Below are 57,671 nucleotides of genomic sequence, written 5' to 3' on the forward strand. Positions count from 1 at the left end.
TCCAGCACCTCGCGACGCAGTTCGTCCTGCAACGCCTTTTCCTCGTCTTCGCTCCACCAGCCCTGGGCCTCGAGCCACAGCTGCATGCGCCGGATCGGGTCCTTGGCCCGCCAGGCGTCCTCTTCCTTGCGCGAACGATAGCCCGATGGGTCATCGGAAGAGCTGTGGGCCGCCAGACGGTAGGTCATGGCCTCGATCAGTACGGGCTTGTTCTCCTCCACCGCCAGACGTCGTGCCTTTTCGGTGGCCCGGTAGACCGCCAGCACGTCGTTGCCGTCGACGCGGATCACGTGCATGCGATATCCCAGCGCCCTGGGCGCCACGCCATCCGCGGCGAACTGCTCCACCGACGGCGTGGAAATGGCGTAGCCATTGTTGCGACAGAAGAAGATCACCGGCGCTTCGTGTACCGCCGCCATATTGAGCGCCGCGTGGAAATCGCCCTCGGAGGCAGCGCCCTCACCAAAATAGACGATGGTGCAGAGGCCCTCTCCCGCCAGCTTCTGGCCATAGGCATAGCCCGTGGCCTGGGGAATCTGAGTCGCCAGCGGTGATGAAATGGTCATGTAGTGCAGCTTGCGCGACCCATAGTGGATCGGCATCTGCCGGCCCTTGCCGTAGTCCAGTTCATTGCCGAACAACTGGTTCATGAACTCGTCGAAGCTGAAGCCGCGATAGGCCAAGGCGCCCTGCTCTCGGTACTGAGCCATGATCATGTCGGCGTCGTCCAGGGCGGCGGCGCTGCCGATGACCGCCGCTTCCTCGCCGGTGCACTGCATGTAGAAGCTCAGGCGTCCCTGACGCTGCGCCGCCATCATGCGCTCGTCCAGCACCCGGGTGGCCACCATGGCGTGGTAGATTCTCAGCGCCTTGTCGCGCTCGAGATCCGGCCCTTCGGCGCCGTCATGGAGGGTGCCATCCTGGGATAGCACCGCATATGTGGGAATGCTGTATTCGTCGCCGGACAGAAAGTCCGGGCGGTGGGTCTGTGCGGTCGTCGTCATCGTGCTGTTCCTTTGCCCCTTTTGAGGGCAGTGTTGTCTTTATTCCCGCCCCTTGCCAGGGGATTGCCCGTGGCGGGACCAACGCACTGACTTGACGTTAACGTAAACTGAGACGCCTGCCTAGCCGCGACTTTGGTCGAAAATTCGTCTCGAATTGCCTCGATGGACCGCTTTGCGGCGAGCACCATGGGACGCCCGAACCGGGCCACCGTGACGGGGAGACCGGCTGGTGAGAGACGCAGGCCACCACGAAGCCCCCCTCTCTGCACGGGGGCTTCGCGGATACGGAGATCAGGAAAGGGAAAGCGGACCAGGTCTCGGTGTTCGGACCCGGACGACGCCATCAGGCCCGGCGAGCAGGAGCCAGGCGCGCGAACACGCTGTCCACCGTCAGCGCCAGCAGTGCAATCAGCACTGCGCCCTGGACGATGTAGGCGGTGTTGCCATTGACGATACCGGAGATGATCGGGTCCCCAAGGTTGCTTGAACCAACGGTAGCACCCAGGGCGGCGGTGGCGATGTTGATCGTCACCGAGGTGCGAATACCGGCCAGGATCACCGGTGCCGCCAGCGGCAATTCCACCTGGCGCAGGATCTGGCCACTGGTCATGCCCATGCCACGGGCGGCCTCCCGCACCGAGGGATCGATACCCTCGATCCCGGCGAGAGTGTTACGCACGATGGGCAGCAGACCATAGAGCAGCAATGCCACCACGATGGGCAGGGTGCCGAAACCCAGCACCGGCACCGCCAGCGCCAGTACCGCCACCGGAGGAAACGTCTGTCCCAGCGATGCCACCTGGGCGACCAGCGGCAGAAAATCGCGTCCTCCCGGACGGGTGACGGCGATGGCGCCGCCCACCCCGATCAAGGTAGCCAGCACGGCGGCAACGCTGACCACCAGCAGATGGCGTCCCAACAACACCAGAAAGTCCACCCGCGAGAAGATCACGTCACGGCTATCGGGCTCGACCCAGCGAAACAGCGCTTCCAGCTGCCCCATCAACAGACAACCCGCCAGCAGCAACAGCCCCCAGATGACAGGAACCCGCCAGCGGCTGGCCCAGTGCTCAGTCATGGCCCCGGGCTCCCACCAGCCGACGAAAGCTCAGTTCGCCGATCGGAATATCATCGTCATCGACCACCGCCAGGCGCTCGACCCGGCGCCATAGCATCACCGACAGCGCCTCCCGGAGGGAGGCGCCCTGGTCGATCCGCTCGCGCGCCACGCCACCGGTGCCCAGGGGCATCATGCGCTCGCTAACCGGCAGCAGCGCTGCCTCCTTGAGGCCGCGATCCTCGCCCCCCAGCAGCGAGGCGACGAAATCGTTGGCGGGGTCTCTCAGCACGCTCAATGGATGCCCCTGCTGCATGATCTGCCCTTCGTGCATCACCACCAGCCGGTCAGCCAGGGTCAGGGCCTCGTCCATGTCGTGGGTCACGAATACGATGGTCTTGCCCAGCCGCGCCTGAAGATCACGCAGCTCCAGTTGCAGGCTCTCGCGGGTGATCGGGTCGAGGGCGCCAAACGGCTCGTCCATCAGGAGGATATCCGGGTCCGCCGCCAGGGCGCGGGCGACCCCGACCCGCTGCGCCTGCCCCCCGGACAACTGGTCGGGGTACTTGCCGGCAAATTCGTCCATCGACAGCCCCAGCAAGGCCATCAGCTCCTCGACCCGTGCGTCGATCCTGGCCTTTGGCCACTTGAGCAGTCGCGGCACTAGGCCGATGTTGCGCGCCACGGTCCAGTGGGGGAACAGACCGGTGCTCTGGATGGCGTAGCCGATCCGACGCCTCAGCGTCTCTTCCCTGAAGCTGCGAATGGGCTGCTGGTCGATATGGATCTCGCCATCGCTGTGTTCGATCAGCCGGTTGATCATCCTCAGGGTGGTGGACTTGCCGCAGCCGGAGGTCCCCACCAGGCAGCAGAACTCCCCGCTCTCCACCTTCAGCGAAATGCTGTCCACCGCAGTGGTCGACCCGAAACGCTTGCTGATATTGATCAATTCGATCATGCGGCCTCTCCTCTCCCCAGTCGCCTCGACAGGTTGCCGAGTACCGCATCGGCGAGTATTGCCATCACCAGAATGGGCAAGGCCCCCAACAGCACCAGATCCATGGCGGCCTGACCCAGCCCTTGAAAGATGAAACGCCCGAGCCCACCGGCGCCGATCAGGGCCGCCACCGCGGTCAGGCCAATGGCCTGCACCGTGGTGATGCGCACCCCTTCCAGCAGTACCGGCACCGCCAGTGGCAGGCGCACCTGAAAGAAGATCTGCAACCGACTCATGCCCATGCCGCGCGCCGCCTCGATCACACCGGGGGAAACGCCCTCCAGGGCAACAAAGGTGTTTCTGACCATCGGCAACAGGCTGTAGGCCACCAGGGCCAGTAGCGCCGGCGCCCAACCGATGCCGCTGATGCCGAGCGAATCGACCCAGGGGTAGCGATTGGCAAGCCAGGCCAGCGGTCCGAGCAACAAGCCGAACAAGGCCAGACTGGGGATCGTCTGCAGGAAATTGAGTACCGCGAAGGCGCCCCGTTGCACTTCGGGATAGCGCCGCATCAGCAGCGCGATGCCGGAGCCGAGGACCAGACTGACGCCGACGGTGGTAGTGACCAGCAGCAGGTGCTCGCCGATGGCCAGCCAGAAGTCATCGGCACGGCCCTGGTACTCCTGCCACAACGCCAGACGATTCAGCCCCAGCGGCAGGCAGACGGCGAGCAGCGCCAGCGGAGTCAGCATCAAGAGCCAGGACACCCCGGTCGACAGCCGCTGTCGAGTCCGCAGGTCCAAAAGCGCCAACATCAGCACAAACAGCGCACACCAGATGCCTGAACCGATCCCGAGCCGCGCCTGGGGCAGCTCAGGATCGATGAGCTGGTGCACCGCCAACACCAGCCACAGCGGCAGGCCTGCCAGCGCCAGCAGCACCAGCCCAAGCGAGCGCCAGCCGGGGTCAGCGCTACGCGCCGACAATGCCGCAAGGCCCATGGGCAGGCTGGCCAGCAGCGCCATGGCGGGCCCGGCCACCTCCCAGGCGTAGAGAGCCTCGCCGGGCACAATACGATTCGGTGCGACGCTGACCACAGGCAAGGCCCACCAGGCACCGAGCCCCACCAGCATCAGAGTCAGCAATACCGTATTGCCGCGCTCACCGTTCACTGCACTCAAGAGACCGATGGCTCAGTCCTCGAGAGTCGACAGGTAGTCGGCGGCCACCTTCGCCGGGTCCAGACCGTTCACCGCCACGTCACCGTTGAGACGCTGCAGGGTCTCCAGATCCAGCGACTGGAACACCGGCGCCAGAGCCTCTTCGATCTCGGGGTGAGCCTCGAGCACCTCCTTGCGCACGACGGGAGCCGGCTGATAGACCGGCTGAACACCCTTGGTGTCGGTCATCACGGTGAGGTCCAGCGCCTGCAGGCCACCATCGGTGCCGTAGGTCATCGCAGAATTCACGCCGCTGGTCTGCTGGGCCGCGGCGCGCATGGTCGCGGCGGTGTTGCCCCCGGAGAGTACCAGCAGGTCGTCATCGTCCAGAGAGAAGCCGTAAGCCTCCTCGAACGCCGGCAAGGCAAAGGCGGACTCGACGAAATCGGTACTGGCCGCGAGCTTGTATTCGCCCCCCTGGTTGATGAAGTCAGCCATGTCTTCCAGGGTCTCGAGCCCGTTGTCACGGGCGACATCTCCGCGCACGCTGATGGCGTAGGTATTGTTGGCCGAGGCCGGCTCGAGCCATACCAGCCCCTGCTCGGCGTCCTTGCTCTTCACCGTTTCATAGGCCTTGTCCGCGTCATGCCACACCGGGCTGTCGGTCATGTCGTGGAAGAAGGCACCGTTGCCGGTGTATTCCGGATAGATATCGATCTCGCCGTTGATCAAGGCCTCGCGCACGATGCTGGTGCCGCCAAGCTGAAGCCGATCCTCGACCTCGAGCCCTGCCGCTTCCAGGCGCTGCAGGATCATCTGACCCAGCACGGAGCCCTCGGTATCGATCTTGGAGGACACCACCAGCGGGTCCTGTGCTTGAACCTGCCCCGCCAGGGCAGAGGCGACCATCACGGCTAACACCAGGGGACGTTTCATATATCTCACCCAATTCCTTGTGTGTGTATGCTGAGTATAAGGAGGCAAGGCCAAGCCTGCTGAACGTTTCACCAACGTGAGTCCATCATGACCTCATGCCAAGGCGCAACCACCGCCGTCCAGCTCGGCGCAGTACCCAACCATCCCATGGTGCGTGATCTGGCATGGCTGATGACGGCTCCCGACCTGATCGACACCGACTGGCCCGGGCGTCCGAGTCTGACCCAGCTCGGGCTGGGCGAGCCGGAGCACCGACACGCCTATCTGGCGGCCATCGACGCCGACCCGAGCTCACTTGAGGCGATGGTGGGGCGCACCGCCACCACCCGGCTTGGACAATATCACGAGTTTCTTTGGCAATTTTTGCTCTCTACGGCACCGGCTACCGAGTTGCTGGCTCACAATGTGCCTATTCGAGAAGAAAAGCGGACCCTGGGCGAACTGGACCTGCTCTACCGCAACGCCGATGGGCGCCTTCAACACCTGGAAGTGGCGATCAAGTTCTTTCTCGGCCTCCCCTGCGGTCCGGGGGACTCGGGCGATACCTGTCGCTGGATAGGCCCCGGGGGGCTGGACAGCCTGGCGCTGAAGGTCAGCCATCTGTTGCATCATCAACTGCCCCTGCTGCAGAGCCAGCGCGCCCGAGAGCTTTTGCTTCTGGGCCTGAATGACAGCCCCGCCAACACGATCAAAGAGGCTCCCCTGGCGTCACTGCAACACGGAATCGAGGCCCACCTGGCGATGCCCGGGGTGTTGTTTCAACCCTGGCACTGTCCCATGGCGCTACCCCGCGGCGTGCCGGATTCGGCGCTACAGGGGCTCTGGTGTCACTGGCGCGACTGGTCGGCCCTGTGCCGACAGTTCGAGAACATGCGCTTCGGTACCTGCCTGGCGAAACCCCATTGGCTGGCCCCGCCACAACCGCGACACTGGAGCAGCCGTGACGACCTGACACGGGCGCTGGCGGCACATTTCGCCACCTATGCGACACCGGTACAGGTGATGCTGACCGAGGACCCCCTGCGCTTCGAGCGAGAGGCACTGGACCCGCCGCTGGATGGCTCATGGGTCCTTGGCCAGGATGCCGATGAGCCTGCCACCCAGGACATGAAAAATGCGCCGCCCGCGGCATGCGGACGGCGCATCTTCGTGGTCGGCGACGACTGGCCCCGACAGGTCCCCCTGCCGCCCCGTGCGGTGCACAAGCGACAGGCGACTACGGGCTGAACTCAGCCCTTGTCGACCACCCAGGTGGTACCTTCGCGGGAGTCCTTGAGCACGATCCCCAGGGCGGCGAGCTCGTCGCGGATGCGGTCCGCTTCGGCGAACTGCCTGGCCTTCTTGGCCTCCGCCCGCGCCGCGATACGCGCATTGATCTCGTCTTCGGACAGCGCTACCGAACCACCCTTGAGGAAGGCGGCCGGCTCCTGGGTCAACAAGCCCAGGATACCGCCCAGACGCTTGAGCTCGAGCGCCAGGGCAGGAACGTCATCGCTGCCTTCCTTGCGCGCACGATTGAGCTCGCGTACCAGTTCGAACAGCACCGACAGGGCCTCCGGCGTGTTGAAGTCATCGTCCATGGCGGCGCTGAAGCGGGCGGCGTAGTCGCCCGGCCCCACTTCGATTTCCGCCGGCAGCGCGACGCCATCAAGCGCGGTGTAGAAGCGCTCGAGTGACTTGCGTGCCTCGCCAAGCGCCTCCGGGGCGTAGTTGATGGCACTGCGATAGTGGCTTGCCACCAGCAGATACCGCACCACCTCTGGATCGTGGTGCTCCAGCACCTCGCGAATGGTGAAGAAGTTGCCCAGGGACTTCGACATCTTTTCGCTGTCGACCCGCACCGCTCCGGCGTGCATCCAGGTATTGACGTAGCGCTCGCCTGTGGCCGCCTCGCTCTGGGCGATCTCGTTCTCGTGGTGCGGGAAGGTCAGGTCCGGACCTCCACCGTGGATGTCGAAGGTGTTGCCCAGGCAGCAGGTGGACATTGCCGAACATTCGATATGCCAACCCGGACGCCCCTCGCCCCAGGGAGAGGCCCAGCTGGCCTCACCCGGCTTGGCGCCCTTCCACAGCACGAAGTCCAGCGGATCTTCCTTGTGCTCGTCGACCTCGACGCGGGCGCCGGAGCGCATATCGTCGAGGTTACGATTATTGAGCTTGCCGTAGCCTTCGAACTTGCGCACGCGATAGTAGACATCGCCGTTACCCGGCGCGTAGGCAAAGCCCTTGGCGATCAGCACCTCGATCATGGCGATGATCTCGGCCACGTGGCCGGTGGCCCTGGGCTCCTGGTCCGGACGCTGGACAAACAGCCGACCTTCATCCTCGTGCATGGCGTCGATCATGCGCTCGGTCAGTTCACCGATGCTCTCGCCGTTCTCTTCGGCGCGACGCAGGATCTTGTCGTCGATATCGGTGATGTTGCGCACGTAGGTGACGTCATAGCCACGATGGCGCAGATAGCGGCTGATGACGTCGAAGGCGACCATGACCCGGGCATGTCCCAGGTGGCAGAAGTCATACACCGTCATGCCACAGACGTACATGCGTACCTTGCCCGGCTCGATGGGCGTGAACTCTTCCTTGGTGCGGCTCAGCGTGTTGTAGATCTGCATGTCAGCCCTTCTTCTGCATCTTGGCCCAGGTGTCCTTGAGACCGACCGTGCGATTGAACACCAGGTGATCGGGGCGGCTGGCGTAGCGGTCGGCACAGAAGTAGCCGACACGCTCGAACTGGTAGCGATCCTCGTTGCCGGCATCGGCCAGGCTCGGCTCGCCGACACCCTGGACGGTCACCAGCGACTCGGGGTTCAGGTGCTCGAGGAAATCGGCGTCCTTGTCCTTGTCCGGCTGCTCGACCAGGAACAGATTGTCGTAGAGCCGCACCTCGATCGGCACCCCGTGGCTGGCACTGACCCAGTGGATGACCCCTTTCACCTTGCGCCCTTCCGGGTTCTTGCCCAGGGTGTCGAAGTCCACACTGCAACGCAGCTCCTGGATCTCGCCCGCCTCGTCCTTGACCACCTCGTCACAACGGATCACGTAGCTGTTGCGCAGGCGAACCTCCTTGCCCGGGGCCAGACGGAAGAACTTCTTCGGCGGCTCTTCCATGAAATCGTCGCGGTCGATCCACAGCTCTCGGGTAAAGGGGATACGGCGCACCGGCATGTCGTCACGGGCCGGGTGTCCCGCCACCTCGTAGACCTCTTCGTGGTCGGCGTCGACATTGGTCAATACCACCTTGAGCGGCTTCAGCACGCACATGGCACGAGGTGCATTGTCCTCGAGGTCGGAGCGGATGGCATGGGTCAGCATGGCGATGTCCACCAGACCGCCGTCGGCCCGGGTCACACCGATCATCTCGCAGAACTTGCGAATCGACGCCGGTGTATAACCGCGCCGACGCATCCCGGAGATGGTAGGCATGCGCGGATCATCCCAGCCATCGACGATGCCGTTGTCGACCAGCAGCTTGAGCTTGCGCTTGGAGGTCAGGGTATAGTTCAGATTCAGGCGCGCAAACTCGATCTGCCGGGGCTTGGCCGGCACCGGCAGCTGCTCCAGAAACCATTCGTAGAGCGGCCTGTGGTCCTCGAACTCCAGGGTGCAGACCGAGTGGGTAATCCCTTCGATGGCGTCAGACTGGCCGTGGGTGAAGTCGTAGGACGGATAGATCTTCCACTTGTCGCCGGTCTGGTGGTGGCTGGCATGCCGAATGCGATACAGGATCGGGTCGCGCAGGTTGATGTTGGGCGAATCCATGTCGATCTTCGCGCGCAGCACCTTTTCGCCTTCGGCAAATTCCCCCTGGCGCATGCGCTCGAGCAGATCGAGGTTCTCCTCTGCGCTGCGGTCGCGGTAGGGACTGGGGCGACCGGCTTCGGTCAGGGTACCGCGGTATTCGCGAATCTCGTCCGGAGACAGATCATCGACATAGGCCTTGCCTTCCTTCACCAGATGCTGCGCCCAGGCGTAGAGCTGGTCGAAGTAGTCGGAGGCGAAACGAATGTCGCCCGCCCACTGGAAGCCCAGCCAGTGCACGTCTTCCTTGATGGCGTCGATGTAGGCCTGCTCTTCCTTGGCGGGGTTGGTGTCATCGAAGCGAAGATGGCAGTCACCACCGAACTGCTCCGCGAGTCCGAAGTTGAGACAGATCGACTTGGCGTGCCCGATGTGCAAGAAGCCATTCGGCTCGGGGGGGAATCGCGTCACGATCTTCTGTGACCGTCCGGCCTCGATTTCCTCGCGAATCTGATTGCGAATGAAATTCGGCGCGTTGCTGGTCTCGGTGGTCATGTTGATGAATCAACCTCTGGTGAAGTAAGGGCTTTGAAGGGCACAGATCCGCCCCCGGCTTCGCGCTGCGAAGCAAAACGGCTATTATAGCGTCACGCCAGGGCCCGGCGCCAAGCCGGGCCGAGAACGAGAAAGGCGCCAAGAGGCGCTGTAAACGCTACAGGACCACTCCATGATCATTCTGCAGACCAATTTTGGCGACATCTCGATCGAACTCAACCATGAAGAGGCGCCAAAGACCGCGGCCAACTTCGAGCAGTACGTCCGCGATGGCTTCTACGATGGCACCCTTTTCCATCGCGTGATCGACGGCTTCATGGTCCAGGGCGGCGGCTTCGACAGCAACTTCGAGCAGAAGCCCACGCGTGACCCCATCGAGAACGAAGCGGACAATGGCCTCAAGAACGCCACCGGCACCCTGGCCATGGCGCGGACCCAGGACCCTCACTCCGCCACCGCCCAGTTCTTCATCAATGTGGCCGACAACGACTTCCTCAATCATACCGGCAAGAACATGCAGGGCTGGGGCTACTGTGTCTTCGGTCGTGTGGTCGACGGCATGGACGTGGTCAACCGGATCAAGGACGTGGCCACCACCCGACGCGGCATGCACGCCGACGTCCCTGCCGAGGACGTGATCATCCAGCGCGCCTACGTCAAGGACGACGCCTGATCCTCCTGTCTTTCCACCGAGCACGCCCGCACTGCGGGCGTGCTGCGTTCAGGAGACCATGAACACCATGACCACTCTGTTGATCGCTGACCTGCACCTGCATCCCGAGGCGCCGCAGATCACCCAGGGATTCTTCGACTACCTCGAGCGCAACACCGCCGAAGGCACCGATCTTTACCTGATCGGTGACATCTTCGACGCCTGGATCGGCGACGACCTGATGGATCTCGGCGCCGCGGATCCGTCTGGCCACGCGGCTCTGGCCTGCCAGGTGGCCGAACGCCTCAAGGCTGCCAGCGACGCCGGCATGCGACTTTTCCTGATGCACGGCAACCGCGACTTCCTGCTGGGCGAAAGCTTCGCCCAGCGGGCCGGCGCCACCCTGCTCGACGAACCACAACGACTTGACCTTGGCGGTGAGCCTACCCTGGTGATGCACGGTGACAGCCTGTGCACCAGCGACGAAGCCTACATGGCGTTTCGCGCCAAGGCCCGTGACCCGCAGTGGCAGGCAGGAGTCCTTGCCATGCCGATCCCGGAGCGTCTGGCCTTGGCAAGCCAGTTGCGTCAGCAGTCCGGCGAGGCCAACAGCACCAAGGCCGCTGACATCATGGACGTCACCCCCGAGGAAGTCGTCGACGTGATGCAGGCCCACGGGGTTCGCAGGCTGATTCACGGTCATACCCATCGTCCCGCCGTGCATGACTTGAGCCTTGCCGGTCCTCAGGGCGATCCCGTGTCGGCGCAACGTATCGTGGTCGGCGACTGGACCCGCGATCAGGGCTGGGAGGTGCGCATCGAAGACGGCGAGGCCCCATCACTCAACCGCTTTTCCTTCTGACGCAGCCTTTATCGACGCCCTGCCCGCCCTGGGCCTTCGGGCATCGATGACACGCCGGACGCTCAGGCGTCCGGCCCCGCCTCACCCGACGGCCGACGTCGACACTGCTCGAGCGCCCGCTCCAGGCCATCGATATCGAGTTCCATATCCTCTGGCCAGATCATCTCGAGCCGCGAATCCTTGCGCCAGGACGCCTGAGCCTCTTTGCCGGGAACGGACGTAAGCGGGAAGGTGCGCCAGCCCCGGCCGGTTCGCATGACCCCTTTCACCCGCACGCCAGATGGCAGTTGCTTCCACCACTGCTCCAGCGCTGCGAGATCGAAGCACTCCTCGCGGTGCCAATGCCAGCTTGCGGAGCGATACCCCAGACCGTGTCCGTTCTGTCTTGCTGCACCACCGGCGATGGGCGCCGGGACCTCTGGCGTACCTGGCGACGAGTCGATCGCCTCGGCATGCAGCGAAGGCCGACGCAGCAGCAGACTCTGAGCATCGCCACGGACGTTCTGACGGCCTCGCGCCGGGGAGTCGAGCAGATGGCTGATCGGCAACCCTTTCGCGCCGCTTGGCACCATCCAGGATGGTGCCAAGCCACTCTCCTGGCGCCATCGCTCGACCCCTTGGCGATGCTCGTCCTCGAGCAGGTCCTGCATGGACAGCACCCATCCATCGGCCACTGCCAGCTGATCGATAAAGGTGGAGTGGTTAGTGACTCTGGGATCATCGAGACGGCGTGCATCGAGCACAGTGATGACCTGGCGGAGATCCAGCACCTGGGCAAGATCGCCGCCCCCCAGCACCTCCAGCAGGCCGGCCGGGTGGCCGAGCCCGGAGGGCTCGATCAGCAGTCGATCTGGCCGTTCGCGGCGCAGCAACTGCACCAGCACCGAGCGGAAGACCGTCGCCACCTGACAGCAGAGACACCCTCCTGGCACCCCCTGCACGGTGACGTCGTCGCGCTCCCCGACTATCGCTTGGTCGATGCCCACCTGACCAAATTCATTGATCAGGATTGCCCACCGCTCACCAACGGGTTTGCGATCGATCCAATGGCGGATCAACTGGCTCTTGCCGCTGCCGAGAAATCCGGTGATGACATGGGTGGGGATGCTGGCCAGTGGTTGCATGACGGTTCTTGGCTCCGGCTAGAAGATTGGCAGCAGATGACGACCAATAAGATAACGGTATAAAAATAAACAGCCTATGCAGAGGCCTTGTGCGACGCTATACCCTGAACGCCGTATGCGCTTCACTAGAACGCACGATAACGGTATAAAAAGAACCATCGAGCAGGCACGCAATACCCGAAACATCGCTCCAACAATCGTTCCAACAGGACTTCACAGGCCGGCGCCAACGAAAAGGAGCGCCAGATGGCGCTCCTTTTCGACAGCAGGGGGACCGCGACACGCGTGCGGCCCCTCTCCGCGCTGGCTAGACGAGTTGGCTAGTAACGCTCGATCTCGCCGGTATCGCGTAGATGGGTCAACAGGCCATCCAGCACCGCCTGGGCACGCAGCCGCTCGGCCATGCTGGCGACAAACTGCTCCATCTGCTGGTTACCCTCACCCTGGCCAATGCTCTCCAGGGCAATAAGACTGACATCGGCGCCATCGACCGCCCGGCCGTAAACCACCTGGCCCTCTTCAGGATGCGGCAGCTTGAACGCGGTGGTCAGCACTGCATCGGGTACGCTGGGCGCGTCCTGACGGCTGATGTTGTCAGCACGCTGCCAATCGATGTCCAGCGACTGGCCCCCCTGCAGCTGCGACACTCGCTCTTCGGCAAGCTCGATCAAGGCGTCGCGGGTCTTGGCCTGACGCACCGCCGCTTCGACCTGGTCCTTCACCTGCTCCAGCGGGAGCGTCGCCGCGTCACGGTGATCGAGCACCCGCAGCACCAGACGCCGTGAGCCATCCAGCTCGATGACCTCGCTGTTGAAGCCCTCTCCAAGCACCTCATCGCTGAAGGCCTGGTCCATCACGCCAGGTTCGGCCAGTACGCCTTCAGCGCCTTCACGACCGACCCAATCACTGGTCTGACGCTCGAGTCCAAGGTCGTCTGCCACACTCTGAAGATCGTCGGCAGCGAAGCTCTCGTCGATCAACTGCTGGGCCTTGTCATTGAAGGCGTCGCGCACCTGTGCCTGAGCAAGCTGATCACGCAGACGGTCACGCTCGGAGGCAAAGTCCGCACGATCGATCTCGGTCACCTTGATCAGGTGCAGTCCGTTATCGGTCTCGACCGCCTCGGAGACCTGGCCCTCGTCGAGGGCAAAGGCGGCCTCTTCAAAGGCCTCGCCGAAGATACCCCGGGTGATCACCCCAAGATCGCCACCGTCGTCGCTGGTGGATGTGTCATCGGAGAACTCGGCCGCCAGATCGTCGAAAGCGTCGCCATCGGCCAGTCGCGCCTTGATGGCTTCGATACGGGCCTCGGCCTCGTCTCTGCTGCGCTCGTCGCCGAAGGTCACCATGATGTGTGATATCTGACGATCGGCGTTCTCTGCCTGGGCTTCCCAGGCTTCGCGCAGGTCCTCCTCGCTCACCTCGATATCGGCGGCCATGGCCTCCTGATCGAGCACGATGTAACCGAGCTTGACCTGCTCCGGCCGCAGGAATTCCTGCTGATGCTCGTTGTAGTAGGCTGTCATTTCCGCCTGAGACACCTCGACAGGCGCCTCGAGGTCCGCCTCGGTCAGTCGGTGGTAGCGGAAACTACGTGTCTGGCGCTGCAACTCGGCAAGCCGCTCGCGTTCACCTGGCAAGGTGAAGTCGCTGGCGATCAGGCCTTGCTGGATGTGGCCGCGCATGACGTCACGACTGAGCTGCTCGCGGAAGGACAATGGCGTATAGCCGACGCTGGAAAGACGGCTGCGGAAGAGCTCCTGGTCGAACTGGCCATCGGCATTCTGAAACTCCGGGCGACTGACGATCAACTGGTCGAGTTGATTGTCCGAAACCGCTAGTCCGCCGTTCTTGGCGTAATCGATCATCAAGCGGTCACTGATCAAGCCTTCGAGCACTTCGCCGCGAAGCGCGCGCTCCTGGTCGGCCGGCACCTGGTTGGAGCGCATGGCGCGCTGGACATTCAGTTCGACCTGCTGGCGATTGATGGGCTCACCATTGACCGTGGCGACCTCATCGCCGGATTGTCCGAATAGACCAATCAACGACTCCACGCCAAACAGTGCCATGGTGACGATCACGGCACCAATGATGATCTTTGCGATCCAGCTCTGGGATCGGTCGCGAATACTCTGCAGCATGCATGCCTCTGCGAAAGGATGGGGATTCGTCGCGCACCAGTATACGCACCCGAGGGCCTGGCGCGACCTCCCCCAAACTCATGAAAAAGGCGCACCGCGATAGCGATGCGCCCTTGGCGAGTCCGGCGTAGGCGGTGGCCGCCAGACTCGTGTCAACGTGACGATGCTCGACGTGCCGCCGAGACCACGCGTCTTAGTTGACGGAATCCTTCAGAGCCTTGCCGGCCTTGAAGCTCGGCACCTTGGCGGCACTGATTTCGATCGGCTGACCGGTCTGCGGGTTGCGGCCGGTACGTGCAGCGCGCTCCTTGACGGAGAAGGTACCAAAGCCAACCAGTGAAACGCTGTCGCCCTGCTTCAGGCTCTCGGTCACGGATTCCACCATAGCATCCAGCGCGCGAGAAGCGGCGGCCTTCGGAATATCGGCAGACGCGGCAATGGCATCAATCAGCTCGGACTTGTTCACACTTCACCCCTTGACTATTACAGAAAAAAATTCGAAACGGCGATACTTCTTGCCGACAGGCTCGATCGCAGCATGGCGATAATTTATAGCAATGCTGCAAAAGACCTGTCAAGCAACCTTCCTTGCCAATCCGCATGAACCCGGCATTCTACACCCAAGATCATGGAAAAAACGTCACTAGTGTGTGCTGACCATTGAGTGTGTCGCAGACGACTCTGTCGACAGTGAATCGTCGGTTTTTTGATCCACCTTTTGTGACAGAGCGAGCTCGAGCACTTCATCAATCCAGCGAACCGGATGGATCGTCAGAGCATCCTTGATATTTTCAGGGACCTCCTTGAGATCGCGACGGTTCTCCTCGGGTATTAGCACCGTCTTTATACCACCGCGCCTGGCCGCCAGCAATTTCTCCTTGAGCCCACCGATCGGCATGACTTCGCCTCTCAGGTTGACTTCACCGGTCATCGCAACGTCGCAACGCACAGGACGGTTGCAGAAAGCCGAGACCATGGCGGTCACCATGGCGATACCCGCGCTGGGGCCGTCCTTGGGGGTGGCTCCCTCCGGCACGTGGATATGCAGGTCTTCCTTCTCGAACCGCTCGGGATCGATCCCCAGCGCCTCGGCGCGGGCCCGCACCACCGTCTGGGCGGCACTCACCGACTCCTTCATGACGTCACCCAGTGAACCGGTCTTGTTGAGACGCCCCTTGCCAGGCGTCACCACCGACTCGATATTGAGCAACTCACCTCCCACCGAGGTCCAGGCGAGTCCGGTCACACGACCGACCTGGTCCTGCTGGTCGGCCAGACCGTAGCTGTAACGCCGCACGCCAGCGTAGGCTTCGATATCCTCGGCCGCCAGCGTCTGCGAGCCCAGGGCGCCTTCCTTGCCTTCCTTCTCGAGCCGCTCACGCAACACCTTGCGACTGACCTTGGCGATCTGCCGCTCGAGCTCGCGAACGCCGGCTTCGCGGGTGTAGTAGCGAATCAGCTCCAGCAGCGCATCCTCACCAAAGCTCAGCTCATCTTCCTTGAAGCCGTTGGCGGCCAGCTGCTTGGGCACCAGATAGCGCGTGGCAATGGCCAGCTTCTCATCCTCGGTGTAACCCGGGAGGCGTATCACCTCCATGCGGTCCAGCAGCGGCCCCGGAATATTCATCGAGTTGGCGGTACAGATGAACAGGGTTTCCGACAGATCGTAGTCCAGCTCCAGGTAGTGGTCACTGAAGGTATTGTTCTGTTCGGGGTCCAGCACCTCAAGCAGCGCAGACGCAGGATCTCCTCGATGATCCATGCCGACCTTGTCGACCTCGTCAAGCAGGAACAACGGGTTCTTCACCCCCGCCTTGGCCATGCGCTGGATCGGCTTTCCGGGCAGAGAGCCGATATAGGTCCGGCGATGCCCACGGATTTCCGATTCATCACGCACGCCGCCGAGGGCCAGACGCACATACTTGCGATTGGTCGCCCGGGCGATGGACTTGCCCAGCGAGGTCTTGCCGACGCCGGGAGGCCCCACCAGACACAGCACCGGCCCCTTGAGCTTCTTGACCCGCTTGTGCACGGCCAGATACTCGAGGATGCGTTCCTTGACCTCATCCAGTCCATAGTGGTCCTCGTCGAGCACCTTCTGGGCATTGATCAGATCGTGCTTGACCCGGGTACGTTTCTTCCACGGTACCGACACCAGCCAGTCGAGGTAAGAGCGCACCACCGTCGCCTCCGCCGAGGAAGGTGACATCATGCGCAACTTGCCGAGCTCCTGGTTGGCCTTGTCGGCGGCCTCCTTGGGCATCCCGGAGTCCTTGATGGCCTGCTCGTACTTGTCGGCCTCGTTTGGCGCGTTCTCGAGCTCTCCCATCTCCTTCTGGATGGCCTTCATCTGCTCGTTGAGGTAGTACTCGCGCTGGGACTTCTCCATCTGGTCCTTGACCCTGGAGCGAATGCGCTTCTCTACCTGCAGCAGGTCGATCTCGGCTTCGATCAGCGCCATCAGGTGCTCGATACGATCGCGGACCCGATCCATCTCGAGCAATTCCTGCTTGTCGCCGATCTTCAGCGACAGATGGGCGCAGATCGTATCCACCAGGCGGCTGGGATCCTCGATCCCGGACAGCGAATTCAGTACCTCGTTGGGCACCTTCTTCGACATCTTGACGTACTGCTCGAACTGGTTTAGCAGCACCCGCACCAACGACTCCTGCTCACGCTCGCTCAGGGGCTCGCTGGAACGCAGTATCACCTGGGCCGTGGAGTAACCCTCTTCGGCTACCGAGATCTCACCGATATCGGCGCGAGACTCCCCCTCGATCAGTACCTTGACGGTACCGTCCGGGAGCTTCAGCAGCTGCATGATCTCGGCTACCGTGCCGATGGCGAACAGATCTTCGTCATCGGGATCATCCTTGCTCGCCTCACGCTGGGCGACCAGCAAGACCCGCTTGTCATCCGCCATGGCGGCTTCCAGCGCTTGAATCGACTTCTCTCTGCCGACAAACAAGGGGATGACCATCTGCGGGTATACCACCACGTCACGCAGTGGCAAAAGGGGCAGACTCATAGTCTGTTCGGCGTTCTGCTGCATCGCAGACGTTCCTCAAACTTAGCGGGTGAAACCTAAGGGGATGGGGGCAGCCCCGAGGCATTGCAAGGGGAAACGCCTAGCCGAATCGCCATCGAAGGCTCCGGCAGACAAAGGGGCCGCGTCTGCGGCCCCTTTTGACGGCGTCGCGGGAAGCGCTGACGGACTAGCCGTCGGTGCCGTCCACGCGAGTGTCTTCCTCAGCGTCGCTGGCCTGGCTGTAGATCAGCAGGGGATCACTCTCCCCACCGATGACAGAGGCGTCGATAACCACCTTGCTGACGCCCTCGAGAGAGGGAATCTCGTACATGGTGTCGAGCAGCACCGACTCGAGAATCGAACGTAGGCCACGGGCGCCGGTCTTGCGCGCCATTGCCTTGTGGGCCACCGCGCGCAGGGCATCCTCGCGGAAGTCCAGCTCGACGCCTTCCATGTCGAACAACCGAGCGTACTGCTTGACCAGCGAGTTCTTCGGCTCGGTCAGAATCTGAATCAGTGCGTCTTCGGTCAGCTCGGTCAAGGTTGCGATGACCGGCAGACGTCCGACGAACTCGGGAATCAGGCCGAACTTGACCAGATCCTCGGGTTCCACGTCCAGCAGCAGATCGCCGACACCCTTGGTCTCATCCTTGCTCTTGACCTCGGCATTGAAGCCAATGCCACCGGTCTCGGCACGATCCCGGATAACCTTGTCGAGGCCGGCGAAGGCACCGCCGACGATAAACAGGATATTGCCGGTATCGACCTGCAGAAACTCCTGCTGCGGATGCTTGCGACCACCTTGCGGAGGCACCGAGGCCGTGGTGCCCTCGATCAGCTTCAACAGCGCCTGCTGCACGCCCTCGCCGGAAACGTCCCGGGTGATCGACGGATTGTCCGACTTGCGCGAGATCTTGTCGATCTCGTCGATGTAGACAATGCCACGCTCGGCCTTGTCCACGTCGTAGTCGCACTTCTGCAGCAGCTTCTGGATGATGTTCTCGACATCCTCGCCGACGTAGCCCGCTTCGGTCAGCGTGGTGGCATCGGCGATGGTGAAGGGAACATTGAGCAACCGCGCCAGGGTCTCCGCCAGCAGAGTCTTGCCGCTACCGGTGGGCCCGATCAGCAGGATGTTCGACTTGCCGAGCTCGACCTCATCCTTGCCACTGTGACGCAGGCGCTTGTAGTGGTTGTACACGGCCACCGACAGCACCGTCTTGGCGCGGTCCTGACCGATCACGTAGTCATCGAGAGTGTGTCGAATTTCGCGCGGAACGGGCAGACGCTCCTCGTCGCTCTCGGCATCGGCATCGAGAACTTCTTCGCGAATGATGTCGTTGCAGAGATCGACACACTCATCGCAGATATAAACGGACGGACCGGCGATCAGCTTGCGTACTTCGTTCTGGTTCTTGCCACAGAACGAACAATACAGAAGCTTGCCGTTGTCGTCCTTGCCTTTGCCGTCGGCCATTCGCGTACCTCTCTGGCAGCGGTGGCCCCAGGGGCCACCGGTAATCACGTAGTCATCGCGCGAGCTATCACGCTATCAGGATGCCGGGCGCTTATCCAGCACTGCGTCGATCAGGCCATACTCCGCGGCCTGGGCGCCGTTCATGAAGTTGTCGCGATCGGTATCCTTGGCGATGGTCTCGATATCCTGGCCGGTGTGGTGCGCCAGGATCTGGTTCAGTCGCTCGCGGATGCCCAGAATTTCACGGGTGTGAATCTCGATGTCCGAGGCCTGCCCCTGATAGCCACCCAGCGGCTGGTGGATCATCATCCGCGAGTTGGGCAGGCAATAGCGCTTGCCAGCGGCACCACCGGCCAGCAGCAGGGCTCCCATGCTCGCCGCCTGACCGATACAGACGGTCGAGACGTCAGGCTTGATGAACTGCATTGTGTCGTAGATGGACATCCCCGCCGTCACCGAACCGCCGGGCGAATTGATGTAAAGGTGGATGTCCTTGTCCGGGTTCTCGGACTCCAGGAACAACAGCTGGGCGACCAGCAGGTTGGCCATATAGTCTTCGACCGGCCCCACCAGGAAGATCACCCGCTCCTTCAACAGCCGGGAGTAGATGTCGTAGGCACGCTCGCCGCGGGCGCTCTGCTCGACCACCATGGGCACAAGGCCGCCGGCAGCGTTGATATCGAACTCGGTGTTCATGAGGAGATGTCCTTGTTTCCTTGCGTGACAAAACGACGAAGCCGGCCCGACGGGGCCGGCCAGGAGAGGCGCCTCAAGCGTCCTCGCCTTCCTCCGCCTCGTCGCCCGGCTGCTGCTGCGCGGCAGCCAGGGCCTGCTGGTAGGACATTTCCACGTCCTTCACATTGGCCTGATCGAGCAAAGCGTCGACGGCCTTTTCTTCCAGCAGTGCAGACTTGACCTGGGTCTTCATCTGCTCGTTGCCCATATAGTACTCGACGACCTGCTCGGGCTCCTGATACTGCTGTGCAAGCTCCTCGACCTTTGCCTTGATCTCGTCGTCGGAAGCATCCAGCTCGTTGACCTTGATCACCTCAGCCAGCAGCAGACCGACCTGCACGCGGCTCTTGGCCTGTTCGGTAAACAGCTCGTTGGGCAACTGGCTGACGTCGAAGTCCTCGCCCAGACCAAACTGCTGCGCCGCCTGACGCTTGAGGCCATCGACCTCCTGCTGGACCAGCGACTCGGGAACGGGGATCTCGTTGGCCTGCTTGAGGGCCTCGAGCACCTGCTGCTTGACGCGATTCTCGACCGCCTGGTCAGCCTCACGGCTCATGTTCTTCTTGACCTCGGCGCGGAACGCCTCGACGTCACCACCTTCGACACCGAATTTCTCGATGAATTCCGCATCGACTTCCGGCAGCGCCTGGCCCTTGACCGCGTTGACCTTGACCTTGAAGGTCGCTTCCTGGCCGGCCAGCTGCTCTGCCTGGTAGTCCTCGGGGAAGGTCACGCTGATGACCTTGTCCTCACCCGCCTTGGCACCTTCGAGCTGATCCTCGAAGCCCGGGATGAAGCTGCCGGAACCCAGCACCAGATCGTGGCTCTCGGCGCTGCCGCCTTCAAACGGCTCGTCACCCAGGAAGCCCTGGAAGTCGATATTGACCTGATCGCCCTGCTCTGCAGCACGCTCAACCTCTTCCCAGGCAGCGTTCTGCTTGCGCAGCGTCTCGATCATCTCGTCGACGTCGGCATCGGTCACTTCAACCACCGGACGCTCGATCTCGGCGCCTTCAATGGTCGCCAGCTCGAACTCAGGATAGACCTCGAGGGTGGCAGTGAACTCCAGGTCCTTGCCGGTCTCGTTGACGGTGGCTTCGATCTGCGGGTAGCCGGCCGGATTGAGCTTCTCATCGGTAATGGCGCGAACATAGCGCTCACGCATGACCTCGCCCACCACCTCGTTGCGCACATCAGCACCATAGCGCTGGCGGATGACCGACATCGGCACCTTGCCCTTGCGGAAACCGTCGAGACGAACGTTCTTGGCGGCATCCTTGAGACGGGCGGCGACGGCCTCGTCGATCTCGGCGGCCGGCACCTGGACGTTGATGCGGCGTTCGATCTGGGAGGTCGTATCGACGGAAACTTGCATGAATAATCCTCTACCGACTGGGGGCGTACTGAAAAATTGAAAACGTCAAAGGGGAGATTCTAAGAATCCCGCCGGGCACTGGCAAGCGCCAACGCCCACAACATGGGGCCTGGCATGTCTTTTACAAGGGGCTATCGGAAAATTCGTGGCCACCGAATGACGACACGACCGCCGCCGAGGGCGAAACACAGGCACGACAAAACGCCGGACAAGCAACTTTGCCTGCCAGCTTCAGGTTCGACAACGACTTGTTCAAGAAAGAAACTCGGGGAAGGAATCAGGTTGATGGGGTGGATGATGGGGATCGAACCCACGACCACCGGAGCCACAATCCGGGGCTCTACCACTGAGCTACATCCACCACAACCTGTCAGCTACCGAACCCACGTTCGGGCTTGACCACACTTGCATCGCCTGAATGGGGTGGATGATGGGGATCGAACCCACGACCACCGGAGCCACAATCCGGGGCTCTACCACTGAGCTACATCCACCATATCAGGACAATACCGCTACAACCTTTGCCCGAGCCTGTCAAAAGCAGCTACCAGCAAACTTCACTGGCGCGCCCAGCAGGACTCGAACCTGCAACCTACGGCTTAGAAGGCCGTTGCTCTATCCGGTTGAGCTATAGGCGCATTCTACAGAACCGAACTCTTCACCACAACCCGCTTTTCGAGAAAAACTTCTTCTCCAACAAGCTGTTGTGGTCGGGGTGGAGGGATTCGAACCCCCGACATCCTGCTCCCAAAGCAGGCGCGCTACCAGACTGCGCTACACCCCGCCGGCCAGCCGCTCGGCCATGCAAACCGCCGAAGCAGTCTCTGCAAGCGCTGCGTATTCTACGGAACTTTCCCGCCAAGTCAACAGGCTACCGAGACATTCCTGTTGTCATTCGGGCTCAAGCTTTGCCTGGATGGCGGAGCGTGCGAAAATCCGTGGCCGCCAATTTCATCCAGCACACCCACTTCTGACCGAGGGAACCCCATGACCGCCCAGCTCATCGATGGCAAGTCCATTGCCGCCACAGTACGCCAGCAGGTCGCCCGTCAGGTACAGGCGCGGATCGATGCCGGAGAACGCATCCCGGGGCTTGCTGTGGTGCTGGTCGGTGAAGACCCCGCCTCCCACGTCTATGTACGCAACAAGCATCGCGCCTGCGAGCAGGCGGGTATTTCATCTGTTCAACACGCCCTGCCCGCTTCCACATCACAGGCAGAGCTCGAAGCCCTGGTCGACCAGCTCAACGCCGACGCATCCATCGATGGCATTCTGGTTCAACTTCCGCTGCCCGACCACCTGGACGCTCGCCCTATCCTCGAGCGCATCCTGCCAAGCAAGGACGTGGACGGCTTCCATCCCTACAACCTGGGACGGCTGGCCCAACGTCTGCCGCTGCTGCGCCCCTGCACCCCCAAGGGCGTGATGACGCTGCTGCATCACTCGGGTCTAGCGGTGCGAGGCCTCGACGCCACGGTGGTCGGTGCCTCCAATATCGTGGGACGGCCGATGGCACTGGAATTGATGCTGGCGGGCTGCACGACCACCGTCTGTCACCGCTTTACCCGTGACCTCGAGGCCCAGGTACGCAAGGCGGAACTGCTGGTGGTTGCGGTCGGAAAACCAGGACTGGTGAAAGGCGAATGGGTACGTGACGGCGCGATCGTCATCGATGTGGGCATCAATCGACAGGAAGATGGGCGCCTGGTGGGCGACGTCGACTTCGACGAGGCCGCCCGACGTGCAGGTCACATCACACCGGTCCCGGGTGGCGTTGGCCCGATGACGGTAGCCAGCCTGCTGGAAAACACCTTGATGGCCGCAGACATTCATGACGGCCAGCATCGCGAAACTCCCGACGGCTGAACCTGCACTTGCGACATCCATGCGTGATGGACTCAATTGACGTAGCATCGCGCCCATCCAACACCGGATCACGGAGACACTCCATGAGCGACAAGAAGATGAATGTCGAGAGCTTCAACCTCGACCACACCAAGGTTCGCGCCCCCTATGTGCGTCTGGCAGATATCAAGACCGGCGCCAACGGCGATCGCATCCACAAGTATGACTTGCGGATTTGCCAGCCCAACAAGGAGCACATGGAGATGCCTGCCCTGCACTCCCTGGAGCACCTGATGGCCGAGCTGTCGCGCAACCACTCGGACAAGGTTGTCGATATCAGCCCCATGGGCTGCCAGACCGGCTTTTATATCGCCATGATCAACCACGACGACTACGACGACGTGCTGGCACTGATCGAGGGTACGCTCAACGACGTGCTGTCAGCGACCGAAGTCCCTGCCTGCAACGAAATGCAGTGTGGCTGGGCCGCATCCCACAGCCTGGAAGGGGCCCAGGAGCTGGCGAAAGGCCTGCTGGCCAAGCGTGACGAGTGGCACCAGGTCTTCGCCTGAGTCGAAGCTCCACCTCAAGAGGAATCGCATGAAACGCATTGGCATCATCGGAGCCATGGCGCAGGAAGTCGCCCAACTGGCGGCCCAGCTGGAAGACGTCAGGACCCGCACCCACGTCGGCTCCACCTTCTACATCGGCCGCCTGCATGGGGTCGAGGTCGTACTGCTGCAATCCGGGATCGGCAAGGTCAACGCCGCCATCGGGGCGACGCTGCTGCTGGACAACTACCAGCCCGAGGCGATCATCAACACGGGTTCCGCAGGCGGGTTCGGCGAAGGACTGTCGATCGGCGACGTGGTGGTGTCCAGCGAGGTGCGCCACCACGATGTCGACGCGGTGGTATTCGGCTACGAACATGGCCAGGTGCCCAATATGCCGGCGGCCTATCTCCCGGATGAACGCCTGGTTCGGGTGGCACGGGACTGCGTCGAAGGCATGGCTGAGGTCAAGGTGGTCGAGGGCCTGATCGCGACCGGCGACGTCTTCATGGCGTGCCCCAATCTTGTCTCGCGCACCCGCAACCGCTTTCCCACCATGCTGGCGGCAGAAATGGAGGCGGCCGCGATTGCCCAGACCTGCCATCTCTACGGTTGCCCCTTCGTGGTGATTCGCGCCTTGTCCGATATCGCCGGGCAAGGTGACAACCACCTGTCCTTCGAGGAATTCCTCGAGCAGGCGGCGGATCACTCCAGCCGTATGGTGACGGCAATGGTGCAACGACTGGCGTCACCGCAACCTGCCGTTGACCGACAGCAGCCGGCCTGACAACCCTGTCTCGCCAGAAAGCACTGCCGTCATCCTGCCAGCACGCCCGGCTACAGCCGGGCGTGCTGCCACTCGCTCAACCGATATCCGGCTGTGAACTCTCCAGCAGCCTGACCAGAAAGTCGTCACTGCTTCCGTCCATGGACACCCCCGTCAGCGTCACCTGAACATCCGCATTGCTGCCGTCCTGCAAGAGCCCTCCATCGAGCTTCACGTGGACCACGGTGTCTTCGCCATCTGCGATAGCCAGGACCTTTTCACCACCTTCCAGATCACCGATGTCTTCGAGCAACTCTCTTAGATCCAGCATATTGCCCAAGACATCGACCGCAGTGGCATAGGAGCTGTCAGCGCTGGACGCAGGCTCTCCCAGACTCCAGGCCAGCTCATCCTCTTCCGCCAATAGCGGTAGCGCGGCTGCTCGGCTTGACCCTTCCATCGCGGCAATGAATCCCTCCGGATCGATGCCGGTGATGGTTGGCGTATCGTCATTGATCACCACCTCAAGCGTCCCGCGCACTGTCGAGCCGTCCTTGTCGGTAATGGCGTAGCCCAACTCGAGCGACAGATCGCTTTCCTGAGCGCCCTCCGGGTGGTCGACATCCTTGCTCAGGTAGACCACCACATCACCGGTCTCGGCATCCACCAGATTAATGGTCAGGACCCGCTCGCCATCAGCATCATTGCCCATCACGGTGTAGCCGTCTGAACTCACCACAAACTCGACTGGAGAGTCTCGGCTGGTCAACTCAGGCAGCCCGTCGAGGTCCCAGCGGAAAGCACCCTGCACGGCAGCACCATCAGCCCCAGAGTCGAACCCGAGGTTGGCGCTCGCGCTGTCGTTGCAGCCGGTGATCACCACCTCGGTTCCCGGGACGTCGCCGGGACCGCCGGCGATACCTTTGGGCAGGCTGTGCTCGTCGAGCAGGCCCTTTCCCCCATCTACTCGAGCCACTCCCGTCGGCCCTGTTACCAGAACACTCCCCTCTTCAAGGCGATCTCCCGCCAAGGCCACCTTCAGATTTCCTTCGGCGTCTTTTATCCAGACGCCTCCTGAAGCGGCGACGATTACGGCATCTTCCATGACACTTTACCTGTCCCTAATGCGATTTCATCCATACAACACTAAAAATGACAGGCAAGGGAGCACACGCACCGTACTAAAGAACAATCCTCGCACAAACGAAGGAAGAAATAGCGAAGCTGCAAAGCAAAACATGACAAAGCGTCAGCAGCTGGATGATGTCTCCTTTCCCGGCATCGCTCGGACCACCACAGCCATCACTGGCTGCTTCTGAAGGAAAGTCCTGCTGTTGAAACTCGAATGTGAACTGACGCATACAAAAAGGGCCTGGCATCGCCAGGCCCTTTTGCAAAACGCATCGTCACTCGACGATCAATTGTCCATCATCAAGCATCTGCTGCAGCACCTGCTCACCACTTCCGGCCGCACCGAGGCCGCCCAGTTCGATGGTCAGGTCGGCGTTGTTCCCGGACGCGTCAATCCCGCCATCGGTCTTGATCTTCAGGAGAATATCCTCGCCTTCGTCGACAGCCACCAGATAGCTGGCCAGGTCCGACGCAGCGCCATCAATCAACAGACCGCTCAGATCGAGCTTGTCAGCTTGATCGGTGGTTCCGAGAGTGAAGTCCTCGATACGATCAACAGAAGGGACCTCGGCGTCTGCGGCATCCCATACAAATTGATCACTATCCAGGCCTCCCCACAGAACATCATCCCCTTTACCGCCCACCAGAACATCCTGCCCTGCGCCGCCTATCAGGACATCATCGCCCTCTTCACCATATAGCTCATCGACACCACCGTCCTGGCGCTCCAGGTTCATCAGTGAATCTACGTTGGCCAGAACATACGCCTTGACCTCATCAGCCGTTGGCGCGGTGCCATTGCCAAAATCGGGAGACCACTTCAGAAACTCATAGAGGCCTTCATAACCTAGACCATTGTGCTCTCCCGATGAAAACTCCTCCCCGGAATCGCCGTTAACCCATTCGAGATTATCGGAGTTGACCGTGTCTCCGAATACAAGATCATCCCCCGCCCCGGCAAACACCTGGTCACTCCCCAAGGGTTCTAGATCCGAGGTACTTGACCCCGTATCAAGAGCAAGATTCAGATCTTCCTCGGTGTTGACCACGTTGATCTCACCGGCGGATCCGGTATAGGTATTGCCATCTTCCAACGCAGTCTCGACGTCACTCGCCAGGATGTCGGTATTGTCAAAATGGCGGATGTAATCAACCAGACTATCTTCCCCTATTCCAATCCCGTGGACCGAATCGGCCACTTCGAGCAGTGCTTCGAAGGACGCCACCGATTCCTCCACCGCCGCAAGAGAACCGGGCTCCAGCGGATCCGGGATAACCAGCTTGCCATCCTCGTCCAGCCAGATTGTCGGTAGCCCGTCGGTGACAAAGACCGCCGTTGACTCGAAGCTGTTGATATCCGACATGCGGGTGAAGAAGTCCGTACTGGCAACGAAGCCTGCATCGAAATTGGTGGATCCCTTGGCTTCCATACCGAGGATATAGGCCCTGGCCGCAGCCAGGTCAGCACTACTGAAGTCTTCGAACACGACAGGATTTCGTGCTACGCCGTCGAAATCGATCAGTTGAAGATTCAAGGTACCTTCGAAGTCTGCCAGGGTCTCGAGCTGTCGCAGCATTGCTGCCTTCAGCAGCTCGAGGCGGGTATAGTTGCCCGATCCATCCGGCCTGGGCGTATCGACTTCTGCATTCATGCTGACCGACGAGTCGAGAATAAAGGAGAGGTTATAGTTGCCTGCTGGGTCGATGATGATCGTTGCCCCACCCTTGTCCGCGATGACGACATCGTCGCCCCCACCCGTGGTGATTGTATTGTTGGCATTGTTGCTCACCACGAGCTCACCCGGGCCTGACAGGATCAAGGAAAGCTCACCGGACGCCTTGTCACCGTCGCCATCGGCAGCCTCGAGGGGCAGCGGCACCGATGCGTCTCCTGGCGCAGCCCCACGGACGATGTCGACGCTGCCAAGCCCAAAGGGTTCACCGTTCCCGCCTTCGATGATGATGGCCTGGATGCCCTCGGCGCTGTTGATGACAAACGACCAGCCATCCTGCAAGCCTTCAACCTTGAGATCCCCATCGATGACATCGATCTGAACCTCCGACGTCACATCCACGCCCCGTTGATCGAGAATGCGCAGGTCCCCGGCCGACAGCGGCAGAGGCTCATCTTCCCCCTGCTGTGACGAGTAGGCCCGGGCGCTGAGCAGCAGGGTGGCTCGCGCGTTGTCAGCGCCAGCCATCGAGATACTCTGGCGAAACTCGCCGACGCGCACATGTGAGTCCCAGGACACCACACCGCCGGTTTCCTCGGCCCCCGCGACCATATCGACACGCAGCTGGTCTCCTTCATCAATCTGTCCCGCCCCGACGATGAGTGATCCGTCGGCAATCGCAACGCCGGCCACCGCGGAGAACACCAGCTGCGAATCAAGACCGCCCTCGGAGACATCCAGCACACCCTGGGTCGCGCTCTGCGAAATGGCGGTCGCCACGATGTCACCATCAAGCCGAGTGAAAACAGACAGCTCACCTTCCCCGACAACGAGACGGGCCTGATTGCTTGATTCATCCAGCACCACGCTGAAGCCTACCTGTCCGGTGGCTGTCACCGCCTCCAGCTCGACCCCATTGTCGGCCAGCCTCCAGGACAGTGGTCCGCCATCCAACATGATGGTGTTGCCATTGACGTCTTCCACCGGCGCCCCATCCAGCGCACCGTCGAAGCGGATCGGGGCCCCTTGCCCATCCGCACCATACCCGCCCGGAAGTGCCAGTTCTCCAGTGCTGCCATTTTCAAGCAGTAAAGCTTCCGAGACGATGCCCTCCGGCGCATCATCATCGATGCGAATGTCGAGCTGGCCGGATGCCTCGCTACCGTCAACATCGGCGACGGTGTAACCGACCGACATGGCCAGATCGTCCTCGGTGGAATTTTCCGGATGGTCGAGCGGACGCAGCAGGCTCACCTCGAAGGCACCGCTGGCGAGGTCTGTCAGGGTGATGCGCAGCGCCTCTTCGCCCGCTGCCGTGGCCGCCACCAGGCTCAGGCCATCATCCGACACGGCGAAATTCAGCACCTCACCGCGGGAGCTCAACGCCGGCAGACCCACCTGCGACCAGGCAAAGGCGCCGCTGACTGCCGGCCCGTCATCGCCGAAGTCGTAGCCGAGCGCACCGGTGATGACCGTGGCCTCGCCCGCGACATCGCCATCACCGCCGGGGATACCGCCATCCAGGCCGTCCTCATCGAGCACTACCTCGGCAGGCGCCGCATCCGGATCACCGCCATCCGTTGGGGTGGTGGGCCCCGATGCATCCAGGATCTCGCCACTGATATCCAGTTCGACGACGTCACCGTCACCATCGGTCACGCGAAGCACGACATCGACGTTCTGCGGCGTACTGTTGTCGAGTCCGCTGGCTGCCGTAAAGGACCAGCTACCGTCACCTCTCAGGGTCAGGTCGCCCTGCGCCAGGGTCAACGTGGTCTGCTCGTCACTGCCAGGCAGACTGGAAAAGCTCAGGGGCGCCCCATTGATCAGTACGTCGATGACGGAGAGTCCATCCGCGCCGGGGCTCATAGACCAGTTGCCTTCGACGGTGGCGCCCTCGGCCACCTGGATAACGCCTGAGCTGGCGTTGGCGTCGATCAGGGTGTTCCCCGTGGTCACCGACGCCACCGGGGTATCATCATCGATGCGAATGTCGAGCTGGCCGGAAGCCTCGCTACCGTCAATATCGGCGACGGTATAGCCGACCGACATGGCCAGATCGTCCTCGGTGGAATTTTCCGGATGGTCGAGCGGACGCAGCAGGCTCACCTCGAAGGCTCCGCTGGCAAGGTCTGTCAGGGTGATGCGCAGCGCCTCTTCGCCCTCTGCCGTGGCCGCCACCAGGCTCAGGCCATCATCCGACACGGCGAAATTCAGCACCTCACCGCTGGAGCTCAACGCCGGCAGACCCACCTGCGACCAGGCAAAGGCGCCGCTGACTGCCGGCCCGTCGTCGCCGAAGTCGTAACCGAGCACACCGGTGATGACCGTGGCTTCGCCCGCGACATCGCCATCACCGCCGGGGATACCGCCATCCAGGCCATCCTCATCGAGCACCACCTCGGCCGGTGCCGCATCCGGATCACCGCCATCCGTGGGTGTGGTCGGGACTGTTGCGTCGAAGATCTCGATACGCTGGTGAGCATCGGCTTGATCACCGTCTCCGTCGGTCTGTACCAGACTGAACTCCACCGACGGTGATGCTCCCTGATCGAGTCCGACGGCAGCGGTGAATGACCAACTTCCGTCAGCCTCCACGATCAACCGTCCTTCCTCGAGCACGATCTCCTGTCCCAGCGCAAAGGACTCATCAATGCCAGCGACCGACACAACGAGACTGGCCACACCATCGGCACCATCGACGGCGCTCCAGCTCCCCTCGATGGTACTGCCTTCCCCCACCTCGGCGGGACCGCCCAGCTCGATGCCGGGGACATCATCGAGAATCAGCACATCCAGGCTGGCAGTGCGGCCGTCACCATCGAAATCCGTCACCGTCACTTCGATCTGCTCCAGGAAGCCGCCATCGGTGGCCCCCTGCGTCTCGTCATTGTCGACGGTGTTGGTCAGCTCAAAGTGGTAAAGCACGGTCCCGCCAGTGGCGTCACCCTGAAAACCATCAAGCCAGAGGATGCCATGGGGCGTATCGAGGGACCTGGGAGTCCCCTCCAGGGCCTGAAGGTCCGCCAGCGTCAAGGAGAGCGTCCCTCCCAACGTCAGCGCGCCGAGACCATCGGGAGTGTCGAAGTTGAAACTGCTGGACTGCGCCAAGGCGTCCGCCGATGGACGACTACCCTGGGCTAGCGCAGACTCTCGTACCACGAGCTCGGCACCTTCCAGCCCCCCCGGAAGATCACCAGCGTCTGGGTCTATACCGGAGCCGTCTGGACCACCTTCCAAGCCGCCTAGGCTGACATCGTTGTCTTCTTCCTCTTCGCCCCCCTCCTCGCCAGGGTTGTCGCCATCGACGATATCTCCCAGGAATAGTCGGGGTTCCTGTCCATCGGACGAGTCCAGGCCGTACTCGAAGGCGAGTGGAGAAACCTGCTCGAGAATACGCAAAAGACGGACGAAAGAATGCCCATTGTCGTTGCCGGGGCCAGCACCCGGACCCGCGTCAGGCTCGTCGAAGACATCGAAGAGGTCCCGGCCCGATTCCAGCACCTCGAACACTTCTTCCAACTGCTCGTCCTGCAGCAGCGAAGCCTGAATCAACTCGGACGGGACAGTCTGCGCAAGAAGCAACTCATCTGAGGGAAACGATTGGGCGTCGCCCTGGCCCAGCGGCATTTCCATTGTCTCGCCTGATTCAAGCACCAGCGGTAGCTGTCCGGAACTTGACGAAACAACCACTCGCCCGTCATCTCCGGCGACAAGTCGCTGGCCTGGCTGCAGCACATCGCCGGGCCTGGCCACCCGCTGTTCGCCTGCCTGCTCGACAATCCACACACTTCCTGCGGTAGCAATGATATTCATGGGTTTAGCCCCGTGCTTTCTGCTTATTGGGTTTCCACAGAAAATAGGGGCGGCCCCGTGCGGGCGATACTGTCTAGTAGGTCAAGTGGGAGAGTTCTCCATCGGAACAACCCACAAATGCACAGTTAAGAAGTGTTTATTGCAAAATATAAAGATAATCTCTTACTTCAACTAACGACTTTCCCAGACCGAAAAGTAACGGCACTATTCCAGGGCTCTATTTCCGGAGTAAGGTGCAGAGACCGAGACGCCAGCACTTGACGACATCAGATCAACCGTTCTACCACAGAAAAAGGGGGCAAAAAGCCCCCTTTAAACTGTCGCGCGGTAATGACCACTTCTTTCGCCGTCAACGATCCCTGGAGAGGCGCAGGATCAACTGCATCCGATCCTTGACCCCCAACTTGCGGAAGACTGCCCCGAGATGGGCCTTGACGGTTCGCTCGGTAATACCGAGCTCTCGCGCCACCAGCTTGTTGCTTTGGCCCTCCGCCACAGCCAGCGCAACATCCTTCTCGCGCTCGGTCAAACCTTCCAGCAAGTCGTGGTGCACGGCAGGCGCCCCACCCATGGCCTTGAAGACACCGCCCACCAGGCTGTCCATCAACTCGGGCCAAAGCCAGATGCCCCGGTGCCTCACCACGACATCGACCTGACGCAGCACTTCGGGGGTAGAAAGCGCGTGGACATAGCCCCTGGCGCCAGCGGTGAAGGCTTCATACGCTTCTGCGGAATGCGGGTTGAAGGACAGCACCGACACCAGCACTCCCTTGCTGGCCAAACGCGTGCACAGTCCCGTCCAGTCGCCGCCTTCAACCACTACCCAGGCGAGATCGCCCTTGACGGCATGATCGATGACACTGTGAGGAGCGACCACTTCCAGTTCACTGAAGGCATCATTCCAGCGCGGTACCTCGCTACTTCCTTGGTAGACCAGGTATCGAGTCATCACCGCTCTCCCATCGCGTTACCCCAGGCGCGCAGTACCGGCTTCAGCAGGAACTGCATCACCGTTCGCTTGCCGGTCAGGATATCCACCTGAGCGGTCATGCCCGGGATGACATCCACCGCTTCGGCTTCAGCGCTGTCTTCGGTTCGCACTCGAACCCGATAGTAGGTGTTTCCCTCTTCATCGGTAGTAGTGTCGGCGCTGATGTGCTCCAGCTGGGCATCCAACCCGCCATAGATGGAGAAGTCATAGGCCGTCAACTTGATGGTCGCAGGCAGGCCCGGGCGTAGAAACGCGATGTCCTGCGGCGCGATCTTGGCCTCGACCACCAGGGCGTCGTCTGTCGGGACGATATCGACCACCTCCTGACCGGGCTGAGCCACCCCGCCGATCGTATTGATCGCCAGACGCTGAACGACACCATCGACCGGCGAGCGTATCTCGGAGAGACGCACCCTGTCCTGAAGCCCCTCGCTGGACTCGTCCAGGGCCGACAGTTCACCCAGGGTCGCCGACAGCTCCTGACGCCACTCATTGCGCGCCTTCGCATCGACCTCGCGAAGCTCACCCAGCGCCTCCTGAATCGCCGACTCCAGCCGCGACACCTGAGCCGTCGCTTGATTGCGCTCACCACTCGCCCTGGAGACCTCACGCTGCAAGCGCAGCACTTCAACCTCTGAGACCGCCCCGCTGGACAGCAGAGGGCGCGTCATGTTGAGTTCCTGACTGGCAAGATTCAGCTCGCGACTGGCTGCGTTGCGACGCGCAGTCGCCTCGTTGAGCTCCGCCCGGCGCTGTGCCAGTCGCTCCTGCAGTATCTGCTTCTGCTCATCCAGCGTTTCCAGACTACTGTGGTATAGCTCGCGCTCACGGGAGACGATATTGGGCGCCTGCTCGATCAATGCCTCCGACGGAGAGAAGTCCGACCCGGTAGCCAGCGCCCTCAGTCGCTCGGCCTTGGCTTGCAGGGTTTCCGCCTTCGCCCGGTTCTCGTTGAAGTTCGAGAGAAAACGCGTCGGGTCGATGCGCATCAGCAGATCGCCGGTGGAAACAAAATCACCTTCGCTGACGCGAATCTCCTGAACCACGCCTCCATCGAAGCTTTGCACCCGCTGAAGCTGGCTGGAGGGTATGACCCTGCCGCTACCGCGTGTCACCTCATCGATCGGCGCAAAGCAGGCCCAGACGATTACGCAGATGATCGCTACGACAACCATGTACAGCATCAGCCTGGCGCGCAGAGGATCCTGCTGCATTCGCGCCCAGTCAGCGTCGCTCGCCCAATCTCTGTTGAGATGGGATGCGCTGACGCGACGCGCAAACAACCGGTCGATAAAGGGGCGAAAGACTTTGCCACCTTTGCGTGATACGCGACCGACGCCTTCGAATCCCTTCTGTTCGGCACTCTTGCTGGACATCAGCTGGCCCTCCCGATCTGGCCTTTGCGCAGCGCATCCATGACGCTGTCACGCTCACCATCTGCGACCACCTTGCCAGAGTCGATGACCACGATACGATCCACCAGCGACAGCAGTGACGTGCGGTGCGTCACCACCACCATCGTCTTGCCCCCAGCGTAATCCTTGAGGTTGCGCTTGAAGGCCTCCTCGCTGGCGTGGTCCATGGCGCTGGTCGGCTCATCCAGCAACAAGATCGCCGGATCGTGCACGATGGCACGCGCGATCGCTACCGCCTGCTTCTGACCACCCGAAAGCATCTGTCCGCCTTCGCCTACCTGCAGCTCGACGCCCTGAGGGTGTGTGCTGACGAGTCCATCGAGCCCACTGATACGGATGGCCTTGAGCAGCAGATCATCATCCACCCCTTCGCTGCCGGCACCGGCGATGATGTTGTCCTTCAATGAGCCGTAAAACAGACGCACGTCCTGAGGCACATAGCCGATATGTCGCCTCAACTGCAGGGGGTCAAACTGACGAATGTCCACATCGTCGATCAGTACCGCCCCCGACGTCGGCTGGTACAGACCGAGCAATAACTTCTGCAACGTGGTCTTGCCACAGCCGACTCGTCCCAGCAGCGCCACCTTCTGGCCTGGTGCTATCGACAGAGAGACGTCGCGAAGGCTGTCATTCTCGGCCTGGGGGTAGCGGAAGGTAACCTTGTCGAACTTCACCAGTCCCTTGACGGCGGGACGATCGATGTAGCTCTTTTCCTCACGTTCCACCGGCATTTCCATCACTCTATCCAACGACTCCAGGGCCGTGGCAGATTGATGATACTGAGCCAGCAGTGCGGCGGCCTGGCTGACCGGTGCCAGCGCACGAGACGAGAGCATATAGGCAGCGATCAGCCCACCCTGGGAAAGATTGCCGTCGATGATCAGATAGACGCCGATAAGGATGACGCAGATACCGACGGTATTCTGGGTCCACTGGGCGATACTGGTGACCGAGGTTCCGAGAAACTTCAGCTGAGCGCCGGTACGCGAAAGGAAGGCGCTGGCCTGCTCCCATTGCCCCTGAACTCGGCTCTCGCCCCGCAGCGTCTTGACCGTCTCGAGCTGGGAGACCGATTCCACCAGAGTAGCGTTACGTTGCGCCCCTACCTTCAGGGTGGTTTCCGACAAGTCGTGCAGCTTTCCCTGGGCACCGAGGGCGTAGAGCAAGATAAACAGCACGCCAACCACGATAGGAATGACCAGTGCAGGTCCTATCAGGCCAATGATGGCGATGAACATCAGAACGAACGGCAGGTCCACCATGGCGATCACGGTGGCGGAGCCGATAAAGCTCCGAACCGACTCGAAGGATTGCAGCATCGAGACAAAGGAACCGGTCGAGGCAGGCTTGGCCTCCATCCGCATCCCCATGACGCGAGACATGATACGCGACGAGAGCTTGACGTCAGCTCGACTGGCCGCCAGATCGACAAAGCTCGAACGCATCAACCTGAGCGTTAAGTCGAATGCCAGTACGATCAGGGCACCGATGGACAACACCCACAGCGTCTCGGTGGCGTGATTGGGCACCACGCGGTCATAGACATTGAGAACGAACAGGGGCATCGCCAGGGCGAAGATGTTGATGGCGACGGAGCCCAGTATCACGTCACGGTAAAGGCGTCTGTTTTCCTTGATCACGCTCCAGAACCAATGCCCAGAACGTTTCTCGTTGACATCCTTCGACCGGGCGTCGAAACGGAACCGCGGCCGCGTATAGATCGCCGTCCCGCTGTAACGTTCGTGAAGCTCGTCCAGCGAGATTTCTACCGACGCCTGCCCCAATTCGGGGTAAATCACCTGCGCGGTACGCGCCTTGACGTCGATATCCAGCAAGGCGCAGGCGCGCCCCGGCTCCAGCAACAGCACGACAGGAAATAGCGCAGGGTTCAACTGAACGAGGCGACTCTTGACGAGTCGCGCCGTCAGCCCGGCACGTTCCGACGCCCGGGGAAATATCCCTGGCGTCAGTGCGCCATCTTCCAACGGCAGGCCCGCTGTCAGGGAATCCGCACTGACATCATGCTCGTGATAGTGAGCAATCGACAGCAGCACTTCCAGCAACTCATCCTTGACTGGGCCTCTGTCTTCGTCCTGCTCCTGCGCTTCAGGTGTTGTAAATTCTGCTTCATCCGCAACTCGTGAATCGTCCACGTAAACCTCTCTGTCGGCCGATGGCTGTACCAGAACGCCCTTTCCGTGCGACCCGGCCTATCATCCCTGCTGTCGTCACGGCTTCCTTTGCGGCAATGCAAGGACCAGAACGTGGCAGTTGCATCCATATTCCGGGAAATGGCGTCCCCGAGAAGCGAGGACGCGATCATCCACTGAGCTTCTAGCCCTCCAGGCCGCGACCGTGTTCCCCTCGTGCCCAGGCAAGGGACACACTGTCATCACCGGCGGAACCAGGCAATGCCCCCATGTCCAGATTCTCGCCACTGCGTTCAAGTGTGATCTCCACTCGACGGTTCTGGCGACGACCTTCGACGGTGTCGTTGGACTGAACAGGCCGATGCGAGCCATAGCCCCGGGTTTCAATCAGCGAAGCACTGACGCCCTGACTGACCAGGTACTGGCCCACCGCTGCCGCTCGATTACGCGACAGTGGATCATTGATGGCATCGGTACCCGAGATGTCCGCATGGCCAGCGATGAATACCCGGACCAGGTCGTTACGGCCACGGATACGGTCGGCCAACGCACTCAGTTCCTGCTTGGCGCTCGCGCTCAGCACGTAGCTGTTGATCTCGAACAGAGCGTCCGCAGGCATGACGACGTCCGGAGCCCGTGTGGAGCCGGTGAGCTCCTCGATGCTGTAGGACCGCGGACCTACCGCCGGACAGACGATATCCGGCGTGATCGACACACCGTTGCTGTCCAGCTCGGCGAGGCTTGGCAGTCCATCCTTGCGCACCTCCAGCACCTCCAGCAGGCTACCGGTGGCACGCAGGGTGCGCGCATCTGCCAGAGCGACGTCATACTGCGCGTTCACATAGGCACGACTCGCCTCGAAATACTCGTTCTCGATGTCCAGCAGGTCGAGCAGCGAACGCTGACCGATATCGAACTGCTGCTTGTAGGCTCCGCGTACGCGATCGGTCGTCTGACGGTGCTCGTTCAGGTATTCCAACTGGTCGCGCAGACGACGGGTGTCGTTGTAGGCGATGGTGGTGGTCTGACGAATGTCGACGCATGCCTTGTCACGCAGATTGACCGCCTGCTCGACGCGATCACTGGCGGCGCGGAACGACGCCAGGTCGCTGCCGCCGCGATACAGATTGAGGCTACCCACCAGTTCGATGCTGTGACGGTCTTCATGATCATTGTCGGAAATGAAGTCGCCGTCGGTGTCACTGCCCTTGTAGGTACCACTGCGGCCCACCAGGTCAAGCCTGGGATGGAAGGGCGACTTGGTGCCTTCACGCTCGGCGCGGGCGGCCTCGATGTTCTCGATGGCGGCATGGAAGTCCGGGTTACCCTCGTAGGCTAGCTGCAACGCCTGGGCGACGTCAGCGGGTAGCTGCTCGGCGAAGGTCGGCGCCGGCGCCAACGCTTCCGGCGGCAATTCCCCCACCAGACGCTGGAATCGCGCAGACACATCGTGCAGGTTGGAGGCTTCGGTGATCAGGTTCGATTCGGCCAGTGCCAGACGACCGCTGATCTGCTCCAGGTCGACACGACGACCGGCACCTGACAGAGCGCGGGCCTCGATCTGCTGGTAGACCTCCAGGTGCTTCTGATAGTTGTCCTGGGCCAGGCCCACCAGGCGACGGTAACGCTGAACATCAAGATAGGCATTAGTTGCGTCCAACGCCGCGTCCTGACTCGCCCCCAGCAGCTCGTAGTAGCGTACCAGTTCTGCCCGGCTCAGACGCTCGACCTCACTGGCGGTGGCGAAGCCGTCATAGATCATCTGGTTCAGCGTCACCTCGACATAGTCGGTGTCGTAGCTGCCCTGTTGATCGTTCTGACGATCCTCGAGGCCGACGCCTGCATTGACGTCAATCTGAGGCAGATAGCCCCCAAAGGCCACCCGCTCATCGTGGCCCGCCGCCTGGAAGCCATTCCAGGCCGCTAGCACCTCAGGATTGGTATTGATGGTCTGCTCCACGACGTCACGCAGGGTCGCCGCACCGGGCGATGTCGTGCCAGGCGGCAATGTCTGCGCGTCCTGGGCCATGACTCCTGACCCCATCAGCATTGACGTAGAGGCCAATGCGATGGCACTGACCAGCGGCCGCACCATGGAAGAGCGAGGTTCTCGGCGGATCGTTTTCATTCGTGTTCCCTTAATTATCAATGGCCGCAGCCAGTACAGTTGAATCTAGTACCAACGAACTAGCCCAACAACCCCGGATTCTGCAGGACCAGCCGTGCTGCTTCGGCGCTACCATTCTCATCATCCCCGGGATGGGCGAGCAGTTTCCCTGTAGCGCCGATTGTCGAGCGCTTCCCCAACGCTGCTAACATCCCATCCAGCCACAACTACTGTTACAACTACAATCCTCTCACATTCGAACACATTCGGTAACATCTCGTCATTCAATGTCATCATGGTCAGGCAAGGCACCACTTGACAGAATCCACAACATCGCCCTACCGCAAACCTGTCCCGTAGCAGTCCACAAACATGCTATCGTAATCCCTTGGATCAAGCGCCTAGCCAAGGAGTCACCGATGGCCTCATCCGAAATTCAAAAAACCCGTGTCATCAATGAATTGACCGGCTTTATCAAAAAGTTGCTGCAGGACCCCAAGGTCCTGGAGACCTCTCTAGAGATCGCCCGCCGGCACCTGGAAAGTGGCAGCGATAGTGGCGTCATGGCCGACATTGCCAACGAAATCTCGGACACCACCAGCATTCATATCCCTGACAGCGCCGAGGAGCACTCCGAAGCCGACCGGCTCTTCCTGGAGCTTCTCAAAGAGGTCGTACAGGAAGAAAAAGCGCTGTACTGACGCATTTTTTCCTCTTTTTTTCCTGCCCCCCGCCGATCGCCCCCCTGCCGTCGGCGGAATCTCGAAGATCTCCATCAAACTTGATCTGGATCAAGGTTACTATTCTTACATCGTAGTTTCGGCGTTCACACCATGGAATATCGTCTTTCCCTTTCTGCCGACATCGCCACCAAGTCCGCCTCGGTGAGACGCCACATGGGTCGCTGCCTGGCCACCAATCTGCGCAATGCACTCAGGCGCCAGGAGCCCAAGACCAAGGTCGTTGCCCAATGGGACCATCTGGTCGTAAGACTTCCGCGGGAGCTTTCTCGCGGCGATCGTCTGGCACTGGAAGCGAGCATGACCCGGATACCGGGCGTTCAGCGCGCGGCCAGGACACGTAACAGGCCGCTTGGGGACTGGCGGAACACCATCGAACAACTGGCGTGCGAACGGGCATCGGACATCGAAGGCAAGCGCTTCAAGGTCAAGGTCAAGCGCAAGGGACATCACGACTTCGGTTCGGTGGAGGTAGAGCGTGCGCTGGGCGCAGCGCTGCTCGCCCACGCTGCTGATGCCAGGGTCGACCTGAGCACCCCCGAGTTAGTGATGCCACTGCGGATCGATGGCGACACCTTGATCGAGGAAGTCGACCTTGGGCCGGCCCTCGGTGGCTTTCCACTAGGCACCCAGGGAGAGGCACTGGTACTGATGTCCGGGGGTTATGACTCCCCGGTGGCGGCCTATCGGATGCTCAGGCGCGGCATCAAGTGTCAGTTTGTCCTCTTTCGTTTTGGCGGACAGGAACAGGAAGGCGCGGTCAAGGCGCTGACCCGAGACCTGTGGCAACGATACAGCGCCTCCCATAAGGCCAACTTCATCACCGTTCCCTTCGAGGAAGTGGTCGAGACACTGCGTCGCGAGGTACCTGATGGCCTGGTGTCGCTGGTGCTCAAGCGCTTGATGATCGAGGCCGCCGCAAGAGTCGCGCAGCGCGCGCGCATCCCCGCCCTGGTGACAGGAGAGGCGATCGCCCAGGTATCGAGCCAGACACTGACCAATCTCGGCCTGATCGACCGCGCCAGCCACCTGCCGGTGTTGCGACCGCTGCTGACCGATGACAAGCAGACCATCATCGATGAAGCCCACCGGATCGCTACCGCTGAGGCGTCGAGCCGAATGCCCGAGTACTGCGGCGGGATGTCCAGCCGCCCCAGGGTCAAGGCGTCGCTGAAGGAACTTCAGGTGGCAGAGGCCGGACTACCGGCCGACCTGCTGGATCGCGCCCTGGCCAGCGCCACTCGCCAGCCTGTCGATGCGCCAGTATCCAAAGGCGTCAGCGCACCCTCCCAGGAGCCTCTGGCAGAAGTCTCCTTTGGAGGGCTCCACGACTTCGCCCGAACGGCGACCCGGGTCATCGATGTGCGGCCCCCGGACGACGTCGAGCGCCGTCCGCTTGGGCCACTCGCCTGCCCCGTCGATCATATTCCCTTCTATGAACTGGCGACCCGCAGCGATGCGCTTGATCCCGACACCCGCTATCTCCTCTACTGTGACCAGGGCGTCATGAGCCGCCTCCAGGCGCTGCACCTCAAGGACCGAGGCCTTGAGCATGTCGGCCTGCTGGTGGCGTCCTCCTGACAATGCACCGTCTGCACAACGGCTTTTTCATGGCTGCGCCCAAGCACGATAGCGGATGCACACGACCTCGATCCTAGCTACAATCGTCGCCTGATTTTCAACGGGATATCACGTCACACCATGTCCATCACCGCACCCGACAAGCGCCAGATTCTGGTCACCAGCGCCTTGCCCTACGCCAACGGCGCCATTCACCTGGGCCACCTGCTGGAGTACATCCAGACGGATATCTGGGTGCGGTTCCAGAAGAGTCGCGGCCACCAGTGCCACTACGTCTGCGCCGATGACGCCCACGGCACCGCGATCATGCTGCGTGCCGAGCAGGAGGGCATCACCTCCGAGGCGCTGATCGACCGAGTATCCCGCGAACACCAGCAGGATTTCGCCCGTTTCGGCGTGGCCTTCGACAACTACCACTCGACCCACTCCGAGGAAAACCGCCACTTCAGCGAGCTTATCTATAAGCGCCTGCGCGACAAGGGGCACATCGCCACCCGTGACATCGAGCAGATGTACGATCCGGTCAAGGGTCTGTTCCTGGCCGATCGTTTCATCAAGGGCACATGCCCCAAGTGCCACACCGCGGATCAGTACGGCGACAACTGCGAGGCCTGCGGTGCCACCTATACCCCTGCCGAGTTGATCGATCCGGTATCGGCGATCTCCGGCGCCACCCCGGAAGTCCGCAGCTCCACCCACTACTTCTTCAAGCTGCCTGACTTCGCCGACTTCCTCAGTGCCTGGATCAAGGACGACCATGTCCAGCCGCAGATCCGCAACAAGCTGATGGAATGGTTCGAGTCCGGCTTCAACGAGTGGGACATCAGCCGCGACGCGCCCTACTTCGGCTTCGAGATTCCTGACGCGCCGGGCAAGTACTTCTATGTCTGGCTGGACGCTCCGATCGGCTACCTGGCGAGCTTCAAGAACCTGTGCGAGCGTGAGGGGCTGGACTTCGACAGCTACTGGGAGCGCGATTCAAAGGCCGAGGTCTACCATTTCATCGGCAAGGACATCGTCTACTTCCACGCCCTGTTCTGGCCGGCGATGCTGCACGGGGCCGAGATGCGCACCCCCACCGCAGTCAACTGCCACGGCTTCGTCACGGTCAACGGCGCCAAGATGTCCAAGTCACGCGGCACCTTCATCAAGGCCGCGACCTACGCCGAGCATCTCAATCCCGAGTACCTGCGCTACTACTTCGCCGCCAAGCTCACCTCCCGGGTCGATGACCTCGACCTGAACCTCGAGGACTTCGCGCTCAGGGTCAATGCCGACCTGGTGGGCAAGGTGGTCAACATCGCCAGCCGCTGCGCCGGTTTCGTCAAGAAGCTCGGAGGTGGGCAGCTGTCGACTCACTGCGCCGAGCCGGACATGCTGGCACGCTTCATCGCCGCCGGTGACGAGATCGCCGACTACTATGAACAGCGGGAGTTCGGCCGCGCCATGCGCAAGGTGATGGAACTGGCCGACGAGGCCAACAGCTACATCGCCGACCAGGCCCCCTGGGTGCTGGCCAAGGAGGCAGGCCGCGAGCAGGAAGTGCTCGACATCTGCTCCATGGGAATCAACCTGTTCCGTCAGCTGATGGTCTACCTGGCCCCGGTCGTACCGGCCATGGCCGAACAGGCCAGACTGTTCATGAATCTCGACACCCTCGACTGGAACAGCCGCGAGACCTGGCTGGGCGATCACCCCGTCAACAAGTTCAAGCCGCTGATGACCCGGGTCGAGAACGATCGTATCGATGCCATGATCGAAGCATCGAAGGAGGATCTGGTGGAAGAACAGAAGCTCAAGGAAACGCCCAAGGGACCGCTGGCCGAGACGCCGATCGCCGACGAGATCAGCTTCGACGACTTCGCCAAGGTGGACCTGCGTATCGCCCGCATCGCCAAGGCGGAATACGTCGAAGGGGCCGACAAGCTGCTCAAGCTGTCGCTGGATCTCGGCGGCGAAAGCCGCCAGGTCTTCGCCGGCATCCGTCGCGCCTATTCGCCGGAGGCTCTCGAAGGCAAGCTGACCGTCATGGTGGCCAACCTGGCACCGCGCAAGATGCGCTTTGGTGTTTCCGAAGGCATGGTGCTGGCGGCTGGCAACGACGACGGCATCTATCTGCTCGAACCCCACAGTGGCGCAGAACCCGGCCAGCGGGTCAGCTAAGGGGTTCCATCACGCCCATGCGCCGGCGGGACCCTGCCCGCCGGCCGTTACCTCGTGCATTCCATGACCGACGTTCTTCTCGTCCTCGTCAGTACCGCCCTGGTCAACAACTTCGTGCTGGTGCAGTTTCTCGGGTTATGCCCTTTCCTGGGGGTGTCCTCGAAGCTGGAATCGGCGCTGGGCATGTCCCTTGCCACCACCTTCGTACTGACCCTGTCATCGGCGGCCAGTCACCTGCTGCACCGTTATCTGCTGGTGCCGCTGGATCTTGAGTACCTGCGCACCATCGCCTTTATCGTGGTGATCGCCGTGGTAGTCCAGGCCACCGAGGTCATGGTCCGCCACCTGAGCCCCCTGCTGCATCGGGTGCTCGGCATCTTCCTGCCTCTGATTACCACCAACTGCGCGGTGCTGGGCGTGGCGCTGCTGAGCCTGGGTCGCGACGGCGGCTTCTTCGATGCGCTGCTGTACGGATTCAGCGCCGCTCTGGGCTTCTCGCTGGTGTTGATCCTGCTGGCGGCCATGCGCGAACGCCTGGCGGGCGCCGATGTACCGCGCCCGTTTCGCGGTGCAGCCATCGCCATGATCACTGCCAGCCTGATGTCGCTGGCCTTCATGGGCTTCACCGGACTTGCCACCGGGGGCTCCCCATGAGCCTGACGAGTCTTGTCGGCGTGGTCCTGATGGTCGCACTGATCGGTGTCTGCGGCGGACTGCTGGGCTGGCTGAACCGTCGCTTCAAGGACGGCGAGGATGGCCTGGTGGAGCAGATCGACGCCCTTTTGCCCCAGACCCAATGTGGCCAGTGTGGCTATCCCGGCTGTCGGCCCTACGCCGAAGCCGTCGAGCAGGGAGAGGCCATCAATCGCTGTCCACCGGGCGGCGAGGCAACCATCCTCGAGTTGGCCGAACTGCTTGGTCGGGAACCTCTGGCGCTCGACGGCGACGCCGACGATACCCCCCGGGTGGCCTTTATTCGGGAAGATGAATGCATCGGCTGCACCAAGTGCATCCAGGCCTGCCCGGTGGACGCCATCCTCGGTGCCTCGAAGATGATGCACACGGTCATCGCACACGAATGCACCGGCTGTGATCTGTGTATCGCTCCCTGTCCGGTGGACTGCATCGACATGCTGCCAAGAGAGCCACAACCCCACTGGACCGCCGGCATCATCGCCAGCGACCGCACCACGGAGACGCTTCATGGCAGTACTTGAGCGGCTCTGGCGATCACTGGCGGCGGGTACCCGGCCCGCTGGCGGCGTGCTGCCCCCTACCCGCAAGTCGCAGACCCGTGACCTGGGCATACGCACGCCGCCGCTACCGGCCAGGGTGACATTGTTGCTGGAAGATGGCCGCGACCAGCCCTGGCGAGAGGTCCAGCCCATCGTCAAGCCAGGCCAGTACGTGCGTGCCGGCGAGCCAGTGGCACGCGCCGTCGGCCATCTGGCGCTGCCGGTGCACGCCAGCATCTCGGGACACGTCAGCGCGCTGTTCATGCACGACGAGGCGGACGCCGGCGGACAACACCCGCCCGCCGTGGTGATCGAGGCCGACGGCGCTTCACAGCACCACTGGCTGCCGCCGCTCGACTGGCAAGGCGCGGCCCCCGACGAGATCATCCAACGGATTGCCGACGCCGGCATCGCCGGCATGGGCGGCGGCGGATTTCCGGCCCATCTCAAGGTCCGCGCGGCACGCCAGGCGGGCATCGATACCCTGGTGGTCAACGCCGCCGAGTGCGAACCCTACCTGAGCGCCGATGACCAGACACTGCGCCAGCACACCGACCGGGTGCTGCTCGGTGCAGCAATGGTGGCCCATGCCACCGGGGCCGCCTCTATTGTCATCGGCATCGAAGACGACAAGCCCGAGGCGGCCAGCGCCGTGCGGGCCCGGCTAAACGAGTTGCCCTGTCCGGCACGACTCGAGGTGATCCCCACCCGCTACCCCAGCGGCGGCGAGCGCCAGCTGATCGAGCGCCTGCTGGGCCGCCGTCTCACCTCGGACCAGCTGCCGGTGGACGCCGGCGTGCTGTGTCACAATCCCGGGACCCTGGCGGCCATCCACGACGCGGTGGCGCTCGGCAAGCCGATGATCGAGCGCACCCTGACCCTGGCGGGCCGAGCACTGGCACGCCCCGGCAATGTCACCGCGCGCCTGGGCACCGCCATCGACTACCTGCTGCAGGACGCCGGCCTCGATCGCGCCAGATTGTCTCGGGTGATCGAAGGCGGGCCGATGATGGGCCAGGCGATCGAATCGCTTGACCAACCCATCACCCAGACCACCAACGGCCTGATCGCCGCTGACGCGACTGAACTGCCGACGCCGCCCCCCGCACGCCCCTGCATCCGTTGCGGCGACTGCCAGCCGGCCTGCCCGGCGGGCCTTGCCCCTCAGCAGCTGTGGTGGCACGCCCAGGCAGGCGAAGACCACAAGGCCGAGGCCAACGGCTTGTTCGACTGCATCGAGTGCGGCGCCTGCGATTACGTCTGCCCCAGCCACCTGCCGCTGGCCAACGGCTTCGGCGAGGCCAAGCAGCGCCTGCGCATCGCGCGCGCCGAGAGCGACCGGGCCGACCAGGCCCGCCACCGCTTCGAGGCACGCCAGGCCCGCGAGCAGCGCGAGGCGGCCGAGCGTGAAGCACGTCGCCAGGCCCGTCGTCAGGCCGCCACCCGGCGCGGCCAGCAGCGCGACGCAAGCAGCGCCAAGGATAGCTCAGCCGACGCCAAAGGAACCGCCAGCGTCGCGGACGTGCGTGGCCTGCGCATCGCCCAGGCAGCCGCCAAGGCCGCGGCACGCAAGGCTGAGAAGGCGCTGGAGCGCGCCGCCCAGCAGCAGCAATCGGCGGATGTCCTCGCCGACCTCGAGACTCAGCTGGATACCGCCAGACAGCACCTCGCCGCCGCCGATGCACGACTCAAGGCCGCCCGTCAGGAGGAAACCCGGCCATGAGCCACCTTCACCGCCACACCAGCGCAGACAGCGCTCGCCGTGGACACGACAGCGCTACCTTGATGCGTCGGGTGACGCTGGCCTGCCTGCCCGGACTCATCACCCAGAGCTGGTTCTTCGGCCTTGGCGTCGTCACCAACGTCATCACCGCAGCGGCCTGCTGTGTGCTGATCGAGGCGATGATGCTGGTGGCGCGTCGGCGGCCCGTCTCGCCAACCATCGCTGATGGCAGCGCCCTGTTGACCGGGGTACTGCTGGGTGCGGCGCTGCCGGCGGGCACCAGCCTGTGGCTGATCCTGATCGGCTCGCTTGCCGCCGTGGCGGTGGCCAAGCACCTTTACGGCGGGCTCGGCCAGAATCTGTTCAACCCCGCCATGGTGGGCTACGCCCTGCTGCTGGTGTCCTTCCCCACCCAGATGAGCCTGTGGCCCGCACCCTCGGGGCTATTCGGCCCCGACGCCGTCGAGCCCTCGACCTGGCTGGCACGCTGGCTGGGCCAGCACCCACCAGCCGCACTGGATGCGCTGAGCGGTGCCACACCGCTGGACGCCTACCGCCATCGCGCCGCAGACGCCAGCCTCGCCGAGCTAGTGGCACCAGCGGCGCTGGAGGCCTGGCGCAACGTCGCCCTGGCCTGGCTGGCCGGAGGTCTTTACCTGCTCTACCGCCGGCTGATCGACTGGCGCCTGCCGCTGTCCATGCTCGCCTCCATGGCCTTGCTCGCCTGGCTGTTCGATCGGCTGTCGGCCAGCGGCGGAGTCGGCTTCCACCTGCTCGGGGGCGCGACCATGTTCGGCGCCTTCTTTATCGTCACCGACCCGGTCAGTGCCGCCAGCGGTCGTCGTGCACGCCTGGCTTATGGTGCCGGCATCGGCGCCCTGACGATGATCATCCGTGCCTACGGCGGCTACCCCGACGCCGTTGCCTTCGCCGTGCTGCTGATGAACCTCGCCGCCCCCCTGCTCGACCAGCTGGTGCCCGACCGGCCATCGAATGCTCGAGCCACCCGGAGGCACAACGATGACGGCTAGCCAGCGACCCGCCTTGGTCAAGAGCGCTGATGGACGACCGCCTCACTTGGAAAGCACTGATAAACTGCGCTGATGAATAGCCCTGATAGCAACACGTCGGCTCCGCGAACACTGGCCGTGAAACTTGCCCTGTTCGCCCTGGTAACCCTGGGTGCGGTCAGCCTGACCCAGGCACTCAGCGAGGGGCGTATCGAGGCCAATCGCCAGGCCCACCAGGACGCCCTGCTGGAAAGCCTGGCGCCTCAGGGCACCGCCAGGCTGGTGCCGGCGCCGGCCGGTGACCAAGGCTGGCAGGCGCTGGACGAAAGCGGCACGCTGCTCGCCACCCTGCAACCCACTTCAGCGCTCGGCTACGCAGGCCCCGTCGAGGTGCTGGTGGCACTGACACCGCAGCGGCGTGTCACGGCAGTGCGCGTCGTCGATCACCGCGAGACGCCGGGGCTTGGCGACGCCATCGAGCGCCGCAAGGGCCCCTGGGTCGATCAGTTCGAAGGCCTCGCGCGCCGCCAGCTCGACCTGGCCCCGCAGGGCGCCATCGAAGCCCTGACCGGTGCCACCATCACCTCTCGCGCCGTCATCCAGGCGGTGAACGAAGCGGTGCTGGCTGCCGGGTCGCCGCGTGATACGCCAGATGCCAGTAACCAGGAGCCCAGCCCATGACCCGCAGCGACGCTCGCGACATCGCCATCAAGGGGCTGTGGAGCAACAATCCCGCCCTGGTCCAGTTGCTCGGCCTGTGTCCGCTACTGGCCGTCACCGGCAGTGTGGTCAATGGCCTGGGGCTCGGGATCGCCACCCTGGGGGTGATGCTCGGCGCCAGCGCCTCGGCCTCGGCGCTGCGCCACCAGGTACGCCCTGAGGTACGCCTGCCGGCCTTCGTGTTGATCATCGCTGCCTTCGTGACCTGCGTCGAACTGGCCATGGCGGCGCTGGCCTACGAGCTCTACCAGGTGCTCGGCATCTTCCTGCCGCTGATCGTCACCAATTGCGCCATCCTGGCTCGGGTCGAGGCCTTTGCCTCCCGCCAACCGCTCAAGCCGGCCCTGTTCGACGCCCTGATGAACGGCCTCGGCTTCTCTCTGGTGCTGGTGTTGATCGGGGGTATCCGCGAACTGCTGGGGCAAGGCACCCTGTTCGCCGGCATGGACCTGCTGCTGTGCGACGCAGCCGGTGATTGGACACTGCACCTGCCGGGTGATGGCGGCATGCTGTTTCTGGTGCTGCCGCCAGGCGCCTTTCTGATCACCGGGCTGCTGATCGCCGCGAAGAACGCCATCGACGACGCCGTGAAGCGCCGACGCCCGGCGCCGACCCGGACGCCCAGGGACGAACGCCGGGTGCGGGTTACCGGAGTCGTGCGCTGAAGATCCGCCCGGCCTGGCCCGCTGTCGATTCAGCCCCTGGCTTGCCAACCAAAGAGACGAGCATGAACGCTGCCAAACGCCACGAGATCTTTACCCGCCTGCGGGCCCACAATCCCGAGCCGACCACCGAGCTCAACTGGAGCACACCGTTTGAACTGCTGGCCGCGGTACTGCTGTCGGCGCAGGCCACCGACGTCGGCGTCAACAAGGCCACCGCTCGCCTGTTCCCGGTGGCCAACACACCCCAGGCGATCATCGATATCGGGATCGACGCGCTCAAGGAACACATCAAGACCATCGGCCTTTTCAACACCAAGGCCGAAAACCTGATGAAGACCTGCCATCTGCTGATCGAGCGCCATGGCGGCGAGGTCCCGGCCACCCGTCCGGCGCTGGAGGCCCTGCCCGGGGTCGGACGCAAGACCGCCAACGTGATACTCAACACCGCCTTCGGCCAGCCCACCATCGCCGTAGACACCCACATCTTCCGGGTCTCCAACCGCACCGGCATCGCCAAGGGCAAGAACGTGGTGGAGGTCGAGGAACGGCTGGTGCGCCACGTGCCCCGTGAGTTTCGCCAGGACGCCCATCACTGGCTGATCCTCCATGGCCGCTATACCTGCGTGGCGCGCAAGCCACGCTGCGGCAGCTGTGTCATCGAGGATCTGTGCGAGTTCAAGGACAAGACCGACATCTAGACCTTGCATGGGCCGCGACTGCACCCAGCGACGGTTTTCGCTCGTCCTGGCCCCCAGCACCACAGGCGAAAGCGCTCGCCGGCGAAAGCGCCCATCACCAAGGATGCGTGCCGGAAGCCGGAAGCCGAAAGCCGAAAGCCGAAAGCCAGGCAAATTACGCCAAAGTTCAAGCGCAGCCGGCGGCCAGACGCGTTAGCCTGAGGGCCCAAGTCTCAACATGAGCGGTTAACGATGCAGGAAGTGCTACAGCAACTCTGGATTCCGCTGGCCATGGCCGTGAGCTTCGGCGCCTTCACCGGCTCGCTGTTCCGGCTAAGTGGCCGCCCGGGCTCCGAGCGGCCTCTGATGTTCCCGGTGCTTGGCCTGCTCGGCGGCCTGACCGCCTTCATGATCCACCAGGTGCTGGTGTGGACGGTGGGCGCGCCGACCTGGCTGTTACCGATCCTGGTAGTGCTTCAGGTCTGGCTGTGGCTCGGGCCGCTGGGGCCGAAGATCCCCCGCCGCGAACAGGACCCACGAGAATGATCGTCTCCCCGTCAGACTGACGACCACAAGAGGCGCCCCTGCCATGGCAGGGGCGCCTCTTTTATCGCCAATGCCTTCACACTAGGGTGAGCCCACAGGGCCTGGACCGAGAACCGTCACCGAGCGCAGGCATAATTCCAGGATTTCTACGAAAAGTCGGCGAGCGCAGGCACTTTTCATGCAAGCCCTATTGGCGAGTGGACGGGCACGGCGCCCCGCAGGGCGCACAGGCGCTGGCGTCACGCTGGTTCAGCGAGGTTCGAGCGTGGCCGTCGCCCATGTTGAAGGCGAAGGTGGGACTGGCCAGGTGGTCGGCCATGATCAATACCAGAATCGCCAGCAACAGACCGATGACGCGGCTTCGATGATAGGCGGCTTTCATGGGAATCACCTTGAACAATGGATCAGTGGGTCGGTCGATCAGTTGGGCAGTCGGAACCAGGGGCGCAGGCGAATCCCCACCAGCGAGCCGACGAAGGCGCAGGCGAACCACACCCAGGCGTGCAGGCTGCCCGAGGCCAGTCCCGAAAACAGCGCGCCGATATTGCAGCCGAAGCCCAGGCGGGCACCGTAGCCCAGCAGCAGGCCGCCGATGACCGCCGCCAGGAACTGACGTCCCTCGATGGGCTTGCGGCTGGCTTCATTGAAGCGATTGGCCAGACCCGCCGCCAGCATGGCACCCAGCAGCAGACCGAAGTTCATCACCGAGGTGATGTTGACCAGCACCGAATCGGCCAGCGCCATGGCCGGGTAGTCCCAGGTCCAGAACTCGAACTGACTCATGTCCACGCCGATGGCCTGCAACGCCTTGGCACCCCAAAGATTGAAGGCGAAGGTGATGCCCCAGGGCGCCCCGCCGATGGCCAGGGTCAGGGTGTTGCCGATCGCCAGCACCAGGATCGCCCAGACGAAGGGCCAGCGTCCCTGCACCAGGGTGCGCAGCACCCCGCCTTCGGCAGGTGCCAGGCGCAGCTCGGAACGTTCCAGCGAACCGTGGGCGCGGCGTTCCACGCGATTGACCCACAGCATCACCAGCGCCAGTCCCGCCCACTGTACCGCGATGGCGCCGAAGACACCGACACTGTCGATCAGGCTGACAGGATCCAGGCTCGGCAGGTCGAGCCACCACGGCAGGTGGATCGAACCGACCACCGCACCGATGATGAAGAACGCAAGTGTCACCAGCATGCGCAGGTTGCCGGCGCCGACGGTAAACAGCGTGCCTGAGCCACAGCCTCCACCCAACTGCATGCCCAGGCCGAACACGAAGGAGCCCACCACCAGCGAGGTGCCGATGGGCGCCACCGCCCCCACCATGCCGGGCTCACCGCTGCCGAGCAGCGGAATCATCAGCGCAGAGGTCAGTGCAAACAGGATCAACTGGGCACGCATGCCGGCGCCGCGACGCTTGGTGACCAGGTTGCGCCAGCCGGCGGTAAAGCCAAAGGCCCCATGGTAGAGCGCCATCCCCAGCGCGATACCGACGCCGAACAGCGCCACCAGGAAAGGAGCGGTCTCGAGCCACACCAGCCCGCCCAGGATCAGCATCCCGGCCAGGGCCACGCCGACGACGAAACGATCGACAGGAAGGCGGCCCTGGACGGGGGCCGCAGCGGAAGTCTGTGTCATGGTAGTGATCTACTCGTGATGAGAGGGCCACGCCGGCGACCCGGGGTCGGCGGCGTGGCGATAGCGTCAAACCCTGCCATCCAGCAACAGGTCCGGCACGGACGCAGAAGCGAGGCAACGACAACGTAGCAAAGGCGCAGCAATTGCGCGAAATCGACGCTTTAACAAGGCGCCAACCGGAGCCTCAGGGCAACCGGAGCCTAAGGGCGATCAGTCGTCGCCAAGGCCCAGGGCGTCGAGCACCTTGCCCAGTCCCTGCTTGGCCACCGCCAACGGGCGTGACTCGTCCTGGGTCCACTCGGCCATGGATCCGTCATACAGGGCCACATTGTCGAAGCCGGCGATTTCGCTGAGCACGAACCAGTCGGTGGCGGCCCAGTGGCCGGTGTTGCAGAAGGCCACGGTCTTGGCGCTGGCGTCCAGCTCGGCCGCCTGTATCCGCGAGGTCACCTGGGCGGTGTCCAGACGCCAGGCGCCGCCATCGTTGGCCAGCAGGCTCTGGTGAGGCAGGTTCAAGGCACCCGGGATGGTGCCAGGAGCCGCCGCCGCCGGCGACTGATTGTCCCCCTTGAAGTAATCCTCGGGGCGAGCGTCGACCAGCTGCCCCTGGGACTCCCGTGCGGCCTCGACCTCTTCGGTGGTGGCCAGCAGTGACTCGTCCAGGGCGCCCTCGAAGCGCACCGGGTCGGGATATTCGACGGGGCCACTGACGACCTCCAGCCCCTGTTCCTTCCAGCCCGCAAAGCCACCGTCGAGGATCGCCACCTGGTCATGGCTGAGTACCTTGAAGGTCCAGTAGACCCGTGCCGCGCTGCCGAAGTCGGTGGCACCGGTGCCCGCCGGCACCAGCACCACGGTATCGTCGTTGTCGATACCGAGCCCACCGATCAGCCGCTGTAGACTCGACACCGGCGGCATCACCCCGGTGACGCCGTCACGGCTCTCGCGCCAGCCGTCTTCGGTATAGCTCGAGTACAGGCTGCCTGGGATATGGGCGTCTTCGAAGCTCGAGCGATCGCCGCCATTGTCGATGCTGGAGCGAATGTCCAGCACCACCAGATTGTCGTTGTCCAGATGCTCGCTCAGCCAGGCGGGGCTGACCAGCGGATCGACCTCAAGCGCCTGGGCGGAGCCTGCCACCAGCAAGGCACCGGCAAATGTCAGGGACCTCAGCATGATCTTGACCTCCTAGGTGGGTGTTGACGCCCATTATCCCGCTCGGAGCAGCAAACTCAATATGCTTGCAATGAATAATAATTTTCACGCTCATAACTTGCCGACATGAATATTCGCTCCAGCGAATGCCGAGCAACGGAGCAGGCGCAATGCCTTGTCAGGCAAGGCGCTTGGTAGCACATCCCTCGTGCACGCTCCTACTGTCACGCTCCTCATGCAATGTCCTTCCCACAAGGTGCTTGCCATAAGGTCCTTCGGCCATTCCCACAGGATCCTTTCTGCCAGATGATGCGCGAGCGGCCTTCCGCACCAGGTTACAGTGACAGTTCGCCTCCCCGTTCGACGGCGCGGACATAGCCGGGCCGTTGGCGACAGCGCTCGACAAAGGCGCCAAGCTGCGGGTGGTCGCCGAGCTGGCCACGACCTTCCAGCGCCAGCAGCGGGAAGCTCATCTGTATGTCTGCGGCACTGAAGCGCTCGCCAGCGAACCATTCTCGCCCTTCCAGGCTGTGCTCCCAGAAGTCCATCAGACGGCGGATCTCCGGCCCCAGATACTGCTTGCGCACGCCCTCGGCAAAGAGCCGGCCCAGGGGCCGCATCAGCGCCGGCACCGGCGGTTTGCCGAGCCGGCTGAACACCAGATTCATGACCAGTGGCGGCATGGCCGAGGCCTCGGCGTGGTGCATCCAGAACACGAAGTCGGTGGTGTCGGCGCTTGACGGCTCCGGCCACAGTCGATGCTCGGTATCGAAGCGCCTGAGCAGGTAGTCGATGATGGCGCCGCTCTCAGCCACCACGCGGCTACCTGCGTCTTCATCGGTGATCACCGGGGACTTGCCCAGCGGGTGCACCTGCTTGAGTGCGGCGGGTGCCAGCATGGTCTTCGGATCTCTGGCGTACTGGCGGATCTCGTAGTCCACGCCCAGCTCTTCCAGCAGCCAGACGATACGCAGCGAACGCGAATTTTCCAGATGGTGCACGACGATCATGGAGCTCTCCTTGGAACGAGTCATGCCTTGAGGCGGGTCTTTCCCTGAGACAGGCAATGGCCTGAGGTGTGGCTCTCCCCGACATGGGCTGGGGCGTGTTAGATGGGCTGACGGGCGCGGCGACGACCTGCCTGAAACAACCGCCCCACAGACACAAACGGCGCCCCGGAGGGCGCCGTTGTCGCGGTGAGCAATCAGCGCGGTTCGAACATCTCGTCGCCGACTTCATCGATGTAGCGTTCGGCCTTCTGACGCATCAGGGCGTCACAGGCTTCCCGCCCCGGCACCAGGTCAGAACGCTCGAACCGATGCTCCAGGGTCTCGCCGCCCTCGATGGGCTTGCGGATGACACCGCTGACGCGGAACTGACCGCCCTGCTCCTCGGGTTGCGAGATGATCAGGTAACCACGGTACTCGACCGCTTCGGCCTCGGGCGCGGCGCGGGACGACGACTTGCCGTCCCCCTTGAACAGCGCTCCGAACAGTTGCTTCAGCATGGGAACTCCTTTGGCCTGTCGCGCGACGTTACCACTCAGTCCTGACGACGACCCTTGCCGGCAGCGATGCGCAGACGCAGGGCGTTGAGCTTGATGAAGCCTTCGGCGTCCTTCTGATCGTAGGCGCCCTGGTCATCCTCGAAGGTGGCGATGGACTCGTCGAACAGCGACTCGTCGGAGCGGCGACCGGCGACGATGGCGTTGCCCTTGTAGAGCTTCATGCGCACCACACCGGAGACGTTCTTCTGGGTCTCGTCGATGGCCGCCTGCAGCATGCGGCGCTCGGGGCTCCACCAGTAGCCGTTGTAGATCACCTCGGCGTACTTCGGCATCAGCTCGTCTTTCAGGTGGGCCTCTTCGCGGTCGAGTGTCAGCGACTCGATGGCGCGGTGAGCACGCAGCATGATGGTGCCCCCGGGCGTTTCGTAGCAGCCGCGGGACTTCATGCCGACGTAGCGGTTCTCGACGATGTCGAGACGGCCGATACCATTGTCGCCACCCAGCTTGTTGAGCTTCTCGAGCACCTCGTGGGGCTTCATCGGCTCGCCGTCGATGGCCACGATGTCACCCTTGTCGAAGGTCAGCTCGACGTAGGTCGGGGTATCCGGGGCGGCCTCCGGCGACACGCTCCAGCGCCACATGTCTTCCTCGGCCTCGGCCCAGGGATCCTCGAGGATGCCGCCCTCGTAGGAGATATGCAGCAGGTTGGCGTCCATGGAGTACGGCGACTTCTTCTTCTTGCTGAAGTCCACCGGAATATCGTGCTGCTGGCAGTAGGCCATCAGCTTCTCGCGGGAGTTGAGGTCCCACTCGCGCCACGGGGCGATCACCTTGACGCCGGGCTTGAGCGCATAGCCGCCAAGCTCGAAACGCACCTGATCGTTGCCCTTGCCGGTGGCGCCGTGAGAAATCGCGTCGGCACCGGTCTGGTTGGCGATCTCGATCAGGCGGCGGGCGATCAGCGGACGGGCGATGGAGGTGCCCAGCAGGTACTCGCCCTCGTAGATGGTGTTGGCGCGGAACATCGGATACACGTAGTCGCGCACGAATTCTTCGCGCAGGTCCTCGATGTAGATTTCCTTGACGCCCAGGGCCTCGGCCTTGGCACGGGCAGGCTCGACTTCCTCGCCCTGACCGATGTCAGCGGTGAAGGTCACCACCTCGCAGTCGTACGTTTCCTGCAACCACTTGACGATGACGGATGTGTCCAGTCCGCCGGAATAGGCGAGCACGACCTTCTTTACATCGGACATGCTAGGGGCTCCTTCTTGTAACCAACCATGGTGTGACCAACGCATTCGCGGCGCGAATAACGCCCGAAGAGCGCCGATTATAGCGTGCATCTGGGGTGCCGAATACCGGCCACGGGACGCCGCTGCCCCAAACTGCTAGACTTTCGCCGTTTCGGCCTGCCGACAGCAGGCCCCCTGACCCCACACGGCCCGACTAAGGAGAGGTGCATGAGCGAGCTGATCGCCCGCGAACTCATGGCGCAACGTTTTCGCAGTTTTCTGCCGGTGGTGGTGGATATCGAGACCGGCGGCTTCAACCCGGAATCCGACGCCCTGCTGGAGATCGCCGCCGTCACCCTGACCATGGACCCGGAAGGCAACCTGTTGCCCGACGCCACCTTCGCCTACCACATCGAACCCTTTGCCGGTGCCAATGTGGAGCAGGCAGCGCTGGATTTCACCGGCATTCGCCTCGATGACCCGCTGCGCAAGCAGGTGGCGGTCAGCGAGTCCGAGGCGCTTGGCGAGATATTTCGACCGGTGCGCAAGGCGATCAAGGCCCACGGCTGTACCAGAGCCATCCTGGTGGGCCATAACGCCGCCTTCGACCACGGCTTTCTCAACGCCGCGGTCAATCGCTGCGAGATCAAGCGCAATCCCTTCCACCCCTTCTCGAGCTTCGACACCGCCTCGCTTGCCGGTCTGGTCTACGGCCAGACCGTGCTCGCCCGAGCCTGTCGCGCCGCCGGTATCGAGTTCGACAACAACGCCGCGCACTCGGCCCGCTACGACACCGAGCGCACCGCCGAGCTGTTCTGCGCCATGGTCAATCGCTACAAGGACCTGGGAGGATGGCGGCTGGCCCAGCAGGAGCAAGGCATGGAAGAGGATTGATCCCCTTCGGCCACTAAAGTCTCAAGACGATAAAGGCCCCGATGGTCGATGACCATCGGGGCCTTTATCGTAGGTGCGAAGCTTTCGCGGCAGCCGGTCGACGCGGTCCCACCGGACAACGCCTTATGGAAAGGCGTTGGCCTGGCGGGCGCACGGCCGCCAACAGCGCTCTTTAGTCTGCAGCGCCTTCCTCGTTCTGACGGGCACGCTCGGCGGCCTGCTTGACCAGCGGCTCGAGTTCGCCGTTGTTGTGCATCTCGACGACGATGTCGCAGCCGCCGACCAGCTCGCCTTCCACCCACAGCTGCGGGAAGGTCGGCCAGTTGGCCACCTTGGGCAGCTCCGCGCGGATGTCGGGGTTGTCCAGCACGTTGACGAAGGCAAAGCGCTCGCCACAGGCCATCAGCGCCTGCACGGTCTGGGCGGAGAAGCCGCACTGCGGCAGCTGCGGAGACCCCTTCATGTAGATCAGGATGGGATTTTCGCTGATCTGGCGCTGAATATTCTCGACGGTGGTACTCATCACGGCTCCTCGTTGAAACGGGCTTGGCTTGCTCGCCCTTGCTAAGTGACGCAGACCGGGACAATGGGGGCATCCCGCCCCATTTTCAATGCGGCCCCGGCGGACTACCTCGCAGGAGGCAATACCCGATGGCCACACTCGGCCTTTGCATGGCCGCATTGTACGGCCCGGCGGCGCGTTGCGCATCCCCTCGGGGCTGGCTAGGATGGTCGTTTTTTACCTCGTTGGAGAGATGCCATGGCCACCCGCCACTTCCTGACCCTACTGGACCTGAGCCAGGATGAACTGCGCTACCTCATCCAGCGCGCCATCACCATCAAGAACGGCCTCAAGGCCCACGGCCCGACCTACACGCCGTTCACCAACCGCACCCTGGCGATGATCTTCGAGAAATCCTCGACCCGTACCCGGGTGTCCTTCGAGACCGCCATGGCCCAGTTTGGCGGGCACGCCCTGTTTCTGTCACCGCGCGACACCCAGCTGGGGCGCGGCGAGCCCATCGGTGACACCGCACGGGTGCTCTCGGAGATGGTCGATGCGGTGATGATCCGGACCTTTTCCCACCAGGGTCTCGAGGAATTCGCCGCCGCCAGTGACGTACCGGTGATCAACGCTCTGACCGACGACTACCATCCGTGCCAGCTGCTGGCCGATGTCATGACCTGGACCGAGCTGCGCGGCAGCGTCAAGGGCCGCACCGCGGTGTGGATCGGCGACGGCAACAACATGTGCCACTCCTGGATCAACGCCGCGCGCCAGTTCGACTTCAAGCTGCGTATCTGCTGCCCCGAGGGCTACGACCCCCGCGAGGATATCCTGGCCGCCGCCGGTGATCGGGTAGTGATCGAGCGCGACCCGATGACCGCCGTGGCCGGCGCCGACCTCGTCACCACCGACGTCTGGGCCTCCATGGGCCAGGAGGAAGAGCAGGCTCGTCGCGAGGCGGACTTTGCCGGCTTCCAGGTCACCGAAGCGATGCTCGACGCCGCCGCCAAGGACGTGCTGTTCCTGCATTGCCTGCCGGCCCACCGCGGTGAGGAGATCAGCGAGACCCTGCTCGACGATCCCCGCGCGGTCGTCTGGCAGGAAGCCGGCAACCGCCTGCACGCCCAGAAGGCGCTGCTGGAGTTCTTGATGCTGGGTCAGGTCAACGGCTGAGATCCTGGTCGACGTACTTATAGACTTTGGTCTAATTCGACGATTGTCGTATACTGGTCCCATCTTCTTGTTCGGGATGGGACCATGGCCCTCACCGCTGATCACAACGACACCGCCCAGCGCATCGACCTCACCGCCTTCATCGAGGACCTCTACCGCGATGGCGAGGTGCTGGAGGCGATCACCCAGCCCAGTCGCGGACTCAGCGCCGAGCGGCTCGATTCCCTGACCCGCTCACGTTCCCAGGCCTCGCGTCTGCGCCGCCTATTGCGCCAGGCGCTGGTGGCCCACAACAGCCAGGGGCGGCTGGTGCTCACCGCCACCGGACGTGAACTGGCCTTTGATCTCTATGGTGTCGGCGCCGCCGACCTTCACGCCAGCGCCTGAGGTCTAAAGCGAGCGACCGACGGTGCTGTCTGGGTGTCGCCAGCCATCAACAGCCAGGCGATAAATAGCAAGGCGGTCTTCTGACACCGGCCAGATATGCCAAGGGCGCCCAGCGGGCGCCCTTGGTGCTTCTACTATCGTTTCTTGGCCGTATCGTTTCTTGCCACTATTCGTTTTTACCAGTAGCGGTTCTAGCCAATATCCGTTTTTACCCTTGGCCTTTTCCAGCGGCGGTCGTTGCTACCTACGGCCTGTGCAAACGGCAGTCTGCAACTTGGCAGCCTGCCACTGCGTCGCCGGTGAAGGCCCCCTAAAGGCCCTCTCGATCAGGCCGCCGCGTCGGTACCTGCAGCCCCCTTCGTCCAGGCGTGGCGCTTGAAGGCGTCGTCGATGGGCGTGTCCGCCAGGTGATTCACGTAGTTCGACAGAATCTTCTGGCTCACCCCCAGCACGATGTCCAGCAGCTGCTGGCGGGTGAAGCCTGCCTCGAGGAAGTGCTCCACCACGGCCGGATCCGGACGTCCGCGATCACGCACGATGGCCAGCGTGGTCTGGCGCAGCAGTTCCAGACGATCATCTTCCAGCGGCTGCTGGTCGCGCAGCGCCTGGGTGATGGCGGGGTCCACCTTCATCATGCCGGCCACCGCCGTGTGCACGGCCACACAGTACTCGCAATCATGCTCGACGTTGATCGCCTGCCAAACCACCGTCTTCTCGGCGGCATCGAAACTCGAGGCGAGAAACAGCTCATGCAGTCGCTGGTAGGCCTCCAGCACGCCCGGCGCTTCGGCCATCACGCTATACAGGGCCGGGATCATGCCCATCTCCTTCTGCGCCTTCTCGAGCAGGGGGCGGCTTTTTTCGGGGGCGCTGGACAGATCGTGCTGAGTAAAG

Annotated in this window: 48 protein-coding genes and 4 tRNA genes (2 of these 52 only partly in view); 20 read left to right on the forward strand and 32 right to left on the reverse strand. The window is 62.8% G+C overall.

Going from position 1 to position 57,671, the window contains the following annotated elements; all coding sequences use genetic code 11:
- The 5 genes from NFG58_RS10415 to NFG58_RS10435 all read right to left on the reverse strand — a co-directional run.
- Positions 1-1,004, reverse strand: the 5' portion of a protein-coding gene (locus NFG58_RS10415; protein WP_045993738.1) for a thiamine pyrophosphate-dependent dehydrogenase E1 component subunit alpha. The gene continues 205 nt to the left of window position 1, outside the view; the window shows 1,004 of its 1,209 coding nt (coding positions 1-1,004); its start codon is at positions 1,002-1,004; its stop codon lies off the left edge, out of view.
- 343 nt (positions 1,005-1,347) lie between these two features.
- A complete protein-coding gene (locus NFG58_RS10420; protein ID WP_045993739.1) occupies positions 1,348-2,082 on the reverse strand; it encodes an ABC transporter permease in 735 nt (244 codons plus the stop codon).
- Entirely contained in the window at positions 2,075-3,019 is a 945-nt protein-coding gene (locus NFG58_RS10425; protein ID WP_045993740.1) for an ABC transporter ATP-binding protein, read from the reverse strand. Before NFG58_RS10425 ends, NFG58_RS10420 begins: the two co-directional genes overlap by 8 nt.
- The gene (locus tag NFG58_RS10430; RefSeq protein WP_315900843.1) at positions 3,016-4,170 is read right to left on the reverse strand and encodes an ABC transporter permease; all 1,155 of its coding nucleotides are present in this window, start codon (positions 4,168-4,170) and stop codon (positions 3,016-3,018) included. Before NFG58_RS10430 ends, NFG58_RS10425 begins: the two co-directional genes overlap by 4 nt.
- Positions 4,171-4,191: 21 nt before the next feature.
- Complete coding sequence (locus NFG58_RS10435) at positions 4,192-5,094, reverse strand: ABC transporter substrate-binding protein (RefSeq protein ID WP_045993742.1); 903 nt, start codon at positions 5,092-5,094, stop codon at positions 4,192-4,194.
- Positions 5,095-5,181: 87 nt separating this feature from the next.
- On the opposite strand from NFG58_RS10435, the gene NFG58_RS10440 reads away from it, so the two are divergent.
- Complete coding sequence (locus NFG58_RS10440) at positions 5,182-6,321, forward strand: DUF1853 family protein (RefSeq protein ID WP_348826421.1); 1,140 nt, start codon at positions 5,182-5,184, stop codon at positions 6,319-6,321.
- Between the two features lie 2 nt (positions 6,322-6,323).
- Here NFG58_RS10440 and cysS read toward each other — a convergent pair whose 3' ends face one another.
- Positions 6,324-7,709 (reverse strand): cysteine--tRNA ligase, encoded by a 1,386-nt coding sequence (cysS, locus tag NFG58_RS10445; RefSeq protein ID WP_348826423.1) that lies wholly within the window; start codon positions 7,707-7,709, stop codon positions 6,324-6,326.
- A 1-nt stretch (position 7,710) separates the two neighbouring features.
- On the reverse strand, positions 7,711-9,390 hold the full coding sequence (locus NFG58_RS10450) for a glutamine--tRNA ligase/YqeY domain fusion protein (protein WP_348826425.1): 1,680 nt from the start codon (positions 9,388-9,390) through the stop codon (positions 7,711-7,713).
- Positions 9,391-9,562: 172 nt separating this feature from the next.
- Between NFG58_RS10450 and NFG58_RS10455 the strand changes: the two genes are divergently transcribed.
- Positions 9,563-10,063 (forward strand): peptidylprolyl isomerase, encoded by a 501-nt coding sequence (locus tag NFG58_RS10455; RefSeq protein ID WP_045993746.1) that lies wholly within the window; start codon positions 9,563-9,565, stop codon positions 10,061-10,063.
- Positions 10,064-10,121: 58 nt separating this feature from the next.
- Complete coding sequence (locus tag NFG58_RS10460) at positions 10,122-10,904, forward strand: UDP-2,3-diacylglucosamine diphosphatase (protein ID WP_348826427.1); 783 nt, start codon at positions 10,122-10,124, stop codon at positions 10,902-10,904.
- Between the two features lie 62 nt (positions 10,905-10,966).
- Here the strand turns inward: NFG58_RS10460 and NFG58_RS10465 are convergent, their stop codons facing one another.
- From NFG58_RS10465 to NFG58_RS10515, 11 genes are all read right to left on the reverse strand, one after another.
- Positions 10,967-12,028, reverse strand: a complete 1,062-nt coding sequence (locus NFG58_RS10465; RefSeq protein WP_348826428.1) for a GTP-binding protein — start codon at positions 12,026-12,028, stop codon at positions 10,967-10,969.
- A gap of 320 nt (positions 12,029-12,348) precedes the next feature.
- Positions 12,349-14,169, reverse strand: a complete 1,821-nt coding sequence (locus NFG58_RS10470; protein ID WP_045993748.1) for a SurA N-terminal domain-containing protein — start codon at positions 14,167-14,169, stop codon at positions 12,349-12,351.
- A gap of 193 nt (positions 14,170-14,362) precedes the next feature.
- On the reverse strand, positions 14,363-14,635 hold the full coding sequence (gene hupB / locus NFG58_RS10475) for a nucleoid-associated protein HU-beta (RefSeq protein WP_045993749.1): 273 nt from the start codon (positions 14,633-14,635) through the stop codon (positions 14,363-14,365).
- Between the two features lie 177 nt (positions 14,636-14,812).
- Complete coding sequence (gene lon, locus NFG58_RS10480) at positions 14,813-17,221, reverse strand: endopeptidase La (RefSeq protein WP_045993750.1); 2,409 nt, start codon at positions 17,219-17,221, stop codon at positions 14,813-14,815.
- A 163-nt stretch (positions 17,222-17,384) separates the two neighbouring features.
- Complete coding sequence (gene clpX / locus NFG58_RS10485) at positions 17,385-18,674, reverse strand: ATP-dependent Clp protease ATP-binding subunit ClpX (protein ID WP_045993751.1); 1,290 nt, start codon at positions 18,672-18,674, stop codon at positions 17,385-17,387.
- A 75-nt stretch (positions 18,675-18,749) separates the two neighbouring features.
- The gene (gene clpP, locus NFG58_RS10490) at positions 18,750-19,370 is read right to left on the reverse strand and encodes an ATP-dependent Clp endopeptidase proteolytic subunit ClpP (RefSeq protein WP_045993752.1); all 621 of its coding nucleotides are present in this window, start codon (positions 19,368-19,370) and stop codon (positions 18,750-18,752) included.
- A 73-nt stretch (positions 19,371-19,443) separates the two neighbouring features.
- Entirely contained in the window at positions 19,444-20,784 is a 1,341-nt protein-coding gene (tig, locus tag NFG58_RS10495) for a trigger factor (RefSeq protein ID WP_348826429.1), read from the reverse strand.
- 286 nt (positions 20,785-21,070) lie between these two features.
- Positions 21,071-21,145, reverse strand: a tRNA-His gene (locus NFG58_RS10500).
- A gap of 58 nt (positions 21,146-21,203) precedes the next feature.
- Positions 21,204-21,278, reverse strand: a tRNA-His gene (locus NFG58_RS10505).
- Positions 21,279-21,345: 67 nt separating this feature from the next.
- Positions 21,346-21,422, reverse strand: a tRNA-Arg gene (locus NFG58_RS10510).
- A gap of 69 nt (positions 21,423-21,491) precedes the next feature.
- A tRNA-Pro gene (locus tag NFG58_RS10515) sits at positions 21,492-21,568 on the reverse strand.
- A 203-nt stretch (positions 21,569-21,771) separates the two neighbouring features.
- Here NFG58_RS10515 and folD point away from each other — a divergent pair.
- From folD to mtnN, 3 genes are all read left to right on the forward strand, one after another.
- Positions 21,772-22,650 (forward strand): bifunctional methylenetetrahydrofolate dehydrogenase/methenyltetrahydrofolate cyclohydrolase FolD, encoded by an 879-nt coding sequence (folD, locus tag NFG58_RS10520; RefSeq protein ID WP_045993754.1) that lies wholly within the window; start codon positions 21,772-21,774, stop codon positions 22,648-22,650.
- 83 nt (positions 22,651-22,733) lie between these two features.
- Entirely contained in the window at positions 22,734-23,201 is a 468-nt protein-coding gene (locus NFG58_RS10525; protein ID WP_108133369.1) for an S-ribosylhomocysteine lyase, read from the forward strand.
- A gap of 28 nt (positions 23,202-23,229) precedes the next feature.
- Entirely contained in the window at positions 23,230-23,967 is a 738-nt protein-coding gene (mtnN, locus tag NFG58_RS10530) for a 5'-methylthioadenosine/S-adenosylhomocysteine nucleosidase (protein WP_348826430.1), read from the forward strand.
- Between the two features lie 76 nt (positions 23,968-24,043).
- Here mtnN and NFG58_RS10535 read toward each other — a convergent pair whose 3' ends face one another.
- From NFG58_RS10535 to NFG58_RS10560, 6 genes are all read right to left on the reverse strand, one after another.
- Positions 24,044-25,051 (reverse strand): DUF5801 repeats-in-toxin domain-containing protein, encoded by a 1,008-nt coding sequence (locus NFG58_RS10535; RefSeq protein WP_348826431.1) that lies wholly within the window; start codon positions 25,049-25,051, stop codon positions 24,044-24,046.
- 301 nt (positions 25,052-25,352) lie between these two features.
- Positions 25,353-30,566 (reverse strand): retention module-containing protein, encoded by a 5,214-nt coding sequence (locus NFG58_RS10540; RefSeq protein ID WP_348826432.1) that lies wholly within the window; start codon positions 30,564-30,566, stop codon positions 25,353-25,355.
- Positions 30,567-30,915: 349 nt separating this feature from the next.
- Positions 30,916-31,515 carry a response regulator transcription factor gene (locus NFG58_RS10545; RefSeq protein WP_045993759.1) on the reverse strand — a complete coding sequence of 200 codons (600 nt, stop codon included), beginning with the start codon at positions 31,513-31,515 and terminating at the stop codon, positions 30,916-30,918.
- Positions 31,515-32,933 (reverse strand): HlyD family type I secretion periplasmic adaptor subunit, encoded by a 1,419-nt coding sequence (locus tag NFG58_RS10550; protein ID WP_045993760.1) that lies wholly within the window; start codon positions 32,931-32,933, stop codon positions 31,515-31,517. The genes NFG58_RS10545 and NFG58_RS10550 overlap by 1 nt, the downstream gene beginning before the upstream one ends.
- A complete protein-coding gene (locus NFG58_RS10555) occupies positions 32,933-35,038 on the reverse strand; it encodes a type I secretion system permease/ATPase (protein ID WP_108133366.1) in 2,106 nt (701 codons plus the stop codon). Before NFG58_RS10555 ends, NFG58_RS10550 begins: the two co-directional genes overlap by 1 nt.
- A gap of 271 nt (positions 35,039-35,309) precedes the next feature.
- Positions 35,310-37,253: a TolC family outer membrane protein gene (locus tag NFG58_RS10560; RefSeq protein WP_249742783.1), complete on the reverse strand. Its 1,944-nt coding sequence runs from the start codon at positions 37,251-37,253 to the stop codon at positions 35,310-35,312.
- A gap of 398 nt (positions 37,254-37,651) precedes the next feature.
- On the opposite strand from NFG58_RS10560, the gene NFG58_RS10565 reads away from it, so the two are divergent.
- The 11 genes from NFG58_RS10565 to NFG58_RS10615 all read left to right on the forward strand — a co-directional run bounded on the left by NFG58_RS10565 (position 37,652) and on the right by NFG58_RS10615 (position 48,292).
- Positions 37,652-37,933, forward strand: coding sequence for a hypothetical protein (locus NFG58_RS10565; RefSeq protein WP_045994775.1), 282 nt, complete (start codon positions 37,652-37,654; stop codon positions 37,931-37,933).
- Between the two features lie 132 nt (positions 37,934-38,065).
- Entirely contained in the window at positions 38,066-39,553 is a 1,488-nt protein-coding gene (thiI, locus tag NFG58_RS10570) for a thiazole biosynthesis protein (protein WP_348826433.1), read from the forward strand.
- Between the two features lie 120 nt (positions 39,554-39,673).
- On the forward strand, positions 39,674-41,716 hold the full coding sequence (gene metG, locus NFG58_RS10575; RefSeq protein ID WP_045994777.1) for a methionine--tRNA ligase: 2,043 nt from the start codon (positions 39,674-39,676) through the stop codon (positions 41,714-41,716).
- A gap of 63 nt (positions 41,717-41,779) precedes the next feature.
- Entirely contained in the window at positions 41,780-42,370 is a 591-nt protein-coding gene (rsxA, locus tag NFG58_RS10580) for an electron transport complex subunit RsxA (RefSeq protein WP_045994778.1), read from the forward strand.
- Entirely contained in the window at positions 42,367-42,933 is a 567-nt protein-coding gene (gene rsxB / locus NFG58_RS10585) for an electron transport complex subunit RsxB (RefSeq protein WP_222569481.1), read from the forward strand. The genes rsxA and rsxB overlap by 4 nt, the downstream gene beginning before the upstream one ends.
- Positions 42,920-44,674 carry an electron transport complex subunit RsxC gene (rsxC, locus tag NFG58_RS10590; RefSeq protein WP_348826435.1) on the forward strand — a complete coding sequence of 585 codons (1,755 nt, stop codon included), beginning with the start codon at positions 42,920-42,922 and terminating at the stop codon, positions 44,672-44,674. Before rsxB ends, rsxC begins: the two co-directional genes overlap by 14 nt.
- Entirely contained in the window at positions 44,671-45,705 is a 1,035-nt protein-coding gene (locus NFG58_RS10595; RefSeq protein WP_348826437.1) for an RnfABCDGE type electron transport complex subunit D, read from the forward strand. Before rsxC ends, NFG58_RS10595 begins: the two co-directional genes overlap by 4 nt.
- A gap of 117 nt (positions 45,706-45,822) precedes the next feature.
- Positions 45,823-46,365, forward strand: coding sequence for an RnfABCDGE type electron transport complex subunit G (locus tag NFG58_RS10600; protein WP_348826439.1), 543 nt, complete (start codon positions 45,823-45,825; stop codon positions 46,363-46,365).
- Positions 46,362-47,069, forward strand: coding sequence for an electron transport complex subunit E (locus NFG58_RS10605; RefSeq protein ID WP_348826440.1), 708 nt, complete (start codon positions 46,362-46,364; stop codon positions 47,067-47,069). The genes NFG58_RS10600 and NFG58_RS10605 overlap by 4 nt, the downstream gene beginning before the upstream one ends.
- 62 nt (positions 47,070-47,131) lie before the next feature.
- Complete coding sequence (nth, locus tag NFG58_RS10610; protein WP_108133358.1) at positions 47,132-47,767, forward strand: endonuclease III; 636 nt, start codon at positions 47,132-47,134, stop codon at positions 47,765-47,767.
- A 231-nt stretch (positions 47,768-47,998) separates the two neighbouring features.
- Positions 47,999-48,292: a hypothetical protein gene (locus NFG58_RS10615; protein ID WP_045994784.1), complete on the forward strand. Its 294-nt coding sequence runs from the start codon at positions 47,999-48,001 to the stop codon at positions 48,290-48,292.
- 187 nt (positions 48,293-48,479) lie between these two features.
- Here the strand turns inward: NFG58_RS10615 and NFG58_RS10620 are convergent, their stop codons facing one another.
- The 6 genes from NFG58_RS10620 to NFG58_RS10645 form a co-directional block, all read right to left on the reverse strand.
- Positions 48,480-48,674 (reverse strand): hypothetical protein, encoded by a 195-nt coding sequence (locus tag NFG58_RS10620; protein WP_045994785.1) that lies wholly within the window; start codon positions 48,672-48,674, stop codon positions 48,480-48,482.
- A gap of 38 nt (positions 48,675-48,712) precedes the next feature.
- Positions 48,713-49,921 carry a YeeE/YedE family protein gene (locus NFG58_RS10625; RefSeq protein ID WP_348826442.1) on the reverse strand — a complete coding sequence of 403 codons (1,209 nt, stop codon included), beginning with the start codon at positions 49,919-49,921 and terminating at the stop codon, positions 48,713-48,715.
- A 210-nt stretch (positions 49,922-50,131) separates the two neighbouring features.
- Entirely contained in the window at positions 50,132-51,097 is a 966-nt protein-coding gene (locus NFG58_RS10630) for a sulfurtransferase (protein WP_045994787.1), read from the reverse strand.
- Positions 51,098-51,411: 314 nt separating this feature from the next.
- Entirely contained in the window at positions 51,412-52,086 is a 675-nt protein-coding gene (locus tag NFG58_RS10635) for a glutathione S-transferase (protein ID WP_222569477.1), read from the reverse strand.
- A 194-nt stretch (positions 52,087-52,280) separates the two neighbouring features.
- On the reverse strand, positions 52,281-52,583 hold the full coding sequence (locus NFG58_RS10640; protein WP_045994789.1) for an HlyU family transcriptional regulator: 303 nt from the start codon (positions 52,581-52,583) through the stop codon (positions 52,281-52,283).
- A 35-nt stretch (positions 52,584-52,618) separates the two neighbouring features.
- Positions 52,619-53,836 (reverse strand): argininosuccinate synthase, encoded by a 1,218-nt coding sequence (locus NFG58_RS10645; RefSeq protein WP_045994790.1) that lies wholly within the window; start codon positions 53,834-53,836, stop codon positions 52,619-52,621.
- A 207-nt stretch (positions 53,837-54,043) separates the two neighbouring features.
- Here NFG58_RS10645 and rnt point away from each other — a divergent pair, with 207 nt between their 5' ends.
- Positions 54,044-54,709, forward strand: coding sequence for a ribonuclease T (rnt, locus tag NFG58_RS10650; protein ID WP_045994791.1), 666 nt, complete (start codon positions 54,044-54,046; stop codon positions 54,707-54,709).
- 172 nt (positions 54,710-54,881) lie between these two features.
- Here rnt and grxD read toward each other — a convergent pair whose 3' ends face one another.
- Positions 54,882-55,232 carry a Grx4 family monothiol glutaredoxin gene (grxD, locus tag NFG58_RS10655; protein ID WP_045994792.1) on the reverse strand — a complete coding sequence of 117 codons (351 nt, stop codon included), beginning with the start codon at positions 55,230-55,232 and terminating at the stop codon, positions 54,882-54,884.
- Positions 55,233-55,469: 237 nt separating this feature from the next.
- Here grxD and argF point away from each other — a divergent pair, with 237 nt between their 5' ends.
- Together argF and NFG58_RS10665 are read left to right on the forward strand one after the other, a co-directional pair.
- Positions 55,470-56,390 carry an ornithine carbamoyltransferase gene (gene argF / locus NFG58_RS10660; RefSeq protein WP_045994793.1) on the forward strand — a complete coding sequence of 307 codons (921 nt, stop codon included), beginning with the start codon at positions 55,470-55,472 and terminating at the stop codon, positions 56,388-56,390.
- Positions 56,391-56,474: 84 nt separating this feature from the next.
- Positions 56,475-56,777, forward strand: a complete 303-nt coding sequence (locus tag NFG58_RS10665) for a hypothetical protein (RefSeq protein ID WP_348826444.1) — start codon at positions 56,475-56,477, stop codon at positions 56,775-56,777.
- Between the two features lie 326 nt (positions 56,778-57,103).
- On the opposite strand, the gene NFG58_RS10670 is transcribed toward NFG58_RS10665, so the two are convergent.
- Positions 57,104-57,671, reverse strand: the 3' portion of a protein-coding gene (locus NFG58_RS10670) for a carboxymuconolactone decarboxylase family protein (protein WP_348826445.1). 8 nt of this gene lie beyond the right edge of the window; the window shows 568 of its 576 coding nt (coding positions 9-576); its start codon lies beyond the right edge, outside the window — the gene reads right to left on this strand; it ends in the stop codon at positions 57,104-57,106.

Source organism: Halomonas sp. RT37 (genome assembly GCF_040070525.1).
GTDB lineage: Bacteria > Pseudomonadota > Gammaproteobacteria > Pseudomonadales > Halomonadaceae > Halomonas > Halomonas litopenaei.

Coding starts and splice junctions, on each gene's coding strand:
- rsxC (WP_348826435.1), top strand. CDS start 42,920: ATGGCAGTACTTGAGCGGCTCTGGCGATCACTGGCGGCGGGTACCCGG.
- NFG58_RS10420 (WP_045993739.1), bottom strand. CDS start 2,082: ATGACTGAGCACTGGGCCAGCCGCTGGCGGGTTCCTGTCATCTGGGGG.
- NFG58_RS10455 (WP_045993746.1), top strand. CDS start 9,563: ATGATCATTCTGCAGACCAATTTTGGCGACATCTCGATCGAACTCAAC.
- argF (WP_045994793.1), top strand. CDS start 55,470: ATGGCCACCCGCCACTTCCTGACCCTACTGGACCTGAGCCAGGATGAA.
- NFG58_RS10615 (WP_045994784.1), top strand. CDS start 47,999: ATGCAGGAAGTGCTACAGCAACTCTGGATTCCGCTGGCCATGGCCGTG.
- metG (WP_045994777.1), top strand. CDS start 39,674: ATGTCCATCACCGCACCCGACAAGCGCCAGATTCTGGTCACCAGCGCC.
- NFG58_RS10645 (WP_045994790.1), bottom strand. CDS start 53,836: ATGTCCGATGTAAAGAAGGTCGTGCTCGCCTATTCCGGCGGACTGGAC.
- nth (WP_108133358.1), top strand. CDS start 47,132: ATGAACGCTGCCAAACGCCACGAGATCTTTACCCGCCTGCGGGCCCAC.
- rnt (WP_045994791.1), top strand. CDS start 54,044: ATGAGCGAGCTGATCGCCCGCGAACTCATGGCGCAACGTTTTCGCAGT.
- NFG58_RS10640 (WP_045994789.1), bottom strand. CDS start 52,583: ATGCTGAAGCAACTGTTCGGAGCGCTGTTCAAGGGGGACGGCAAGTCG.
- rsxA (WP_045994778.1), top strand. CDS start 41,780: ATGACCGACGTTCTTCTCGTCCTCGTCAGTACCGCCCTGGTCAACAAC.
- rsxB (WP_222569481.1), top strand. CDS start 42,367: ATGAGCCTGACGAGTCTTGTCGGCGTGGTCCTGATGGTCGCACTGATC.
- clpX (WP_045993751.1), bottom strand. CDS start 18,674: ATGGCCGACGGCAAAGGCAAGGACGACAACGGCAAGCTTCTGTATTGT.
- NFG58_RS10625 (WP_348826442.1), bottom strand. CDS start 49,921: ATGACACAGACTTCCGCTGCGGCCCCCGTCCAGGGCCGCCTTCCTGTC.
- NFG58_RS10465 (WP_348826428.1), bottom strand. CDS start 12,028: ATGCAACCACTGGCCAGCATCCCCACCCATGTCATCACCGGATTTCTC.
- NFG58_RS10565 (WP_045994775.1), top strand. CDS start 37,652: ATGGCCTCATCCGAAATTCAAAAAACCCGTGTCATCAATGAATTGACC.
- NFG58_RS10435 (WP_045993742.1), bottom strand. CDS start 5,094: ATGAAACGTCCCCTGGTGTTAGCCGTGATGGTCGCCTCTGCCCTGGCG.
- tig (WP_348826429.1), bottom strand. CDS start 20,784: ATGCAAGTTTCCGTCGATACGACCTCCCAGATCGAACGCCGCATCAAC.
- clpP (WP_045993752.1), bottom strand. CDS start 19,370: ATGAACACCGAGTTCGATATCAACGCTGCCGGCGGCCTTGTGCCCATG.
- grxD (WP_045994792.1), bottom strand. CDS start 55,232: ATGAGTACCACCGTCGAGAATATTCAGCGCCAGATCAGCGAAAATCCC.
- NFG58_RS10545 (WP_045993759.1), bottom strand. CDS start 31,515: ATGACTCGATACCTGGTCTACCAAGGAAGTAGCGAGGTACCGCGCTGG.
- NFG58_RS10440 (WP_348826421.1), top strand. CDS start 5,182: ATGACCTCATGCCAAGGCGCAACCACCGCCGTCCAGCTCGGCGCAGTA.
- NFG58_RS10550 (WP_045993760.1), bottom strand. CDS start 32,933: ATGTCCAGCAAGAGTGCCGAACAGAAGGGATTCGAAGGCGTCGGTCGC.
- NFG58_RS10470 (WP_045993748.1), bottom strand. CDS start 14,169: ATGCTGCAGAGTATTCGCGACCGATCCCAGAGCTGGATCGCAAAGATC.
- NFG58_RS10525 (WP_108133369.1), top strand. CDS start 22,734: ATGAGCGACAAGAAGATGAATGTCGAGAGCTTCAACCTCGACCACACC.
- folD (WP_045993754.1), top strand. CDS start 21,772: ATGACCGCCCAGCTCATCGATGGCAAGTCCATTGCCGCCACAGTACGC.
- NFG58_RS10460 (WP_348826427.1), top strand. CDS start 10,122: ATGAACACCATGACCACTCTGTTGATCGCTGACCTGCACCTGCATCCC.
- NFG58_RS10665 (WP_348826444.1), top strand. CDS start 56,475: ATGGCCCTCACCGCTGATCACAACGACACCGCCCAGCGCATCGACCTC.
- NFG58_RS10450 (WP_348826425.1), bottom strand. CDS start 9,390: ATGACCACCGAGACCAGCAACGCGCCGAATTTCATTCGCAATCAGATT.
- NFG58_RS10595 (WP_348826437.1), top strand. CDS start 44,671: ATGAGCCACCTTCACCGCCACACCAGCGCAGACAGCGCTCGCCGTGGA.
- lon (WP_045993750.1), bottom strand. CDS start 17,221: ATGCAGCAGAACGCCGAACAGACTATGAGTCTGCCCCTTTTGCCACTG.
- NFG58_RS10425 (WP_045993740.1), bottom strand. CDS start 3,019: ATGATCGAATTGATCAATATCAGCAAGCGTTTCGGGTCGACCACTGCG.
- mtnN (WP_348826430.1), top strand. CDS start 23,230: ATGAAACGCATTGGCATCATCGGAGCCATGGCGCAGGAAGTCGCCCAA.
- thiI (WP_348826433.1), top strand. CDS start 38,066: ATGGAATATCGTCTTTCCCTTTCTGCCGACATCGCCACCAAGTCCGCC.
- cysS (WP_348826423.1), bottom strand. CDS start 7,709: ATGCAGATCTACAACACGCTGAGCCGCACCAAGGAAGAGTTCACGCCC.
- NFG58_RS10535 (WP_348826431.1), bottom strand. CDS start 25,051: ATGGAAGATGCCGTAATCGTCGCCGCTTCAGGAGGCGTCTGGATAAAA.
- NFG58_RS10635 (WP_222569477.1), bottom strand. CDS start 52,086: ATGATCGTCGTGCACCATCTGGAAAATTCGCGTTCGCTGCGTATCGTC.
- NFG58_RS10540 (WP_348826432.1), bottom strand. CDS start 30,566: ATGAATATCATTGCTACCGCAGGAAGTGTGTGGATTGTCGAGCAGGCA.
- NFG58_RS10630 (WP_045994787.1), bottom strand. CDS start 51,097: ATGCTGAGGTCCCTGACATTTGCCGGTGCCTTGCTGGTGGCAGGCTCC.
- NFG58_RS10620 (WP_045994785.1), bottom strand. CDS start 48,674: ATGAAAGCCGCCTATCATCGAAGCCGCGTCATCGGTCTGTTGCTGGCG.
- NFG58_RS10560 (WP_249742783.1), bottom strand. CDS start 37,253: ATGAAAACGATCCGCCGAGAACCTCGCTCTTCCATGGTGCGGCCGCTG.
- NFG58_RS10605 (WP_348826440.1), top strand. CDS start 46,362: ATGACCCGCAGCGACGCTCGCGACATCGCCATCAAGGGGCTGTGGAGC.